The organism is Crocosphaera sp. XPORK-15E (assembly GCF_034931425.1).
In the GTDB taxonomy this organism is placed as follows: domain Bacteria; phylum Cyanobacteriota; class Cyanobacteriia; order Cyanobacteriales; family Microcystaceae; genus UHCC-0190.
Window position 1 is genome coordinate 1 of the sequence record NZ_JAYGHQ010000004.1, and the last position, 57,671, is coordinate 57,671.

Annotated in this window: 60 protein-coding genes and 1 tRNA gene (1 of these 61 running past the window's edge); 37 read left to right on the forward strand and 24 right to left on the reverse strand. The window is 38.8% G+C overall.

From position 1 onward, the window contains the following. A partial coding sequence (locus tag VB691_RS04025; protein ID WP_323290182.1) for a Calx-beta domain-containing protein occupies positions 1-1,103 on the reverse strand: 1,103 nt, incomplete at its 3' end. Positions 1,104-1,396: 293 nt separating this feature from the next. Here VB691_RS04025 and VB691_RS04030 point away from each other — a divergent pair. From VB691_RS04030 to VB691_RS04040, 3 genes are all read left to right on the forward strand, one after another. Continuing rightward, positions 1,397-1,765 carry a 2Fe-2S iron-sulfur cluster-binding protein gene (locus VB691_RS04030; protein WP_323290183.1) on the forward strand — a complete coding sequence of 123 codons (369 nt, stop codon included), beginning with the start codon at positions 1,397-1,399 and terminating at the stop codon, positions 1,763-1,765. Between the two features lie 82 nt (positions 1,766-1,847). Next, positions 1,848-2,702, forward strand: coding sequence for an inositol monophosphatase family protein (locus VB691_RS04035; protein ID WP_323290184.1), 855 nt, complete (start codon positions 1,848-1,850; stop codon positions 2,700-2,702). A gap of 299 nt (positions 2,703-3,001) precedes the next feature. Next, positions 3,002-3,898: a J domain-containing protein gene (locus tag VB691_RS04040; RefSeq protein WP_323290185.1), complete on the forward strand. Its 897-nt coding sequence runs from the start codon at positions 3,002-3,004 to the stop codon at positions 3,896-3,898. A 105-nt stretch (positions 3,899-4,003) separates the two neighbouring features. Here the strand turns inward: VB691_RS04040 and ctpC are convergent, their stop codons facing one another. Next, positions 4,004-5,296, reverse strand: coding sequence for a carboxyl-terminal processing protease CtpC (gene ctpC / locus VB691_RS04045; protein WP_323290186.1), 1,293 nt, complete (start codon positions 5,294-5,296; stop codon positions 4,004-4,006). A 190-nt stretch (positions 5,297-5,486) separates the two neighbouring features. Here ctpC and VB691_RS04050 point away from each other — a divergent pair, with 190 nt between their 5' ends. The 6 genes from VB691_RS04050 to VB691_RS04075 all read left to right on the forward strand — a co-directional run bounded on the left by VB691_RS04050 (position 5,487) and on the right by VB691_RS04075 (position 11,594). Continuing rightward, entirely contained in the window at positions 5,487-6,290 is an 804-nt protein-coding gene (locus VB691_RS04050) for a cell division protein FtsQ/DivIB (RefSeq protein WP_323290187.1), read from the forward strand. Positions 6,291-6,554: 264 nt separating this feature from the next. Next, entirely contained in the window at positions 6,555-7,814 is a 1,260-nt protein-coding gene (ftsZ, locus tag VB691_RS04055) for a cell division protein FtsZ (RefSeq protein WP_323290188.1), read from the forward strand. A 100-nt stretch (positions 7,815-7,914) separates the two neighbouring features. Continuing rightward, the gene (locus tag VB691_RS04060) at positions 7,915-8,574 is read left to right on the forward strand and encodes a TIGR00266 family protein (RefSeq protein WP_323290189.1); all 660 of its coding nucleotides are present in this window, start codon (positions 7,915-7,917) and stop codon (positions 8,572-8,574) included. Between the two features lie 14 nt (positions 8,575-8,588). Then, complete coding sequence (locus tag VB691_RS04065) at positions 8,589-9,263, forward strand: TIGR00266 family protein (protein WP_323290190.1); 675 nt, start codon at positions 8,589-8,591, stop codon at positions 9,261-9,263. A 67-nt stretch (positions 9,264-9,330) separates the two neighbouring features. Continuing rightward, positions 9,331-10,023 carry a TIGR00266 family protein gene (locus tag VB691_RS04070; protein WP_323290191.1) on the forward strand — a complete coding sequence of 231 codons (693 nt, stop codon included), beginning with the start codon at positions 9,331-9,333 and terminating at the stop codon, positions 10,021-10,023. A 299-nt stretch (positions 10,024-10,322) separates the two neighbouring features. Next, entirely contained in the window at positions 10,323-11,594 is a 1,272-nt protein-coding gene (locus VB691_RS04075) for a DUF4912 domain-containing protein (protein ID WP_323290192.1), read from the forward strand. A gap of 79 nt (positions 11,595-11,673) precedes the next feature. On the opposite strand, the gene VB691_RS04080 is transcribed toward VB691_RS04075, so the two are convergent. Then, positions 11,674-12,387, reverse strand: a complete 714-nt coding sequence (locus VB691_RS04080; protein ID WP_323290193.1) for a rubrerythrin family protein — start codon at positions 12,385-12,387, stop codon at positions 11,674-11,676. A 215-nt stretch (positions 12,388-12,602) separates the two neighbouring features. Here VB691_RS04080 and VB691_RS04085 point away from each other — a divergent pair, with 215 nt between their 5' ends. From VB691_RS04085 to VB691_RS04100, 4 genes are all read left to right on the forward strand, one after another. Then, positions 12,603-13,070: a hypothetical protein gene (locus VB691_RS04085; protein ID WP_323290194.1), complete on the forward strand. Its 468-nt coding sequence runs from the start codon at positions 12,603-12,605 to the stop codon at positions 13,068-13,070. Between the two features lie 12 nt (positions 13,071-13,082). Continuing rightward, positions 13,083-14,507, forward strand: coding sequence for a mercuric reductase (locus VB691_RS04090; RefSeq protein ID WP_323290195.1), 1,425 nt, complete (start codon positions 13,083-13,085; stop codon positions 14,505-14,507). An 89-nt stretch (positions 14,508-14,596) separates the two neighbouring features. Beyond that, positions 14,597-15,325 carry an SIMPL domain-containing protein gene (locus tag VB691_RS04095; protein WP_323290196.1) on the forward strand — a complete coding sequence of 243 codons (729 nt, stop codon included), beginning with the start codon at positions 14,597-14,599 and terminating at the stop codon, positions 15,323-15,325. Between the two features lie 453 nt (positions 15,326-15,778). Then, positions 15,779-15,976, forward strand: a complete 198-nt coding sequence (locus VB691_RS04100; RefSeq protein WP_323290197.1) for a hypothetical protein — start codon at positions 15,779-15,781, stop codon at positions 15,974-15,976. Between the two features lie 90 nt (positions 15,977-16,066). Here the strand turns inward: VB691_RS04100 and VB691_RS04105 are convergent. After that, positions 16,067-16,148, reverse strand: a tRNA-Leu gene (locus VB691_RS04105). 225 nt (positions 16,149-16,373) lie between these two features. On the opposite strand from VB691_RS04105, the gene VB691_RS04110 reads away from it, so the two are divergent. After that, positions 16,374-17,570, forward strand: coding sequence for an HhoA/HhoB/HtrA family serine endopeptidase (locus VB691_RS04110; protein WP_323290198.1), 1,197 nt, complete (start codon positions 16,374-16,376; stop codon positions 17,568-17,570). Positions 17,571-17,668: 98 nt separating this feature from the next. Continuing rightward, positions 17,669-18,016, forward strand: coding sequence for a VOC family protein (locus VB691_RS04115; protein WP_323290199.1), 348 nt, complete (start codon positions 17,669-17,671; stop codon positions 18,014-18,016). Between the two features lie 8 nt (positions 18,017-18,024). Here the strand turns inward: VB691_RS04115 and VB691_RS04120 are convergent, their stop codons facing one another. Beyond that, complete coding sequence (locus VB691_RS04120; protein ID WP_323290200.1) at positions 18,025-18,711, reverse strand: M15 family metallopeptidase; 687 nt, start codon at positions 18,709-18,711, stop codon at positions 18,025-18,027. Positions 18,712-18,937: 226 nt separating this feature from the next. Between VB691_RS04120 and VB691_RS04125 the strand changes: the two genes are divergently transcribed. Next, positions 18,938-19,927: a hypothetical protein gene (locus VB691_RS04125; RefSeq protein WP_323290201.1), complete on the forward strand. Its 990-nt coding sequence runs from the start codon at positions 18,938-18,940 to the stop codon at positions 19,925-19,927. A 59-nt stretch (positions 19,928-19,986) separates the two neighbouring features. Here the strand turns inward: VB691_RS04125 and VB691_RS04130 are convergent, their stop codons facing one another. Together VB691_RS04130 and VB691_RS04135 are read right to left on the reverse strand one after the other, a co-directional pair. Next, positions 19,987-20,373: an alr0857 family protein gene (locus tag VB691_RS04130; RefSeq protein ID WP_323290202.1), complete on the reverse strand. Its 387-nt coding sequence runs from the start codon at positions 20,371-20,373 to the stop codon at positions 19,987-19,989. Between the two features lie 18 nt (positions 20,374-20,391). Continuing rightward, positions 20,392-20,832 (reverse strand): HNH endonuclease, encoded by a 441-nt coding sequence (locus tag VB691_RS04135; RefSeq protein WP_323290203.1) that lies wholly within the window; start codon positions 20,830-20,832, stop codon positions 20,392-20,394. A gap of 592 nt (positions 20,833-21,424) precedes the next feature. Between VB691_RS04135 and VB691_RS04140 the strand changes: the two genes are divergently transcribed. Then, complete coding sequence (locus VB691_RS04140) at positions 21,425-21,766, forward strand: hypothetical protein (protein ID WP_323290204.1); 342 nt, start codon at positions 21,425-21,427, stop codon at positions 21,764-21,766. Between the two features lie 195 nt (positions 21,767-21,961). Beyond that, entirely contained in the window at positions 21,962-22,528 is a 567-nt protein-coding gene (locus VB691_RS04145) for a cyclic nucleotide-binding domain-containing protein (RefSeq protein WP_323290205.1), read from the forward strand. A gap of 60 nt (positions 22,529-22,588) precedes the next feature. Here VB691_RS04145 and VB691_RS04150 read toward each other — a convergent pair whose 3' ends face one another. Further along, positions 22,589-23,380, reverse strand: a complete 792-nt coding sequence (locus VB691_RS04150) for an MvaI/BcnI family restriction endonuclease (RefSeq protein WP_323290206.1) — start codon at positions 23,378-23,380, stop codon at positions 22,589-22,591. A gap of 12 nt (positions 23,381-23,392) precedes the next feature. Then, positions 23,393-24,214 carry a site-specific DNA-methyltransferase gene (locus tag VB691_RS04155; protein WP_323290207.1) on the reverse strand — a complete coding sequence of 274 codons (822 nt, stop codon included), beginning with the start codon at positions 24,212-24,214 and terminating at the stop codon, positions 23,393-23,395. 296 nt (positions 24,215-24,510) lie between these two features. Here VB691_RS04155 and bchB point away from each other — a divergent pair, with 296 nt between their 5' ends. The 6 genes from bchB to VB691_RS04185 all read left to right on the forward strand — a co-directional run bounded on the left by bchB (position 24,511) and on the right by VB691_RS04185 (position 31,361). Further along, positions 24,511-26,037, forward strand: coding sequence for a ferredoxin:protochlorophyllide reductase (ATP-dependent) subunit B (bchB, locus tag VB691_RS04160; protein ID WP_323290208.1), 1,527 nt, complete (start codon positions 24,511-24,513; stop codon positions 26,035-26,037). Between the two features lie 259 nt (positions 26,038-26,296). Further along, on the forward strand, positions 26,297-26,989 hold the full coding sequence (psb32, locus tag VB691_RS04165) for a photosystem II repair protein Psb32 (protein WP_323290427.1): 693 nt from the start codon (positions 26,297-26,299) through the stop codon (positions 26,987-26,989). A gap of 127 nt (positions 26,990-27,116) precedes the next feature. Further along, positions 27,117-28,433 (forward strand): ABC exporter membrane fusion protein, encoded by a 1,317-nt coding sequence (locus VB691_RS04170; RefSeq protein WP_323290209.1) that lies wholly within the window; start codon positions 27,117-27,119, stop codon positions 28,431-28,433. A gap of 5 nt (positions 28,434-28,438) precedes the next feature. After that, positions 28,439-29,590 (forward strand): ABC transporter permease DevC, encoded by a 1,152-nt coding sequence (gene devC, locus VB691_RS04175; protein WP_323290210.1) that lies wholly within the window; start codon positions 28,439-28,441, stop codon positions 29,588-29,590. Positions 29,591-29,600: 10 nt separating this feature from the next. Beyond that, positions 29,601-30,299, forward strand: coding sequence for a DevA family ABC transporter ATP-binding protein (locus VB691_RS04180; protein WP_323290211.1), 699 nt, complete (start codon positions 29,601-29,603; stop codon positions 30,297-30,299). A 63-nt stretch (positions 30,300-30,362) separates the two neighbouring features. Further along, positions 30,363-31,361 carry a TIGR00341 family protein gene (locus VB691_RS04185; protein WP_323290212.1) on the forward strand — a complete coding sequence of 333 codons (999 nt, stop codon included), beginning with the start codon at positions 30,363-30,365 and terminating at the stop codon, positions 31,359-31,361. Between the two features lie 70 nt (positions 31,362-31,431). On the opposite strand, the gene VB691_RS04190 is transcribed toward VB691_RS04185, so the two are convergent. Continuing rightward, positions 31,432-32,202, reverse strand: a complete 771-nt coding sequence (locus VB691_RS04190; RefSeq protein ID WP_323290213.1) for a nuclear transport factor 2 family protein — start codon at positions 32,200-32,202, stop codon at positions 31,432-31,434. A gap of 196 nt (positions 32,203-32,398) precedes the next feature. Here VB691_RS04190 and VB691_RS04195 point away from each other — a divergent pair, with 196 nt between their 5' ends. Both VB691_RS04195 and VB691_RS04200 read left to right on the forward strand, forming a co-directional pair. After that, positions 32,399-32,692, forward strand: a complete 294-nt coding sequence (locus VB691_RS04195) for a hypothetical protein (protein ID WP_323290214.1) — start codon at positions 32,399-32,401, stop codon at positions 32,690-32,692. Further along, positions 32,685-32,954 (forward strand): type II toxin-antitoxin system RelE/ParE family toxin, encoded by a 270-nt coding sequence (locus VB691_RS04200; RefSeq protein ID WP_323290215.1) that lies wholly within the window; start codon positions 32,685-32,687, stop codon positions 32,952-32,954. The genes VB691_RS04195 and VB691_RS04200 overlap by 8 nt, the downstream gene beginning before the upstream one ends. A 132-nt stretch (positions 32,955-33,086) precedes the next feature. Here VB691_RS04200 and tkt read toward each other — a convergent pair whose 3' ends face one another. Further along, positions 33,087-35,093, reverse strand: a complete 2,007-nt coding sequence (gene tkt, locus VB691_RS04205) for a transketolase (RefSeq protein WP_323290216.1) — start codon at positions 35,091-35,093, stop codon at positions 33,087-33,089. A 243-nt stretch (positions 35,094-35,336) separates the two neighbouring features. On the opposite strand from tkt, the gene VB691_RS04210 reads away from it, so the two are divergent. Then, positions 35,337-36,404 (forward strand): anthranilate phosphoribosyltransferase family protein, encoded by a 1,068-nt coding sequence (locus tag VB691_RS04210; RefSeq protein ID WP_323290217.1) that lies wholly within the window; start codon positions 35,337-35,339, stop codon positions 36,402-36,404. On the opposite strand, the gene smpB is transcribed toward VB691_RS04210, so the two are convergent. The 5 genes from smpB to VB691_RS04235 all read right to left on the reverse strand — a co-directional run bounded on the left by smpB (position 36,381) and on the right by VB691_RS04235 (position 41,090). Then, positions 36,381-36,848 (reverse strand): SsrA-binding protein SmpB, encoded by a 468-nt coding sequence (gene smpB / locus VB691_RS04215; RefSeq protein ID WP_323290218.1) that lies wholly within the window; start codon positions 36,846-36,848, stop codon positions 36,381-36,383. The genes VB691_RS04210 and smpB overlap by 24 nt on opposite strands. Positions 36,849-36,980: 132 nt before the next feature. Further along, complete coding sequence (locus tag VB691_RS04220; protein WP_323290219.1) at positions 36,981-37,334, reverse strand: DUF1257 domain-containing protein; 354 nt, start codon at positions 37,332-37,334, stop codon at positions 36,981-36,983. 137 nt (positions 37,335-37,471) lie between these two features. Then, a complete protein-coding gene (locus VB691_RS04225; protein WP_323290220.1) occupies positions 37,472-38,980 on the reverse strand; it encodes an AAA family ATPase in 1,509 nt (502 codons plus the stop codon). Between the two features lie 36 nt (positions 38,981-39,016). Further along, on the reverse strand, positions 39,017-39,367 hold the full coding sequence (locus VB691_RS04230; protein WP_323290221.1) for a hypothetical protein: 351 nt from the start codon (positions 39,365-39,367) through the stop codon (positions 39,017-39,019). Between the two features lie 223 nt (positions 39,368-39,590). Further along, positions 39,591-41,090 (reverse strand): glycoside hydrolase family 10 protein, encoded by a 1,500-nt coding sequence (locus VB691_RS04235; RefSeq protein ID WP_323290222.1) that lies wholly within the window; start codon positions 41,088-41,090, stop codon positions 39,591-39,593. Between the two features lie 127 nt (positions 41,091-41,217). Here VB691_RS04235 and VB691_RS04240 point away from each other — a divergent pair, with 127 nt between their 5' ends. Further along, on the forward strand, positions 41,218-42,495 hold the full coding sequence (locus tag VB691_RS04240) for an MgtC/SapB family protein (RefSeq protein WP_323290223.1): 1,278 nt from the start codon (positions 41,218-41,220) through the stop codon (positions 42,493-42,495). A 156-nt stretch (positions 42,496-42,651) separates the two neighbouring features. On the opposite strand, the gene cobT is transcribed toward VB691_RS04240, so the two are convergent. After that, complete coding sequence (gene cobT / locus VB691_RS04245) at positions 42,652-43,743, reverse strand: nicotinate mononucleotide-dependent phosphoribosyltransferase CobT (RefSeq protein ID WP_323290224.1); 1,092 nt, start codon at positions 43,741-43,743, stop codon at positions 42,652-42,654. Positions 43,744-43,808: 65 nt separating this feature from the next. Then, the gene (glcD, locus tag VB691_RS04250) at positions 43,809-45,287 is read right to left on the reverse strand and encodes a glycolate oxidase subunit GlcD (RefSeq protein ID WP_323290428.1); all 1,479 of its coding nucleotides are present in this window, start codon (positions 45,285-45,287) and stop codon (positions 43,809-43,811) included. Between the two features lie 215 nt (positions 45,288-45,502). Here glcD and VB691_RS04255 point away from each other — a divergent pair, with 215 nt between their 5' ends. The 5 genes from VB691_RS04255 (at position 45,503) to VB691_RS04275 (ending at position 48,459) form a co-directional block, all read left to right on the forward strand. After that, on the forward strand, positions 45,503-47,011 hold the full coding sequence (locus tag VB691_RS04255; RefSeq protein WP_323290225.1) for a UbiD family decarboxylase: 1,509 nt from the start codon (positions 45,503-45,505) through the stop codon (positions 47,009-47,011). A gap of 166 nt (positions 47,012-47,177) precedes the next feature. Then, a complete protein-coding gene (locus tag VB691_RS04260; protein ID WP_323290226.1) occupies positions 47,178-47,579 on the forward strand; it encodes a fasciclin domain-containing protein in 402 nt (133 codons plus the stop codon). 134 nt (positions 47,580-47,713) lie between these two features. Continuing rightward, entirely contained in the window at positions 47,714-47,980 is a 267-nt protein-coding gene (locus VB691_RS04265) for a DUF4258 domain-containing protein (protein ID WP_323290227.1), read from the forward strand. Continuing rightward, complete coding sequence (locus tag VB691_RS04270; RefSeq protein ID WP_323290228.1) at positions 47,970-48,179, forward strand: DUF2283 domain-containing protein; 210 nt, start codon at positions 47,970-47,972, stop codon at positions 48,177-48,179. The genes VB691_RS04265 and VB691_RS04270 overlap by 11 nt, the downstream gene beginning before the upstream one ends. Before the next feature lie 109 nt (positions 48,180-48,288). Next, on the forward strand, positions 48,289-48,459 hold the full coding sequence (locus VB691_RS04275; protein ID WP_323290229.1) for a type II toxin-antitoxin system HicB family antitoxin: 171 nt from the start codon (positions 48,289-48,291) through the stop codon (positions 48,457-48,459). Between the two features lie 13 nt (positions 48,460-48,472). Here the strand turns inward: VB691_RS04275 and VB691_RS04280 are convergent, their stop codons facing one another. From VB691_RS04280 to VB691_RS04305, 6 genes are all read right to left on the reverse strand, one after another. Beyond that, entirely contained in the window at positions 48,473-48,721 is a 249-nt protein-coding gene (locus VB691_RS04280) for an HNH endonuclease signature motif containing protein (RefSeq protein WP_323290429.1), read from the reverse strand. 102 nt (positions 48,722-48,823) lie between these two features. Continuing rightward, entirely contained in the window at positions 48,824-49,171 is a 348-nt protein-coding gene (locus tag VB691_RS04285) for a hypothetical protein (RefSeq protein ID WP_323290230.1), read from the reverse strand. 161 nt (positions 49,172-49,332) lie between these two features. Next, positions 49,333-50,628: a CO2 hydration protein gene (locus VB691_RS04290; RefSeq protein ID WP_323290231.1), complete on the reverse strand. Its 1,296-nt coding sequence runs from the start codon at positions 50,626-50,628 to the stop codon at positions 49,333-49,335. Positions 50,629-50,721: 93 nt separating this feature from the next. Then, positions 50,722-52,215 carry an NADH-quinone oxidoreductase subunit M gene (locus VB691_RS04295; protein WP_323290232.1) on the reverse strand — a complete coding sequence of 498 codons (1,494 nt, stop codon included), beginning with the start codon at positions 52,213-52,215 and terminating at the stop codon, positions 50,722-50,724. Positions 52,216-52,257: 42 nt separating this feature from the next. Continuing rightward, a complete protein-coding gene (locus VB691_RS04300) occupies positions 52,258-52,977 on the reverse strand; it encodes a carbonic anhydrase (RefSeq protein WP_323290233.1) in 720 nt (239 codons plus the stop codon). Between the two features lie 58 nt (positions 52,978-53,035). After that, on the reverse strand, positions 53,036-54,874 hold the full coding sequence (locus VB691_RS04305; RefSeq protein ID WP_323290234.1) for an NAD(P)H-quinone oxidoreductase subunit F: 1,839 nt from the start codon (positions 54,872-54,874) through the stop codon (positions 53,036-53,038). Between VB691_RS04305 and VB691_RS04310 the strand changes: the two genes are divergently transcribed. From VB691_RS04310 to hisA, 4 genes are all read left to right on the forward strand, one after another. Then, entirely contained in the window at positions 54,873-55,031 is a 159-nt protein-coding gene (locus VB691_RS04310; protein WP_323290235.1) for a hypothetical protein, read from the forward strand. The genes VB691_RS04305 and VB691_RS04310 overlap by 2 nt on opposite strands. Before the next feature lie 144 nt (positions 55,032-55,175). Then, positions 55,176-56,492 carry an aminopeptidase P N-terminal domain-containing protein gene (locus VB691_RS04315; protein WP_323290236.1) on the forward strand — a complete coding sequence of 439 codons (1,317 nt, stop codon included), beginning with the start codon at positions 55,176-55,178 and terminating at the stop codon, positions 56,490-56,492. 35 nt (positions 56,493-56,527) lie between these two features. Then, on the forward strand, positions 56,528-57,142 hold the full coding sequence (locus tag VB691_RS04320; protein WP_323290237.1) for a Uma2 family endonuclease: 615 nt from the start codon (positions 56,528-56,530) through the stop codon (positions 57,140-57,142). A gap of 31 nt (positions 57,143-57,173) precedes the next feature. Next, a protein-coding gene (hisA, locus tag VB691_RS04325; protein WP_323290238.1) for a 1-(5-phosphoribosyl)-5-[(5-phosphoribosylamino)methylideneamino]imidazole-4-carboxamide isomerase crosses the window boundary here: on the forward strand, positions 57,174-57,671 show its 5' portion. Its footprint extends 276 nt past the window's final position; only the first 498 of its 774 coding nucleotides appear in the window; it begins with the start codon at positions 57,174-57,176; its stop codon lies beyond the right edge, outside the window.

A 57,671-nucleotide genomic window follows, 5' to 3' on the forward strand; every position in this document is an offset into this window, starting at 1 on the left:
GCAGATTCAAATTCTAAATAAGAGGTTTGCTTATCTAAAATAGATACGGTAGTAGTCCCATTTTCTCCGATTTCAATCTCATTGTTATAAGGGTCATCAATTAACTTTAATTGAAAGTTTTCTGTTCCTTCTAAATTCCAGTCATCTGGTACTTCGATAAAGATAGTTTTACTGGTTTCTCCATAGGCAAAATCTACCATTAAATTGGGAATATAGAAGTCATTATATTGCTCTGCTGTTCCATTTACTACTTCTAAATAAGCAGTAGTATAGGTATCAATATTCCCTGAACGAGTAACAGTAACTTCTAAACGGTTTAACCAAGTATCATCTTGTTCTAAGGTTACATATTTGGCAGATTCAAATTCTAAATAAGAGGTTTGCTTATCTAAAATAGATACGGTAGTAGTCCCATTTTCTCCGATTTCAATCTCATTGTTATAAGGGTCATCAATTAACTTTAATTGAAAGTTTTCTGTTCCTTCTAAATTCCAGTCATCTGGTACTTCGATAAAGATAGTTTTACTGGTTTCTCCATAGGCAAAATCTACCATTAAATTGGGAATATAGAAGTCATTATATTGCTCTGCTGTTCCATTTACTACTTCTAAATAAGCAGTGGTATAGGTATCAATATTCCCTGAACGAGTAACAGTAACTTCTAAACGGTTTAACCAAGTATCATCTTGTTCTAAGGTTACATATTTGGCAGATTCAAATTCGATGTAAGAAATTTCATTATCTAAAATAGAAACAATGGTGGTATCTTGTTCTCCTAAAATTAAGTTAGGGTTGCCAGAATTATTGATTAATTTTAATTCAATGTCTTCTGTTCCTTCTAATTCAAAGTCATCAAATACATCAAGATAAATAGTTTTGCTAGTTTCTCCAGGTTGAAAGTCTATCCATTGAGGAAACATTCCCCCAAAATCTGACCATTCCTGTGCAGTACGATTTCCCAAGTGAACTTCTACATTGCTATAATCATCAATATTGCCAGAACGAGTGACCGTAATTTCTATTTGGTTAGGATAAGGTTGATCTTCTTCAAAACCAGAATAGGTTGCTGAAGAAAATTGAATGTAAGTATTATTGTTCATCATGGGTAAAAGTTGATCAATTCTAAATTTATACTCATATATTCAAAGATTAACTTTGTTCTTATTCAAAAACATTAGCAAAAATGCTGATATTAATTTTCTTTTTAGAAAAAATATCAATAAAAATAAGGATTTACAAAAACAAAAAAACGATTATTCGTATATACGTACTAGACCTGGCGAGTCACAACTTATGTACTCACTGAGAGTTAAAATTATAAAATCTTGATAATGTGATTCTTTCTTCCCTAGTAAAGAGGGTTTATAATAGAAATTGATTAACCAAGCCTTAACTCATGACTCGTTATCACCAAATTCGCATTCATCACCGTCAAATCGATAAAGAATACATCCTAGAAGTTCCTGATGATCGCTACATTCTTCATAGTTCAGAAGATCAAGGTTACGAACTTCCCTTTTCCTGTCGTAATGGTGCTTGTACGGCCTGTGCTGTGCGTATTTTATCAGGAGAAGTCGATCAACCTGAAGCAGTAGGACTCTCTCCCGAATTACAAAAAAAAGGCTATGCTCTATTATGTGTTAGCTATGCAAAATCAGATTTGGAAGTGGAAACCCAAGACGAAGATGAAGTCTATGAACTGCAATTTGGGCGATATTTTGGTAAAGGAAAGGTTAGATTAGGATTACCCTTAGATGATGATTGAAAATTTAGGATTTTAGAAATGTTTGTTAGGTTTTCTTGACAAAACTAAGCAATAATAGAAGCAGAACCTCGATTAAATCATCATGGAATTACCAAGTCAAAAGGAACGAGAACTATTTCTCGATATTGCCACAGAAGCGGTCATGACTGCGGGGATAATTTTAGAAGATCTCGTTGGACAATTAAAAAAAATTGAAGAAAAAGGTCGTCCAGGAGATTTGGTGACAGAAGCTGATAAAAAAGCAGAATCAGCCGTTTTAAAGATATTAAACCTTCGGGTTCCCCATCATCAAATTTTAGCGGAAGAATCAGGCAAACTAGGAAGCGAACAAAGTGATTATCTTTGGGCAATTGATCCCCTTGATGGTACTACTAATTATGCTCATGGTTATCCTGCTTCTTCCGTTTCTGTTGGGTTATTATTTAAAGGAATTCCCCTAGTTGGTGCTGTTTATAATCCCTTTCGGAAAGAGCTATTCCGTGGTGCAAAAGGATTAGGAGCTACCCTTAATTATCGCCCTATTCAAGTGTCAAAAACCAAGGAATTAAACAAAAGTTTATTAGTGACAGGATTTGCTTACGATCGCCGCGAAACCTCAGACACCAATTATCCCGAATTTTGCTATCTTACCCATCTTACCCAAGGTGTGCGGCGCAGTGGTTCCGCATCCGTTGATTTAACTGATGTCGCTTGTGGACGCTTAGACGGTTATTGGGAACGGGGGTTAAGTCCCTGGGACATTGCCGCTGGTATTGTCATTTTAGAAGAAGCAGGGGGCAAAGTCACCGCCTATGATGAGAGTCCTTTAATCATTGAGTCAGGGAGACTTTTAGCCACCAATGGAGAGATTCACCATTCCCTGAGTCAAGCTTTGACTGAGGCATTACCCTGGCTAAAAAAATTCTATCTCATGGTGTTGCCAGAGGACTCCCGTTAAATTTCTCGGTAAAAAGCGAAACCCCTAATCTAATGCAAGTCAGATAAACTAGCGAAAATCTAAGGAAAATGATATGATCTTAAAAGAGTACGATTAAAAGTAAAATTGACGAGCAAATCTTAAATACTCTCCATAGAGAGTAAAAAAAAGTTTGGGCAGTCAATTAGGGAATATTTACTAATGAACCAAGGGAAAATATTCTGAAAAAAAAGGAATAACTAAAACGTTTATTTGTGCTAGTTTCAGAAAAAAGCCACTAAAAATAGGGCATTGGCGATTAGGGGTAGGCTGTAAATTCTATGTCTTTTCCAGTAGAACAAGGACTCTTTAAATATGATGTAACTGATCATTATGCAATTTTGGGAGTTCCCTTAGATGCTGATAGTCGGCAAATTCGTCAGCGATATTTAAAAATTGCTTATATTCTCCATCCTGATACCTGTAGAGGCAAAACAGAAAAAGAAAAAAACCGAGCCAATAAAATCTTATCAAAATTAGTTAATCCCGCTTATGAACAACTCTCAAAAGACCGTTCTCGTAGCGAATATTTACTGATTTTATCGCAAATGGGACAGAACTTAGCCAAAGAACTAAGTAGTATTACCATTGCCACAGATGAAGCTCAAAAACTGATTCAAACCAGTCAGAATGCCGAACTAACTTATCATAAGTTATTGTTACCGCTTATCGCTTCAGAATACAATGATTTAGAACAAGTATTTAATAAAATTGCCCAAATTAGTGAATTGAATTTAATCTATTTAATGATTAAACAAGGGGAACAAATTAAAGCTAAAGCTAGACAAAAACCCAAAGCGAAACCAACCCCTCCCCCAACAAAGACTGAAACCAAAGATCAAGTTTCAGCAATCGCTTCTTCCGTAAAACGGGCCCAAGATTACATCAAGCGCAACAACACATCTCAAGCCATCATAGAATTGCGAGAAATCCTGAAAAAAGAACCAAATAATAGTAGCTGTCATGGGTTATTAGGATTAGCCTATATCAAAGAAAATCAACTAACCATGGCCAAGGTTCATATTAATAAAGCCCGTAAAGTCAACCCTCAAGATCCTATTGTTATTGAAGCAAAAGAAGCCTTAGATAAGGCATCCCCTGAAGAAAATAAACCCAAGTCTTCAGATAAACCCAAAAAGACTGGGATCTTTGGTTCTTTCTTCGGTAAAAATCGGTAATTGGTATGACTTAATTCACAAAAAAAAGAGAGAAAACCCGCTCAATTAGGTTAGTTTCCTCTCTTAACATTTAATGTCTTATGGTTCTTTAATGAGGGTCAATGATTAGGGATTAGTCACACGAGCATTTGAGTCTTTAGACGTAGCAATTTCTTGTTTTAGTACCTCAAACGCCTTATCAAACTGAGGATCACCAAAAGCCCCAATTTTTTCCCGTTCTTGTTGAAGGGCTTTCCGTTCTTCATCACTTAACTCTAAAACCACATCAGGATCAATCCCATGTTTGTTGATATCTCGACCACTAGGGGTTAAATATTTAGCAATGGTCACAGCAAGTCCTGAACCATCACCCAACCCTCGGACGGACTGTACTAACCCCTTACCAAAAGTCTTACTACCAACTAAAACGGCCCGCTTATTATCCTGTAAAGCACCGGAAAGAATTTCACTGGCACTGGCAGAACCGCCATCGACTAAAATAACTAACGGTTTATCCGTTAAGGCGCGTTTATTAGCCCGTTGTACCTCTGTCTCTCCAGTGCGACTGACGGTAGAGACAATTTTGCCTTCATCAAACCACATCCGAGCAATTTCCACACTCGCGTAGAGCAAACCGCCTGGATTAGAGCGTAAATCTAGGATATAACCGTTAACCTTAGCTGCTTCTGCTTCTTGAATAGCATCGCGCATTTCTTCCCCCGCTTGGGCGCTAAACTGAGTCAAACGGATATAACCAATTTTACCGGAGGGAGTTTCTTCGACCCTGGCCCGAACGGGGTGAAGTTCAATCCGCGCTCTGACAAGGGAATAATCAACCTCTTTGCCCGTGCGGCGGATAGTTAAATTAACGCTAGTTCCAGGTTGACCCCGAATCAATTTAACGGCATCTTCTACTTCCATGCCTTGAGTTGTTTTGCCATTAATTTTGGTAATGACATCTTTAGAGAGAATGCCCGCCTCAAAAGCAGGGGTGTCCTCAATGGGGGAAACTACCACCAGTTCCTTAGTTTCTTCATCCTTGGTAAGTTGAATACCGACCCCTGTTAATTCCCCAGAGGTATCAATTTGCATATTTTTGAATTCTTCGGGGTCCATAAAGCGGGTGTAGGGATCACCGAGGGATTTCAACATCTCTCGAATCGCTTTGTAAGCTTCTTCCTTATTCGCGTAGGATTTTCCTAGATATTTAGTGCGAACGGCACGCCAATCAAGTTGATTGAAGGTTCCATCAACGTAAGTCCGGTCGATAATTTGCCAAACTTCATCGACTAATTCTTTGGGATTATCTTGAAAAAATGCTTGGCTGCGGGAAAGGCGAAGGCCCGCCCCAGTAACAGCCACCGCAGTGAGAACGGCGGCGGTAGCGGCAAGAACAAGCCCTCTTTTGTGATTTACCATAAGCTCTAGTGTGTGTTAGTGAAACTTTTATAACATCCGAATGCTGACTCTAGCACAGGAACTTGTGGGGAATATTTACATCAGTGTATCTTAGACTCAAGTTACCTGGCCGATTAACCTCATAATATATGAATTAATTTTAAGTAGAGTAGCTCCCTTTAGTTATAACATTTTCTGAGTAGTAGTTATTATGACGGATAGTATAGTTATTGTGGCCGATGCCTTAAAAACTCAGCGTCAAAGCCTAAGTCATCAGCGACGCTTGAAAGCTTGGCAAGGAGTTTGGCGTTTTGCTGCCCTTTGTGGTATGACAGGGGGATTAGTTTGGAGCTTAGGTTTACCCCATTGGGTGATTCGAGGGTCATCTCAAGTTAAGATTACGGGGAATCAGTTACTAAATCAGGGGCAAATTCAACAAATGCTCCAGATGAATTATCCCCAATCGATTTGGCAACTACCCATTCATCAAATAACAGACCAACTAGAAAACCAGCCTCCGATTGATGATGTTTATATTACCCGTCAGTTATTTCCGGCTCAAATTACTTTAACTGTTAAGGAAAGACAGCCCGTAGCTAAGGCATCTGTTGGTACAGAGGCGGGCTTTCTCGATGGTGAAGGGGTGTGGATTCCTCAAAAATTATACCCACAAGGGGCTAAAATAGCCGCTTCAACTCAGTTAACCATCTTGGGACTTAATCAGCAATCTCGGACTTACTGGAAACAAATGTATCCCATGATGATCAGTTCTCCTGTAAAAATTATGGTGGTGGATTGGCGTGATCCCAGCAATCTCATTTTGAAAACTGACCTAGGAACAGTTCATTGCGGCACTTATGGTGATAAATTCTCCCAACAACTTTCCGTATTAGCGAAACTGCGTGAACTTCCCTCGCGGGTTCCCAAAGAGCGCATTATCTATATTGATTTATCTAATCCTGATTCCCCTTCCGTTCACCTCAAGGATCTGCCCAAAAAACCCCCCAGTTCCTAATCTTGGCTTAATCATGTTAATAAATGTTAACTTAGCAACATTTTTGTGATTTTGAACGAGATTGAGTCAACGCCCTGACTTAAAGAACAATTTGGCTATATGGGGTGAAATTATTCAAAATTGATAGTAAGCTTTAAAATGGTAATGCCCTATAGATAAATAAATAAATAGCTAATCTAGGTATTAATTGATGATACTGTGGATTAGGTAGATTCAGATTATCCTAAACTCTTGAAACGCAATAATTAACCCCCGCCAATTACAATGATCCTTAATGATAAGTTAGCCCTTAATCATTCCAGTCTAAATCATACAGAATCTGCTGAGTCTTCGAGTGACGTGGACAGTTATCACCGACCGAGTAGTACCTCACCCTTTGTGCCAACCAATGAGTCCCTAGAACTGCCTAAGGAAGAAAGCAGGAGAAACCAAATCGTGCCGAATAACGTTGCTAAAATCAAAGTCATTGGTGTTGGTGGCGGCGGATGTAATGCAGTCGATCGCATGATTGAAAGTGCCTTGACAGGTATTGAATTTTGGACGATGAATACAGATGCCCAAGCTCTGACTCAATCAGCTGCGCCTCACCGTTTACAAATTGGCAAGAAGCTCACCCGTGGACTAGGTGCAGGGGGCAACCCGAATATCGGCAAAGAAGCGGCCCTGGAATCCCGTGACGAAATTGCCGAAGCCCTGGAAGACACTGATTTGGTGTTTATTACCGCAGGAATGGGAGGGGGAACCGGAACTGGTGCCGCCCCCATTGTGGCAGAAGTCGCCAAGGAAAAAGGTTGTTTGACAGTAGGGGTGGTGACTCGGCCCTTTACCTTTGAAGGACGACGACGTACCACTCAAGCAGGAGAAGGGATCTCTCAACTACAAAGCAATGTTGACACCCTAATTGTCATTCCCAATAACCAATTACTACAGGTAATTTCCCCTGAAACGCCCCTACAAGAAGCATTTCTTGCGGCGGACAACGTTTTGCGTCAAGGGGTACAAGGGATTTCCGATATTATTACTATTCCTGGCCTGGTCAATGTGGACTTTGCTGATGTACGAGCAGTCATGGCTGATGCAGGTTCGGCTCTGATGGGTATTGGGGTAGGGTCTGGAAAATCTCGGGCCAATGATGCCGCTTCTTTAGCCATTTCTTCCCCTCTCTTAGAGCATTCCATTAAGGGAGCGAAGGGAGTTGTCTTTAATATCACAGGGGGTAGAGATCTCACCTTACATGAGGTCAATACCGCTGCAGAAACCATCTTTGAAGTCGTTGATCCCGATGCCAATATTATTTTTGGGGCGGTGATTGATGAACGAGTTCAAGGGGAAGTTATTGTGACAGTAATTGCTACAGGGTTTAATGCAGAATCGGAGAATATATCCACTCCTCAAATGACTGCCACTCCCTCCCGGCCTGTTGCTCCTCCCCCCATGTCTCCCAAAGAGGAACCAGCAGCCCCAAAACCACCGGGTCTGGATATTCCTGACTTTTTACAAAGACGACGTTTTCCCCGTAATTAAGCCAAATATCAGGAATTCACCTGAGTTAGTTGATCCTTTATTTTCAGGCTGTTAACTGCGGTATAGCCTCAGAATTGATTTCTGTTGTTTCCTATAACTCGTGTTATACAAAGTTCGTTGTCGTCCCGCTTTTGCTGCCTTATTTGTCACCTTAAACCCAGGAGAAAGTATCACAGTTAAAGCAGGGTCAATAGTTAGCCTGGACACAGGCATTAGCCTGAAAACTCAAGTTTTTGGCAGTTGGCCACTTACCCTTCTCAGGAAATGTTTTGGGGGCGAATTGTTATCTGTCGATCAATTGAGTAACAGCACAGACGAACCTTTAACAGTGGTTTTAGGTCATTCAATTATGGGGGATATCACTCCCCTTGACTTGTCTCAAGGGTCTATTTGTTTACAACCAGGGGTTTATCTCGCTCACACATCAGGAGTGAGAGTACAAAACCACTGGGCCGGTTTGAGTAGTTGGTTAGCCGGGGATGGGTTGTGGAAAGTTAAATTAAAAGGCAAAGGACGGGTCTTTATTGGGGGCTATGGCGGTATTATCAAGAAAATGGTTTATGGGAATTTTGTCGTCACTCAAGGAAATTTATTGGCCCATAGTCCCAAACTACGGCTAAAATATCGCAGGGAAGAAGAGAGCGTTAATATTGTGGTTAGGGCGGCTAAAACTAAGAATCAGCGTAGTCAAGGGAACCTCATTTATTGTCAATCTCGCAATCTTCAAGGATTAATTGACTATCTCCGTTCCTTGGCCTAAAAGGCCGCAATCTGATGAAAGTTGAAATTTTACACGAACGGGAAAATTCTCTGGCCCGTGTTATGCTCGACAATGATGAGGTATTGATGGCTCAAGGGGGAACCCTCGTCGCCCTGAAGGGCAATATTTCCTTAAATACGACCTTACGCCGGAGTTCTCGCAAAAGTGACCGACGGAATCAAGATGCGATCGCCACAGAGTCTCTATTTATTACGGAATTTCGGGCCATGGGGGAGCAAAATGAAGTTTGGTTAGCACCTTCGATGATGGGGAATATTCTGCTGCATGAAGTCACCAGTTACAAATTAATTGCCCTGGTTTCTAATTATCTGGCCTCTAGTGGAACAATGGATCTTTTTTTTGGTTTACCAGAGGTAACGCTTCCCAGGAAAAATGAGACTTTAACTTTGTTAAGTATTACAGGACAAGGAGAAGTTTTAATCAATGGGTTAGGCGGAATTTATCTGATTACTGTTGATGGGGAATATCTGGTCAATTTAGCTCATTTAGTGGCTTTTGAAAATAGTCTTAAATATGAAATTACTCAGTTATCAAAAAAAGGCATAGGATCATGGTTTAAACAACAACCTTTATTCATGAAATTTACAGGACAAGGAAAATTATACTGTCAAACTCATCACGCTAAAACCTGGGGGCATTTGATCGCTTCTAGGTTAAAGTCAAAGTGATAAATCAGATAATAGGGGTCAGTAAGCTTGAAAAATTATCTAGTAATATCTTGATTAAATCATTAATATGGTAAAGTCTCAAGGGATTAATTATCAAATTGAAAATACCCCAGAAGCAGCCGTTTTAATTCTACAATTAAAGCCAGAACAAAATATTTTTATTAGAACAGCGACCCTAGCTGCTAGGGATGCTTCAATTGAAATTGGCAAGGGTATTCCCACTGATGATTTGAGTATCACTCCAGGATTTTCTAGCCATTCTTATTTGAGCATTAATGAGGTTCAAGCTCTTAAAATTCCAGGAAGTATTTATCTTTCTCCTGATATTTTAGGCGACATTAAACATTATCAAGTTACCCCAGAAAAGGGGATAATTATTCAGATTTTTGCTTTTCTTGCTTGTAGTCATAATGTCCAGTTAAGACTCTTGGCTTCCTCGATGATTAAACAGTTTAGTGAACGGGATTCTTTCTTCTTTCATCTGGTGGGAATTGGAGAATTATGGGCCAGTTTTTATGGCAATATTCAAGAGATTTTAGTTGAGGATAATTATTTAATTCAAGTTAGTTATTTGGTGGCTTTTGAAGACACTTTAAACTATGAAATAAAAAGCATAGAAGGATTAGATGCTCCAGGAATACATTCAGGAAACTTGGGCAATTATAATATATTTTTTCATTTTCAAGGACAGGGAAAGTTATGGATACAATCTCGTTATCGCTATGCTTTTCTTGATTTTTTTGCTCCTTTTATTCATTAAAATAATTATTAATTATCAATTATTAATTATTCATTGATGACATTTGCTTTTTCTGGGGATCGGGTGTCGGTCACAATGTCAAGATTTGATGACATAATGATCCCCAAAAGGTCGTAAATTCGTACATCCCCGAAAATTCCCTTAATTTACCCCTTGACCATTCCTAGTTATGTTTTGTTACATAAAGTTAAGCAAAGGATTTTTGATCCCAAACACATTGAGTCAACCATGAACCTCATGAGACTCATGACCATTTGCCAGGAGCTATTGGCCGTACAAACTATTCGGAGAGTGATCTCATGGCACAAGAAAGTCTACCTTTAGAGGAGATGACCCTACGACAGCTACGAAAAGTAGCGAGTGAATACAACATCTCCCGTTATAGTCGGATGCGTAAAGCCCAACTACTCAGTTCAATAAAACAAGCCATAAACGAACAAACCCCTTTTAATCAACCCATTGTTCAAACTGAGCTAATTTCCCATAGTCAACCTAGTATTCAAGAGGAGCAACAAGTGGAAGCATCCAAATTTGAAGTCGGACAAGAAGACAACATCATGGAGAGTTTAGCGGATGTTGATGATGGCCTCGGCGAGCTTCCCGATGGTTACGGAGAAAGCCGCATCGTCCTTTTACCCCGTGACCCCCAATGGGCCTATGCTTACTGGGATGTTTCTAACGAAGCTAAGGAATCATTACGTCGTCAAGGAGGACAGCAACTCGCCTTACGGGTTTATGATGTCAGCGATATTGATCTTAACTATCAAAGTCCCCACAGTGTTCAAGAATATCTCTGTGATGAAATGGCCCGGGAATGGTACTTACCCGTCCCTGTAAGCGATCGTGATTATGTTATTGATATTGGCTATCGTACCTTTGATGGTCGTTGGTTAATTCTAGGCCGTTCCGCCCCTATCCATGTTCCTCCCGTTTATCCTTCTGACTGGGTAGAAGACATCTTCGTAACCGTCAACTGGGAAGAAGACTTACAAGGCAAGGAAGTTTATAAACTGGTTCCCCCCACTCATCGTCAAGGGGCTACTACTACTGCTGGCGAAAGTCCTATCTATGATGAGATTTATGGCATGGCCCAAGGCGCAGAAGGGCAACGGATTTCCGGTTCTCTCTTTGGCTCCATGCAGCACGTGGCCGGTTCCGTAGTGAGTTCCTACGTTCATCAAGAGGTTCTCAGTTCCTACGTCTTCCCCTCTGGAGTAGGTATGTGGGCAGTTCCCACCGCCTCTGGTTTAAATATGTCCGGTGTTGGCTTTGCTTCAGAAGCCCCTGTACGTCCTCGCAAGTTCTGGTTAGTGGCCGATGCTGAATTAATTGTCTATGGTGCTACTGAACCAGATGCGACTGTGACCGTTGGTGGTCGTCCCATCAAACTCAACCCCGATGGAACTTTCCGCTTCCAGATGTCCTTCCAAGATGGTTTAATTGACTATCCTATTGTGGCGGTTGCTGCAGATGGTGAACAAAACCGTTCTATCCACATGAAGTTTGAACGGGAAACCCCTTCTCGTCGTACCAATACCAAGGAAGAAGCGGTTTTAGAATGGCTGAGCTAGTCTAACCTTTGTTCAAACCTTACTAACCTTAAAACCCCTGATAATTTCATCAGGGGTTTATTTTTTGAATATATAAATATTAAGCAGCGATCGCCTCTTGATAGGGAATAAATAACTGCTTAGACGCGCCACAAATGGGACAATACCAATCATCAGGAATGGCTTCAAAGGGTGTTCCTGCTGCAATTCCCGAATCAGGATCACCCACTTTAGGATCATAAATCATCGAACATTGACGACAAATCCATTTACGGGTTGTGGGGTCATCACTGGCCGCTTTTTCTTTGGGAGCAGCCCCATCTAAACTATATAATGCTTCCGTATATTGATCCGCATGATGATGTTCAATACTGGTTAAAAAGCCAAAATTACTGGCCGCTTTACGAAAAATTGCCGCGTGTTCTTTTGACTCTTTTTCTTGTTCTTTAAACTCCATAGCTGCTTGTTGATCTCGATCAATTTTTGCTTGTTCGGCAAATTCAGGATACATAGTTGTATATTCGTAAGTTTCCCCTTCAATGGCTAATTCTAAACAACGAGAAGCAATGGCTTTTTTATCTTCTTCTGTTAGGCTAGAAAGGTCATCAATTACTAATTCAGGGTGTAATAAACGAAAATGAGCAAAAGCGTGTTCTGTTTCTTGATTAGCCGTTTCTTTAAACAGTTTTGATAATTCTTTCATTCCTAACTGTTTAGTGACTTCTGCAAAAAAAAGATATTTACGGTTTGCCATTGACTCCCCACCAAAAGCGGCAGAGATATTTTTGGCTGTATTAGCATTGGACATATCCATAAGTGTTTTATCCTCCCTGGGATCATTGACACTCTACAGGATAATTTAAGTAGAAATTTATTGCAATTAAAATGAGTTAAATCTTGAAGGTGTTTGACATTGGTAAAAGCTGAAATCTTGTTGTAGGAGTCAACGGCCGTTGACCCCTACTTTAGCCTGACTTTGTGTTAAAGTTTTGTTGGTATGATTAATTTAAGGTTTCTGGATCAAGAATAATGTTATTAAAACTTTTAGAAAAATTAGGGCGCAAACGCATTATTTATGACCGAGATGGTATTAATCCTTATTTAGAGCGTTATTATCTGCTTTTCCCAGATAAACTCACAGAAGAAGTAACAGCCAGAAATCTCCCCTTTAATGTCATGTTACATTATATCTGTTTAAGCGATCCTGATGACTTACATGACCATCCTTGGTGGTATGGAACGTTAATTTTAAAAGGGGGTTATTGGGAAATTACCCCAGAAGGAAAATTTTGGCGTGGCCCTGGACATTTTCGTATTCGTTCCCCTCAGTCTTTACATCGTATCGAAATTTCTGAAACTTCTCAAGGGTCTTGGAGTCTATTTTTTAGAGGCCCAAAAGTAAAAGATTGGGGTTTTATACAACAGGGAAAATGGCTTTATCATAAACAATATTTAGACAAAAGAAAAAGTACAAAATCTCATCAATTAAATGGTTAAGGAGACAGAATTATGGCGGTTGATTATGATATTATTATCATCGGTGGCGGGTCTGGGGGCTTAGTTGTTGCCAGTGCAGCAGCCCAACTTAAAGCTAAAGTTGCTCTGGTAGAAAAAGAGCGTTTAGGGGGCGATTGTTTATGGTATGGATGTGTACCAAGTAAGTCTTTAATTCATGCCGCTAGAGTGGCTTATGAAGTAAAAAATAGTGAACGATTTGGCGTTTATTCTCATTCTACTACCATCAATTTTTCCCAATCAATAGAATACGTTCAAAAGGTAATTAGTGCTATTGAACCTCATGATTCTCCTGAAAGGTTTGAAGGGTTAGGAGTTGAAGTTATTTTTGGATCTGGACAATTTACAAACTCAAATACATTTGAAGTCAATGGACGAAAATTAACGGGCCGTGCGTTTGTAATTTCTACGGGTTCTCGTCCTGCTATTCCACCAATTCCTGGGTTAAAAGAAGCAGGATTTTTAACCAATGAACAGGTATTTTCTTTAACAGAAAGTCCTGAGTCTTTAGGCATTATTGGGGCTGGCCCCATTGGCTGTGAATTGGGTCAATCTTTTCATCGTTTAGGGGTAAAAGTAACTTTAATTAATAGCAGACCTCATCTCTTACCAAAAGAAGATCCTGAAGCGGCTGATGTGATAGAAAAACAGTTTATTAAAGAGGGAATTACTATTATTAAAAATTCCAGGGCTGAAAAAGTTGAAGTGATTGATGGTAAAAAACATTTATGGGCAGGAAATGAGAAAATTATCGTTGATCAAATTTTAGTTTCTGCGGGTCGTTCTCCTAATGTAGAATCTCTTAATTTAGAAGCAGCAGGGGTTGAATACGACAAAAAAGGCATTAACGTCAATGAAAAACTACAAACTACGAATAAAAAGATTTATGCTTGTGGTGATGTTATTGGGGGTTATCAATTTACTCATGTCGCCGCCCATGAAGCTGTAACTGTGATTACAAATGCCCTATTCTTTCCCATCAATAAAGTTAATTATCAAGTAATTCCTTGGGCAACTTTTACCGATCCTGAATTGGCTAGAGTCGGCTTAACAGAAGCACAAGCTAAGCAAAAATATGGAGATGACATTTATAGTTTAAAACAAGACTTTGCTGATGTTGATCGCGCTCAGGCAGAAGGAGCAACCCTCGGATTTGGTAAGATTATTGTGCGGGGTAATGGGACAATTTTAGGGGCCCATTTAGTGGGAAAATCCGCAGGAGAATTAATTCATGAAATTGTTCTTGCTATGACCAATAATCTCAATGTCTCTGCTTTATCAGGTATTCATATTTATCCCACATTATCAGAAGTGAATAGTAAAGCGGCTTTATTACTCAAAAAACAAAAATTTGCCAAAAATGAAGGACTAAAATCCCTTTTATCTAAGTTTTTTGGTATTAGGCGATCGCTGGGTTAATCTCAGCATCAATAATTTTCTTTTCATTCTTAACTATTTAGAAGGTTTTTGCTATAATAATAACTATATTTTTGAATTTTGAAGTCAATATGAATCATATCAGTTTGCTAGGTCAGAGTTATGCAATTGTTTTAGGAATTTACAGTGTTTTTAGTATGCCCTTTATTGCTCCAGTTATGGCACAAGAACAAATATTACGAACCTTAACTGTTACGGGAGAAGGTATTGAAAGAATTCCAACCACCCTAACTGAAATTAACTTAGGGGTAGAAATTCAAGGAAAAACAGCCACGGAGGTACAAGAAAATGTGGCTCAACGGACATCGGCAGTCGTTAACTTCTTAAAATCTCGTCAAGTAGAACGTTTAGAAACCACAGGAATTCAACTTCAACCTAATTATCAATATGATAATAATCAAAGACGTTTAGTGGGTTATATTGGCACAAATACTGTTAGTTTTCGCATCAAAACTGAAACTGTCGGTGGTTTGTTAGATGAAGCTGTTAAAGCTGGAGCTACCCGCATTGATAATGTTAGTTTTACTGCGACAGAAACAGCTATTTCAGAAGCACAAAAAAAAGCTTTGAAGTCAGCTACCCTAAATGCACAACAACAGGCAAAAGCTGTATTAGATACATTGAATTTTCAGTCTCAAGAAATTATTAATATTGCAATTAATGGCGCAAATGTTCCTCAACCTCAGTTAATTCAAGCAGCACCAACTATGAAAACTACAGCTAATGTTCAGGACATCACCCCTGTTATTGGGGGAGAACAAACGGTTAGAGCCTCTGTTACCCTGCAAATTCGCTATTAGAGGAAAAACATAACAATCATCGATTATTCCTGCTGTATTGATTGATACAAAAAATCGATAAATCGTAAATTTTTTTCTGGCAGATCTATCAAATCTCACCTAATTTTAACAAAAGGTTAAAAGTTCTGATTTTGCAGATAAAAGGCATAAATACGGGGTGGGATCATGTATAAAACGAAACCATCCCTTTTTCTGCTCCTAATTTTACAAATTATGAACAAAGGTAGAAAATAAGTTTATTTGTCTATAATGTAAATGATAGCCAAGATATTTTAATCGGACTTGGTTAGCTTTTCTCCCACAATTAGGCTTCAAAGAGAATCAAAAACTTTTTTGAGACATAAAATAGTTTTATAGATTTTAAGTCTAAATTTAGAGAAAAGTTTGTCTGTTGTTTAAAGCAATGAGTTGGCTGATAGGGACGATAGTCTAAAGTATAGCTGAGGTGTTTAAATGTACGAAGACTTTAATTACATTGCGGATAATAACTTTTTAACAAATTATTGGTGGCACGAAAAAGTCATTTGTCAAAAGTGTAAAGGAAATGGTAAGTTAACGGTTGCAGACAGTCAAGATGTGATGGCTTGTACTGTTTGTCACGAAACAGGGAAAGTTAAACGTCATCAACAAACAGACTCGTCCGTCGCTTAGTGTCTAAAATAAATAAGCAACAGGTGACTAAGTTGTTAGTCCCCCGTTGCTTATTTCAACCCTAACTATAGAGTATGGTGATCAAATCAATGCGGATGGCGAGACTTGAACTCGCATGGCGTGAGCCACACGCCCCTCAAGCGTGCGTGTCTACCGATTCCACCACATCCGCGTTTAAGCATTCACAACTATAGCACAATTCGCAAACAAAACACAAGTAATATAGAGAGGGAATAGTGAAAAATACAGCAACTTCAAAGATCCAAGCTAAAATTAAGATAAAGTAAGCCCAAAAATCTCAAAATCTTAAGAGAAGACCGATAGGTTAGCTCCTTCTCAAGAAACTTTGTCATAATCGGGATAGGGAACCCTGTCATCATCAAACCACAAAAATATTATGCGTATTAAACAATTAGGTGTTTATGTAGGATTATTATTATTAGGCGGTAGTGTGGGCATCTGGGGCAGTCGTTACTTAGTCCAATCTCCCCAAACCCAACAAACCCAGAATCCCACCGTCATTCCCGCATCTTTAAAACCCTTTTCTTTTGGTTCTGGATCTTCTCAACAAAATAACTTAAATTTTATTGCTCAAGCCGCGCAAAAAGTAGGCCCGGCCGTTGTCCGAATTGATGCCACACGACAAGTACCTGATGAGGCGGGAGAAGCCATGGAAAATCCCTTTTTCCGCCGTTTTTTTGGCAATGAAATGCCGATCCCCAAAGAACACCTAGAACGGGGAACGGGGTCAGGTTTTATTGTTAGTTCTGATGGACAATTATTAACCAATGCCCATGTGGTAGATGGCACGAAAGAAGTTAAAGTAACCCTTAAAGATGGCCAAGTCTATCGGGGGCAGGTTTTAGGAACTGACCCCATGACGGATGTGGCCGTGGTGAAAATTGATGCCACCAATTTACCTACCGTTGAGATTGGCAATGGACAACAATTGCAACCTGGAGAATGGGCGATCGCCATTGGCAACCCATTAGGACTAGATAATACGGTGACAGTGGGCATTATTAGTGCCTTGGGCCGTTCCAGTTCAGAGGTAGGAGTGCCTGACAAACGGGTGAGATTTATTCAAACCGATGCGGCCATTAATCCTGGCAATTCTGGGGGCCCCTTACTCAATGCCCAAGGAGAGGTAATCGGTATTAATACAGCCATTCGCGCTGATGCCCAAGGATTAGGGTTTGCCATTCCCATTGAAACGGCCCAACGGGTGGCAGATCAATTATTACTCAAAGGCAAAGCAGATCATCCCTATCTGGGTATCCACATGGTTACGTTAAACCCAGAACTACAAAAAGAACTTAATCAGGATCAACAACTTGGCTTTAAGGTAACGCAAACCAAAGGAGTCTTAGTGGTGCGTGTGATCAATGACTCTCCTGCTCAAAAAGCGGGACTTAAACCAGGGGATATTATTCTCAAAGTCGGCGGTAAACCTGTGGGAAAAGCCGTTGAAGTTCAAGAACAGGTAGAAGCGAGTACCATTGGAGACAGGTTAGTGGTCGAAATTATTCGCAATAATCAACCAAAAACTTTGACGGTTCTACCTGGGACATTTCCGGCTAATCAAGCAGAATGACGATAGAAAAAATAGGATGGGCAATGTCCACCCTACAGTTACTAAACATTAATTGTTATGCTAGATTAACAACGACATTTATTTTTTAAACATCGGTTATGACAGCAAAATTTAAACATATTATGCTCATGGTGCAAGATGTCGCCGCCTCAGTCAAGTTTTATAGTGAAGGACTGGGTTTAACGGTAAAAATGTCAAGTCCTGGTTGGGCAGAATTAGACGCAGATGGAACCACTTTAGCCCTTCATGCAGCCTCTGAAAACGGGCAATCAGGACAATCTCCTATTCTGAGCTTCCATGTAGATGATATTATGGCAACTTTAGCCCATATTGAATCTATGGGGGCATCTTTGCAAGGAAATGTTAGAGAACCGTCTTTTGGTAAAGTGGCAGCAGTAAAAGCCCCCGATGGTACTTTAATTAGTTTATTGCAACCGAATTCTTAGTCTAATAATCAAACTTTACCATAACGGGCGATCGCGGTTTGAGTTTGCCAGGCCCACATCTGATCTCCCAAAGAAAAATGCCACCATTCCCCAGGATGACGGTAAAATCCGGCTTGACTCATGATTTGATTTAATAATTCCCGTCGTTGATGGTAGGTTATTTCAATGGGGTTGGTACTATGGGCATAATAATTAGGTTGCGATCGCCTTGATAATTCATCAATATCCCCTCCCATAGCTAAAGGATGTCCTGTTTCATCTGCTAAGGTAATATCAACGGCGGCCCCTGTACTATGGGGGGGAGGGGTGTCGGGATTTTCGCTAGGAATAGCCCAAATTTGATACACTTGTTCCCAGATGCTTTGTTGCTGTTGTGGTGATAGGTTTTCCTGTTTTAATCCTTGGGTTTGCAGCAGAGACGCAAAAGTATAATCCACCATAAACTGTTGTACCATAACCGGACGATAGGCATCAAAAATCTGTATTTTCCAGTCTGGATGTTGTTGTTGTAAGTAATTTTGCCCTTGTAATAGAGCATCTAAAACAGTTTTCCGTAAATAATAGGGAGATTTACCCCCATAACCCGCCCCCAATTTTTGATAGGGATGGGGTGTTTCTACGGCAAATTGTTCTAAGGGAATGGGAACCAGGGTTTCACCACATTCTTGGATGGGAATTATTTGATAAGGTTTCATTAATAGATCAAAGTAGAGAAAGGGCTTAGGTTAGGAGATAAGGATAACTATAGGGATTTAAGGAAATAATAATACATCCGAGTCCGACAATCTACTGATCCTAAAATAAAGAGTTAACAAAAATTTGCTCAATATTTCTCAAAAATCCGTAACTTTACCATTCCTTTATATAGATTAACTGCTTATACTTAAACTAATTAGAGACGTAAAAAATGGAATAAATTCGATGGCTGTTGATATAATATCCGCTGGAAGAATCCCAGAAAGCACTGGGGGAAAAAATTCTTTATTTTCCCCTTCTTTTCTCAAAAATAAGCTTGAAAGTTTCTTGACAAAAGAAATTATTAATCCTGAGATTATCTTGAAACATAATCAAGCTTTTCAAAAAACCAGAAACCTAAAAATTCTGGCTCAAGCTTTGGATCACCAAAGATTTAGAGAGCAAGATTTTATCTGGTTAATACAAATCAGAAATCAATTCACTCAAGGATTAGGAGACCATAAAGATCTTAATACTTATCTCAGGTTATTTCGGGTTGCTATTGAAGCGAAAAATAGCTTTCTTTCCATTGAACAAACTGAGCTACTTTACCGTAGTTCTCAACAACAAAATTTCTATCAGTTAGTCTTTCAATTACTTGAGCGAAATGTTAGTAAGGAAAAGTTTTACCAATTAATTCATCAAGAATTGACTGAATCTTTACCAAAAATCAAAACAGAAAAAGGCAAAAAAGCTCTAGAATGCTACGTTCAAGCACTTGATAGTTTGACCCATAAAGATGATCTGGGCTTAAAATTGCTCTATCTCTTTAAAAAATATCAACTGACTAACTACTCAATTTTGCAAAAAGTCTCTAATATCGTTGATTACTTGAAAAATCGGGATCTTAAAAACACAGCAACTTTAGTTAAATTAGTCAAGAAGCAAGGAGAAGTGTTTGAGCAACTAGGGAAAATTTTGGAAATTCCTTTAGAAAAAAATAGCCCATTAACTTATGCCATTATGTTGCAATATATTGTTTTACAGGCTAAGTATGGCAAGGTTTATAATCAGTTTGAAAAATTAATGGAGGTATTAGGGGAGTGGAATAAATCCCATAAAACCGTTGAATCAATTCGTCGTCAATATCCTTGGACTGACTATCAACAACCGAAGGATTTTAAACAGAAATTAGAAACCTTGGACTTATACAAAAAGTATCATCATTACTGTTAGGAGCTAGGTTTTGGGGGGTAAAATCCCCTATCACCTATCCCCTAACCCCTAACCCCTTATTATTCAAGAACTGAGGTCGATAATTGAGTTTCTTGCCAGAGTTTGTGGAGCAAGAATTCAGCGCGATCGCTTAAACGACAGACAAAGACTCCTTCCTCACTGGCCACATCAGATCCCAACCAGGTTCCTTGTAACACAACCTCTACCGACTCATCATCACAAGTAGTCACTTCTAGAACTTCCCCCATTTCTGCTGCAGCTGCGGCTAATAATTGATCAAGATAGGGCAGATCAACCGGAATTAAAAAGGCGGCCTGACTTGGTTCTACACAAAGACTACTGCCTGAACGTAAGGCTAACATGACACGGGTTGTCACCCACGCTTCCAAAGACTGGTTAAGGTAGTCGAGAGAAAATCCGTTTTCGGTATAAATCAGTTTTAACATTTTCGTTGATATCTCCTTTCAAGGCGCGGTAGTCGGATGAGAGTGCCAAAATTGTTCAGCAAAGGCAATAGCAGGATGAATAGGGGCTTTAGGAACGGTTTTTAAGCTCATCCCTGCCCCTTGAGGAGTGCGATCGCCTTTTCTTCCATTACAAGTTTCACAAGCTGTTACCACATTGTCCCAGGTGTGTTTGCCTCCTTTAGAACGGGGAATCACGTGATCTAGGGTAAGATTTCGATGACTTCCACAATATTGACATTGATGTTTGTCTCGCCGTAAGATCTCCCGTCGGTTGACTGGAGGAACTTTCCAGATGCGATCGCCACCATTCACCATCAGACGAATTTGCGGGGTTACTTGTACCACAAGGGAGGGGGAACGAATTTCCCAAGAGGTTTGTTCAAATAAATCTAAGGGTTGGGCTTTTCCTGTGACAAGTAAGGTGATGGCCCGTTGCATTGTCACCCTTGTGATGGGCAGGTAATTTTGGGAAAAGACGACGATGGATCGATTAAAAAGGTCTGAAGTTGGCATCACGGCGGACATCCTTCAACGTTAGAACTAAAACTCAGGTTTATCTACAACAAACCCCCACTTTCAACAGATGAAAGCGGGGGTAGGAGAAACCTTGAGGGGTTGGGTTTTACCTGGGGACAGGGGCTACTTGCCTCCACCGCCCGCTAATTAGGGTTAGGGATAGATTAATCTCTATGGGGTTAATATTACCCTTGGGGTAATCTCGTAAAGCTAAAAACAAGCAGCTAAAGGTGTTTTTCCAGAGAGTTTTTGCTAGTTTTTTCATCAACAAGGCGGTTGGGTTTCCCTGCCCTAGACTAAATATTGTGTCCTGATGAGGACTGGGGTTACTTACTCTGCCTAAGCCTTCCTCAACCATAGCCAAAATTTGCCATAAATGGCAGCAACTTGGGGCTAATTTGCAGAGAAATCGGATAGGGAGAAGTAACATAAAAGTTTTCAACCGTGCTAAAACAATCTTTTTCATACTACACTTATATTACTTAAATGTCTACCTTTTTCGAGGAAAAAAATTATGAGAACCATTCCACAGACATCTACCACTGAAATGGAAGTCACTAGCATCCGCTTAGAGAGAACCCTGAAAGATAGTCTCAAAGGGCTTTCCGGTAGTCAAGGTTATCAGGCGTTAATCAGAGATATCCTTTGGAATTATGTTCAACAGAAGTCAGGAGACTATCGGCCTAAGTTTTCGCCGAGTGATATTCGGGCAACCTTTGAGGCCACAGCGAGGAAAGACGAAAGTTGTGTTTTGACGGGTAAGATAATTCAAGCAGATGAACTAATGTTATTAGCACTAACCGTATATGGGGATTTAGTTCCCTTGAGTATAGAAACTTTGGATAAGGAGCAATAAAATATCAAACTGTGGGGGTAATTTCCCCACAGTTAAGTAAGAAGTAATAAGTGTGTTTGATCTCACTAAATCTATTATGACGAAAAAAGAAACTATGAAAACTTGATTTTTACTTTTTACCTTTTATTTATTACTTTTTACTTTTTACTCCAAGTTATGGTAATCTGATTAAGAACACATTTAAGATGAACAACCATGAAAAAAATTCTATTTCTTTTTGGGGCATTAAATGATGACGATCTGGATTGGATTATTAGTACAGGACATATTGAAAGGGTTTCTCCAGGAGTTAATTTAATTGAAGAAGGAGAATTAATTAATGATCTCTACATTTTGTTAGAAGGAAAAGTTGTAGTTTCCGTTGCAGTTTTTGATAGTTATCAAGAGATTGCTATCTTAGAAAGTGGTGAAGTTTTTGGGGAAATGTCTTTTGTTGATAGTCGTCTTCCCTCTGCAACCGTAGAAACCCTTGAAGACTCTTTAGTATTATCTATTCCCCGCGATCACTTAGCAACTCGTTTACATCAGGATATTGGGTTTGCTTCGCGTTTTTATCGGGCGATCGCTTTATTTTTATCGAGTCGTTTAAGAATGATGTTAAAAGAACGAGATTATGAAAGAGAATATTTAACCTTAGAAACCGTAGAAAAGCAAGATTTTCCGCCAGCATTTCTCGAAAATTTACCCTTTGCTGAAGTTCGTTATGATTGGTTATTAAGACGGATCAAAAATTCCCAAGAAGACTATCAAGAAATCTTGTAGACTATTGAGGTATTCTTGTCAAGTCATAATCCTATTTATCAATAAGTAATATTTGATACATCAGATTATTTCTTCAACACTTTCATATAAGTCTATAATACGCTTATTTCTAATTCTAAATTTAGTCCCATGATTATGACCAGTACGAGCATCAAAATCAATAAGAATCAAACCTTGTTCTATCGCAGTGATAAATTTGGTGAGAGAGAACATAGAAAGTTTAAATATTTTTGAGTAATAAAAAAATTCTTTACTTTCTTCTTTTTTAGTATCTGCTAAGACAAAAAAACAATTATGTAGTTTAGTTCCAGCTTTATGATAAAGGTCTTGAAAACCCCAATATGGTTGAGGTAATAGCTCATTTAAACCAATATTTATTTTGACTTCTGTTAACCAATTTTTATGGCGAGAATCAACAGATTTAGAATCAAAAGAAATCATAACTTTCTGCTGATTTTTATCTACTACGACAGTAAAACCTCGATCACTTTTAGATAAAGATGAAATAGTTTGTCTAAAGCTTTTTTCTGTCTTTGGATATTTTAAACCTGCTTCTTTATGCTTCCATCCATAATTAGGTAGTAACATATTAGGAACAAATTTAAGTGCTGTCGGGGATGGTTCCATGTGAAATAAAGTAATTAAAGAGTTTGTCTTAGATCTCTGGCACTTGAGTTCCCATTCTGCGGCATTAGGTATAGGTAAATTATTTTCTTTTAATCCCAAGAGATCTTCAAGTGTATTACCAACACCCCCACTATTTCCAGGTCTAGTGTTAGAAATCCAACCCATAGATCTGATTTCATTTAATTTAGATATTAGAGATTCTTTTGTGTAAATATTATCAATCATATTAGGTACCGATTAATCAAAATCAGGAAAAAGGCTAGGATTGTTATTATTCTTAATTCTTTTTTTGTTGGATAAAGCACTAAAAAGCTCGGGATTTTTAAGTCTTTTGTTTGCCAATTCTACATATTCTTTAGCGATTTCAACACCGATATAATTGCGTCCTAAAAATTTAGCAGAAACGGCGGTAGTTCCCGAACCCATAAAAGGATCTAAAATCACCTTAGCATAAGTAGATGATATAATTCTATCAATTAAGGCAACTGGAAAAGGGGCAGGATGAGGATTGTTCATTTCTTGCATAAATTCCCAAATATCACCACAAGCATTTGCTTTAGGTTTTAGTTTAAATTTTGGTTTAGCGATTAAATAAATTACTTCATAAGTTGGCAAAAAATACCCAGGGTTAAAATTAATGCCTCCCTTGCGTTTCCAGATAATAATTTGCCGCACAGGGAATCCTGAAACGATATCATGTCTGTCTTGCAGTAATCCATTTTGAACTCGCCATTTATGATTATAAAAAATTGCTCCATGTTCTGGAATGATGCGTAACATTTCTTTTAAACATTCTCTTTGCCATAGTACATATTCATCATGAGGAATACAATCATCATAGGTTTGATAACCATTAACAAGTTCAGCATTAGCCCATTTTCCTCCTCTCCCATCTTTCATTCCATTACCAGTAGAGTTTTTTAGATTATATGGGGGTGAAGTGACGATCAAATCAATACTTTCATCAGGAATTTTTCCCATTATCTCAACACAATCACCACAAATAATTTGATCAAGAAAGTCATGAGGAAACTTAATGTTTAATGTATTTTTACTCATTTTTGGGTAATTCGCCTCTGTCATTTCTTCTTAATCCTAATTAGAATATAGCAAAGTAGGGTAGACAATACCCCATTCTAGCAAAAATCTAACAACATTAAGATTCATTAAAATTAAACAACCAAAAAGTTGCTAAAATATCGCTCAAACTCAGTCAGAATAGCCAATACAGCCTATTTTGGGTTATGTAACATTATTTAAGCAAACACTCAATAAACGCAACAACTTTGAGACAATCAAAAACAGCTTAAAATCGTGTCATCATCACGTCTTATTCAACACATTGGGAGAACTCTATGAAACTCGCTTACTGGATGTATGCTGGCCCTGCACACATTGGAACCCTACGCATTGCTAGTTCCTTCAAAAACGTCCATGCGATTATGCACGCACCCCTTGGCGACGATTATTTTAACGTAATGCGGTCAATGTTGGAACGGGAAAGAAATTTTACCCCTGTTACTGCCAGTATTGTAGATCGTAATGTTTTAGCGCGGGGTTCTCAAGAGAAAGTTATAGATAATATTGTTCGTAAAGATGGGGAAGAAAACCCAGATTTAATTGTCTTAACACCTACTTGTACTTCTAGTATTTTACAAGAAGATTTAGCCAATTTTGTAGACCGCGCTCAAATGGATGCTAAAGGGGATGTAATGTTAGCTGATGTTAATCATTATCGCTATAATGAGTTACAAGCAGCCGACAGAACTTTGCATCAAATTGTTAAGTTTTACCTCGAAAAAGCTCGTAAAAAGGGAGAATTATCCTCAGAAAAAACAGCGAATCCTTCTGTTAATATTATCGGCATTTCTACCCTTGGTTTCCATAACCAACATGACTGTACTGAGTTAAAACGGTTAATGAAAGATTTGGGAATTGAAGTTAATGAAGTAATTCCTGAAGGTGCATCGGTTCATAACTTAAAAAATTTACCGAAAGCATGGTTTAACTTGACTCCTTATCGAGAATTAGGATTAATGTCAGTCCAATATTTACAGGAAGAATTTGGGATGCCTTATGTCGATATTACCCCAATGGGAGTGGTAGAAACAGCGCGGTGTATTCGTAAAATTCAACAGATAATTAATGCTCAAGGTGCTAATGTTGATTATGAAAATTATATCAACGAACAGACCTTATATGTGTCTCAAGCTGCTTGGTTTTCTCGGTCTATTGACTGTCAGAATTTAACGGGTAAAAAAGCGGTTGTCTTTGGAGATAATACCCATGCTGCTGCTATTACTAAAATTCTCGCACGGGAGATGGGAATTCATGTGGTTTTAGCAGGAACTTATTGTAAATATGATGCAGAATGGTTCAAGGAACAAGTTAGCGAATATTGCGATGAAGTGTTAATTAGTGATGATAATGGGGCCATTGGTGATGCGATCGCACGCATTGAACCTTCTGCTATTTTTGGGACACAAATGGAACGTCATGTAGGTAAAAGATTAGACATTCCTTGTGGGGTTATTGCTGCACCAATTCATATTCAAAACTTCCCTATTGGTTATAAACCTTTCTGTGGATATGAAGGCACAAATCAGATTGCAGATTTAGTGTACAATTCCTTTACTTTGGGAATGGAAGATCACCTATTAGAAATCTTTGGAGGCCATGATACTAAAGAGGTAATTACTAAGGGAATTTCGGCTGATTCTGATTTGAATTGGAACAAAGAAGCACAAGCAGAATTGAATAAAATTCCTGGTTTTGTGCGGGGTAAAGTCAAGCGAAATACTGAAAAATTTGCCCGTGAACGAGGATTTTCTGAGATTACTCTTGAGGTAATGTATGCAGCAAAAGAAGCTGTAGGTGCTTAATTAATGTAGGGTGGGCAATGCCCACCTTCTGTTATATCTAATAACTGAGGAACTATTAAAAATTGAAGGATTTAAAGACGCTTTTATTAAAGCAAAAACAATGTTAAAGAAGGTAAGGTGATTTCCGTTGAGCAACTCAAAAGAAAATATTAAATATACAGTTTCTATTAATTGGAACAATTTAGTTATCTAAATGAGTGCAATCATCTTTTATAATGGTTTGAAATTCAGCTATTATACCCATTCAAAACAAACTGCCATGAAACAACTAAAATACCTCATCGGACTGCTCTTGTCCTTGGCGATCGCCATTACCCTAGTTGTCCCCTCTGCAACCGCAACAGGAGTCTATGATCTCCCTGTGTTAAGTGCAGGATCATCAACTTGGGTGGTAGATCAAGCGAATACGATTAGTTTATCTAATGAAAACGAATTAAGTAATCAGTTAAGCAAATTAGCAGAAAACACCGGAAAGGAAGTTAGACTAATTGCTGTGCGTCGGTTAGACTATGACACCACGATCAAAAGCTTAGCGGATGATATTTTTAGCAAATGGTATCCCACCCCAGAAGCACAAGCAAACCAGATCATCTTAGTAGTTGATACCTTCACTAATAATACTGCTCTACGTCAAGGAGATGCGACTAAAAGCCTCCTAACTGATGATATTGCTACCAGTATTGTTAAAGAAACTGTTGCTTTTCCTCTGCGGGATGGGGCAAAATATAATCAGGCATTTTTAGACGCAAGCGATCGCTTAGTTGCTGTCTTATCGGGTGATCCAGATCCCGGCCCCCCAGCGACTCAGGAAATTAACATCGAAAGCACTTTTACCAGTGCAGAAGACACCGACGACGCAAATGCGACTACTTGGGTGATTGTTTTATTAGTCTTGGCCACTGCCATTCCTATGGCCACCTATTTTTGGTATGTTGGTCTTCCTGGAAGATAACTTAATTTTAACTCTGTAGGGGCTAACAGCCGTTAACCCCTACAACCATAATGACAGATTCAAAAAAAACGCTATAATCAAACCGTACAGTCTAGTATAAAACCAACCCTAATTTTGGTAAACACAGATGGGACAAGCAGCAGAGTTGAAAAAATCCCTTTTCCCGAAACATGGCAAACCTTGGATAATTGCCCTTTCTGTCCTAGGATTATGCTTAATTGGAACAACAGCCATTTATACCCTAAAAATCAGCCGTAATGAGTCCCCAGAGTCATCTGTTACCGCAACTGTTACCCCCCCCAAAAAACAAGCAATTTCAGCATTAGGAAGACTCGAACCCTACGGAGAGGTGATCAAACTCGCACCACCACCCACCCAAGGAGGGGCCAAAATTAAACAATTATTAGTCAAAGAAGGGGATAAGGTAAAAGTAGGAGAAACCATTGCCATTTTAAACACAATTGACCAAAAAGAAGCCGCCTTCAATGCAGCAAAACAGCAGGTAAAAGTTGCCCAAGCAAACTTAAATATTATTCAAGCAGGGGCCAAAACTGGAGAAATTGAAGCCCAAGCAGCCACTATTAAACAATTAGAGGCAGAATTAACCGGAGAAATCGCCACCAACCAAGCAACAATTGCTCAGTTAGAGATGGAATTAGAGGGGGAAAAACAACAGCAAAAAGCGACAATTGAACGCTTAGAAGCAGAATTAAAAGATGCTCAACGGGACTATCAAAGATATCAAAATTTAGCCCAAGATGGGGTAATTTCTCAATCAGACTTAGATCAGCGTCAACTCAAATTAGAACAGGCCGAAAAAAGTTTAATAGAGGGGCAAGAAAAACTCAAAAAAACCGTCAATACTTTGATAGAACAGATAGAAGTAGAAAAGGCCAGATCCCGCAAAGAAATTAATAGTTTAACCCAAGAAATTTATTCAGCTAAAGCTACTTTAAATCGCATTGCTGAAGTGCGTCCAGTTGATGTGCAAAAAGCTCAAGCAGAAGTAGATCAAGCTATGGCACAATTACAAGAATCAAAAGCTGATTTAGACTTAGTTTATATTAAGTCTCCCATCGCTGGACAAATTCTCAAAATCAATACTTATCCAGGGGAAAAAGTTGACGATACAAATGGCATTGTCGAACTAGGAAAAACCGAGCAAATGATGGTCATTGCCGAGGTATATGAAAGCGAAATTAATCAGGTTAAAATTGGACAAAAAGCTCTGATAAAAAGTGATAATAATAGCTTTGTAGGGCAATTAGAAGGAACTGTTAATGAGATAGGTTTACAAATTGGTAAGAAAGATGTTTTAAATACTGATCCTGCTGCTGATGTTGATGTCAGAGTAGTTGAAGTAAAAATCCTATTAACCCCAGAAGCAAGTCAAAAAGTTTCGGGATTAACTTATGCCAAAGTTGTTACAGAAATTAAATTATAATTATCATGAAAACGCCTCTATCTTGGTTACAATTAACCCATGAAAAAACCCGCTTATTAGTTGCTTTAGCGGGCATTGGATTTGCTGATGTTTTAATGTTTATGCAGTTAGGTTTTAGGGATGCTTTATTTAATAGTTCTGTGCGACTACATGAAAGTTTACAAGGTGATATTTTTATCCTCAATTCTAAAACCGATAGTCTAACGGGAATTAGAAGTTTTTCTCAACGAAGATTATATGATGTTTTGGGTGTTGATAAAGTCCAAAATGTTACTCCAATTTATATTGGTATTTCACCTTGGAAAAATCCCATAGAAAGGAAAACTCGCACTGTTTTTGTTGTCGGCTTAAATCCTAATAAAAATGTTATTCAATTGCCAGGAATTACCGAAAATATATCCTTAACAAAACAGCAGGATACTGTTTTGTTTGATCGGCTTTCTCGGAAAGAATTTGGCCCTATTCCTGAGTTATTTAATTCAGGAAAAACCGTAAAAGTTGAAGTGGGAAACAGACAGATAAAAGTCGGACAACTCTTTGCTGTAGGTACTTCTTTTGGTGCCGACGGTACAATTGTAACCAGTGATATTAATTTTTTACGCTTATTTCCTGAGCGAGAAAAAGGCTTAATTGATATCGGGGTAATTGAATTAAAACCTGATGCTAATGTAGCAGATACTTTGCAATTTTTAAGAAAAGATTTTTCTAGTGAAGATATTACCTTTTATACCAAAAAAGAATTTATTCAACATGAGAAAAATTACTGGAAAAATCGGACAGCAATTGGCTTTATTTTCACCCTAGGAACTATTATGGGGTTTGTGGTAGGCACAGTAATTGTTTATCAAATTTTGTATACAGATGTAGCCGATCATTTACCAGAATATGCTACCCTAAAAGCAATGGGATACACCGATTTTTATCTCTTAACGGTTGTATTTCAAGAAGCCATTATCTTAGGATTAGTTGGCTTTCTTCCTGGAGTATCTTTTTCGATGTTACTATATTATAATGCTGCTAAAGCCACCGGATTACCAATTATGATGATAACATCTAGGGCAATTACAGTTTTAATTTTAACGATTATTATGTGTTGTATTTCAGGAATGATTGCTGTGGGTAAATTACGGGCGGCTGATCCTGCTGATATCTTTTAAACTATAAATTATGAATAACAAACCTGTCATTGAGATTCAAAATTTAGATCATTATTTTGGAAAAGGAGAACTCAGAAAACAAATCCTTTTTCAGATTAATTTAACACTTAAATCAGGAGATGTTGTCATTTTAAAAGGGCCATCAGGTTCAGGAAAAACCACCTTATTAACCTTAATGGGAGGGTTACGATCTGCCCAAACGGGAAGTCTTAAAGTTTTAGGACAAGAAATAGTAGGGGCTAAGAAAAATCAATTAGTAAAAATTCGCCGTAATATTGGTTACATTTTTCAATCTCATAATCTTTTAGAATGTTTAACAGCGAGACAAAATGTACAAATGTCCTTAGAATTACATCCCCAATATTCCAGGGCAGAAATTAAACAAAAATCCATCGAAATGTTACAAGCTGTAGGATTAAGCGATCGCCTTAATTATTATCCTCAAAACCTCTCAGGGGGACAAAAACAAAGAGTAGCGATCGCCCGCGCTTTAGTGAGTCATCCTCAGTTAGTATTAGCGGATGAACCCACCGCATCTCTTGACAGTAAATCGGGTCATGATGTGGTCAATATTATGCAAAAATTAGCCAAAGAACAAGGCTGCACCATTTTAATTGTCACCCATGATAACCGCATTTTAGATGTGGCTGATCGCATCGTTGAATTAGAAGATGGCCACCTTAAGGAAACTTTATTAACCATGAATTAGACTGATGATTTCAATGTCATTTAAAATAAGTAATTGCTTATCTACTCCAATCTCACAAATTATATGAAAAGAAGCTGGGAAATTATTAAAAAGATGGGGTTAGGAGCAATTCCTATCCTGCAACTTAGAGAATCATTATTTCAAGAATCTAAATTAACCCAAAATTATTTAATTCTCAGTCTTGGTTCCTGTTTAATTGCTACACTAGGCTTAATTATTAATAGTGCAGCTGTGATTATTGGGGCGATGATTATTGCTCCATTGATGTTGCCATTAAGAGGATTTTCTTTTGCTACCTTAGAAGGAGATATTGAGCTATTACGTCGTAGTTTTAATGCTATTTTTATAGGGACTTTTTTATCTATTTTTTGTTCTTGGGTAGTTGGGTTAATTGTCTCCATTCCTGAGTTTGGCGAAGAAATTTTATCGAGAACACAACCTACATTAATTGATTTATTAATTGCAATTTTTGCGGGAGGAATTAGTGGTTATGCAAAGATTCGTCCTTCCGTTGGAGATGCCATTCCTGGTACAGCGATCGCCGTTGCTTTAATGCCACCTATTTGTGTTGTTGGCCTCGCTTTAGCTCAAGGAGAATGGGAAATTGCATCAGGGGCCGGCTTACTTTATTTAACTAATTTAATCGGCATTAATTTAGCTTGTGTTATTATCTATTTTTTAGGAGGATATGCTAAGAGTAATGAGTTAGCCAGATCCTTATCTTGGGGGGTTTCGCTAATTTTAATTATGTTATTAGCTATTCCTTTAGGGATTAGTTTTTGGCAATTAATTAGTAAAGCAAAAATTCATGATTCCATTGAACAAATTTTAGTCACACGATCTTTAGTCAATCGGCGAGATGTTAAAGTTTTTAATGTGAGTATTAACTGGGGTAAACATCCTCCTGTTGTGTTAGTTAAGGTGCGATCAGTTTATCCCATTGAACCCGATGAAGTTAAAATAGTAGAAACACGATTAAAAAATGAATTAGAACATTCTTTTAAAGTAATCTTTGAAGTCACCCCAACTCAAATCATAAAAACATCAGATCAAGATAAATAAGGGAGGCAAAATGACATAAATTAACAGGGTTTTGCCTTTTTTCTACTGCTTGATCTGATCGATTATAATGTTAAGGAATAACACGAACCCGACGAGTAATTAAGACAATGCCATCACTGCGGACTAAAATAGCAGAAAGCCAACGATTTTGGGCTTTATCTTCCCCCGGAACCCTTTTAAATAGTCCCCCTGATTGTAATAATTCTAATTCCATTTTTGATGGCTCTAAATAGCGTTCCGCATCAATTTTTTCAGCCATAGCCATTCCTGCTAACAATTCATCACTTAAAGGTTCATCCACAATTACATCAAAATCAAAAGCTTCTCCAACCTTGACTGTTTCTGGTAAATTTACTTTAATTTGTGGTGGATGTTCGCCAGAGCTTAGTTTAGTTTCTTCTGAGAGAATTTCTTGACGAACTAATTTATCATCCTGAAAGGTTTGACGGGATTTAATTTTTGCATCTAATTGAACCTTTCTCGCATTTTTTTCACTGGTTCCTGTCACCGTCGTGACAGTTTCAACAACCCAACCTTTGCCATCTTTTTCCCAGGACAAAAGTTCAGTTTTATATTGTAAATTAGGATAATCTTTCCAGAACTTTTGTAACCCTTGGGAAAATTCAGCGAACATCAACCCGTCAGCCGTGACATACTGATCACTATACAAAGATTTTATCCTTTCCATGTCCTGTCGATTGGCCGCGGCATCAATTTGGGTAATGAGAGCTTTTAATTCAACTGGGGCCTTGTCAGGACTTTCCGCACGGAGTGCAGAATGGCCCCCTAAGCTTAAGCCAAAACCGAGTACAATCGAGAGAAACCAACGCTGATAGGTCATTTGTATAGTCCGTTTTTAGTGAATTTTTTAACCCCCTAAATTATAGGTGGTTAATTATTTATTTGCCCAGACAAAAACAAAATTTAAGCTTTTAGGGTGGGTAATGGCCGCCTTACCTATTAATATTGATATTTTTGATTGAATACAGAGAAATATGTTATAATTAGGTTAATGAATCATTTGGAATAAGTAAAATATGATGATTAAAATCAATGAAATAGTTAATCCGAATCAACTCTTAGAATTAGTTAAAAAAGCTGAAATTGAAGGGGAAAGAATCATTATAGAAAAGGAAGGTAAAGGTAAAGTTGCCATTATTAATTATGCAGAATTAGAATATTTAGAAGCATTAGAAGATGCTAGAGATTCTGAATTATTGCGTCAAGCGGTAGAAGAAAGTAAAGGTCAACCTAGTATAACTTTTGATGAGTTATTAGAAGAATTTGGCTTGACAATTAAAGATTTAACATCGGGAGATGAGGATGAGTAAAGAATATTCATTTATTATTGAATACTCTGCTAGAAAAAGCTTAAAAAATCTTCAACCAAAATTTATCAAGCAGATTGTTTTCAAAATATTTACTTTGCAAGATAATCCCTTTCCTCAAGATTGTAAAAAGTTAAAAGGATATGAAAAAGGTTATCGAGTAGATCAAGGTGAATACCGAATTTTATACACAGTTGAGGATGATAAAATTAGAGTATTTAAAATTGGTAAACGTAATGATGGTGAAGTGTATCGTAATTTGTAAGACTCATTTCTATTGATTCTAAATCTAATAAAATACTTTTTCAACAAACCCTAAATATTGAAAAAACCCCCTAATATCAAGAAAATTAGAGGGCTTAATTAATTAAATTTAGTTAATCAGAGCTATTAGGAATTATCCTAAAACTGCCTTAGCTTTAGCTAATACATTCTCAACACTAAAGCCAAATTTCTCCATACAGGTTCCCCCAGGAGCAGAAGCACCAAAAGTATCAATACTGACGGTATCACCTTCAGAGCCAACATATTTGTGCCAACCAAAGCTGGCAGCAGCTTCTACTGATAACCGTTTGGTCACAGCTTTAGGTAGAACAGACTCTTTATAAGCTGCATCTTGAGCTTCAAATAACTCCCAAGAAGGCATAGAAACCACCCGGACTTTCTTACCTTCACTGGTCAATTTTTCAGCCGCAGTCACACAGAGACTTAATTCTGAACCAGTTCCCATCAAAATTAGGTCAGGAGTACCACTACAATCAACAATGGTATAACCACCTTTTGCCACGCCTTCCATCGAAGTTCCTGGTAAGTTAGGCACATTTTGACGAGTGAAGGCTAAAAGACTAGGTTCATGTTTTTTAGACTTCTCAATGGCGATTTTATAAGCCCCAGAACACTCATTTCCATCCGCCGGACGAAATACCGTTAGATTAGGAATAGCCCGTAAAGAAGCTAAGGTTTCAATAGGTTGGTGAGTGGGGCCATCTTCCCCTTGTCCAATGGAGTCATGAGTCATCACCCAAATAGAACCCGCTTGAGACAAAGCTGACAAACGGATAGCCGCCCGCATATAATCGGTAAAGATTAAGAAAGTCGCACCATAGGGAATTAAACCAGAACCATGTAAGGCCATGCCGTTACAGATAGCACCCATGGCGTGTTCTCTGACCCCAAAATGGATGTTACGGTTTTCATAATGTCCTTTTTGGAAATCACCAGAAATTTTCAGTTCTGTTAAGTTGGAGTGGGTTAAATCAGCCGAACCTCCAATTAATTCCGGTAAAACGGGAGCTAATTTATTCAAACAAGCTTCCGAATGTTTGCGGGTGGGTAATGCTTTATCTTCAGGGGTAAAAGTAGGTAATACTTTGTCCCAACCGTCAGGCAGTTTATTACTTAAATAACGTTCAAATTCAGCCGCTTCTGAGGGATATTTAGATTTGTAAGTTGCAAAAGCTTTATTCCATTCAGCTTCATAGTTTGCACCCCGTTCAATGGCTTTATTCATGTGAGCAAGCACATCTTGAGGCACGACAAAAGGCTCGTATTCCCACTCTAAACCTTTGCGGGTTAGGGCAGTTTCTTCCGCTCCTAATGCTGCCCCGTGAATACCTGCGGTGTTTTGTTTATTGGGGGAACCGTAACCAATAGTTGTGGTTACTTTAATCATGGAAGGCTTATCTGTTACCGCTTTCGCTTCTTCAATGGCTTTGGCGATCGCAGCTAAATCGGTGTTACCATCTTTAACATGGATAACGTGCCAACCATAAGCTTCAAAGCGTTTGGACACATCTTCGGTAAAGGCGACATCGGTAGAACCATCAATCGAGATGTGGTTATCATCATAGAGGGCGATCAGTTTACCTAAACCCCAATGTCCGGCAATGGAACAAGCTTCACTGGCAACCCCTTCCATGTTACAACCATCACCCAAAATTACATAGGTATAGTGGTCAACAATGGTAGCATCAGGTTTGTTGAAGGTAGCAGCTAAATGAGCTTCAGCTAAAGCTAAACCGACTCCATTGGCGATCCCTTGTCCTAAAGGTCCGGTGGTAACTTCTACCCCTTCAGTTTCAAAGTTTTCGGGGTGTCCAGGAGTTTTAGATCCCCATTGACGAAATTGTTTAATATCTTCGATACTGACACTATCATAACCAGTCAGGTATAGTAGAGCGTACTGTAACATACAGCCGTGACCAGCAGACAGGACAAAGCGATCGCGGTTAAACCATTTGGGGTTTTTGGGGTTGAACCGCATGAACTTATCCCAGAGGACAAAACCCATCGGAGCCGCTCCCATAGGGAGTCCTGGATGTCCTGACTTGGATTTTTCTATCGCGTCAACGGCTAAAAAGCGAATAGAATTAATACAGAGTTTTTCGAGGGTGGCAACAACCATAACTTCTCTTGAAATAAACTACGATAAGACAACAATGGGTATGGAGTTAAGAACCTGCTAGCGGTAGGCTGCCCCAAGGTTTGTAATTATCATCCCACTCTTGCGTAACGATGGGAAGATATAGTATCAGAATTTTATCGAGTAAAGGGTGTCACTCTTAGTAACAGTTCTTAATTAAGAACATACCCTAGCCAAATTTCAACGAAATAGGGATAATTTGTTGTAACCAGAATTTTTAACGCGATGAGCAATATATTTAGAGAATATCTCAAAAAAATTGGTAGCGGTGTTCATACAAGCAAAGATTTAACCCGTGCTGAAGCTGCTGATGCCATGAAAATGATGTTATTGGCTGAAGCAACTCCCGCCCAAATTGGAGCTTTTTTGATGGTTCATCGTATTAAACGCCCCATCCCTCAAGAATTAGCAGGAATGCTCGATACTTATGCTGAATTAGGGCCAAAACTCAATATTAATAACCTTACCTTTGATTATCCCGTCACCGTTTTAGGCACTCCCTATGATGGGCGATCGCGCACTGCTCCAGTTACGACACTCACCGCTCTTATTTTAGCCACCGCAGGGGTTCCGATAATCCTCCATGGGGGCGATCGAATGCCGACTAAATATGGATTGCCCTTAATTACTATTTTGCAAGGGTTAGGGGTTGATTTTTCCCAGTTATCTCTCACTGATAGTCAACAACTCCTAGAAAAAACCGGCCTGACTTTTATTTATTTACCCCGTCATTTTCCCCTAGCAAATCAATTAGTGGCCTATCGGGAGCAAATCGGCAAACGGCCTCCCCTAGCTACCTTAGAATTAATGTGGGCCCCCTGTTCGAGTAATCAGGTTCATATTGTTTCGGGGTTTGTTCATCCCCCGACAGAAACCTTCTTTCGGGAAACCTTTCAACTAAGAGATTTTGCCAATTTCACTACTGTTAAAGGATTAGAAGGCAGTTGTGATCTGCCTCAAAGTCGTACTGCCATTATTGGTATCAATCAACCCCATAGGGAACCCCAATGGGAGCGGCTCCATCTTCATCCCCAGGATTATCATTTAGGGGGCAAAGATATTCCCTTGATCTCTGCAGCCCAACTTATTGACCAAATGCAGCAAATCTTACAAGGTACACCTAATGATCTGATGGATTTAGCTATTTATAATGGTGGCTTTTATCTCTGGCGTTGTGGTGTTTGTCAGGATTTATCTACTGCATTTACTCAAGCAAAAACCCTCTTAACCGAAGGACAAGTGGCTCAAAAATTGCAAGAAATCTCCGCATCAGTAACGCTTCATCGCTCGTGAGATATCTCGATCATCCTGGCGACGTTTCAGGGTTTCCCGTTTATCATGGAGTTTCTTACCCCTGGCCAGTCCAAGGCTAACTTTTACCAGACTTCCCTTGAGATACATTTTCAGGGGAACCAACGTTAAGCCTTTTTGCTCGATTTGCCCAATAAGTTGATTAATTTGCTTGCGATGTAGCAATAACTTCCGACTGCGGCGCGGCTCATGATTAAAATATTGACTACTGGCTTGATAGGGGGAAATATGAACATTAAGTAACCAGGCTTCCCCATTGCGGATTAAAGCATAGCCATCGGCCAAGTTAACTTTGCCCGCACGAATGGACTTAACTTCCGTTCCCACAAGCTCGATACCCGCCTCATAAGTCTCCAAAATTTCATAGAGGAAGCGAGCTTTACGATTATCACTAACAATTTTGATAGGTTGATCTTGATTTCCCATAGCCTTTCTAGGTTAACACCTTTTTCCTGTAGGGACAACCCCCCCAGAGCTTTAAATATTTTACAAACAGAGGAAAAAAAAGGGTTAACCGACGACTGGTTAACCCCTAGGCTTGGGAACGCACGCTAAATCTTAGTTGTGAAGAACTAAATTGATATTAGCTTTCTCAAGATTACGCAGCTTAACTTCAGCTAAAGTCTTGTTAACTGCGTACTTTTGATTGATGGAGTTGATTAATTCGGTTTGGTTGTGCTTCTTAGCAACACCCCAAAGGTCAGCAATGAGATCAAAGCTACCATCACTATTACGAGACCAACCGAGATCATATTCGCCATCAAGAACAGCTACGATATCAGAACGAATGCGCTGACCGTTATAACCTCTTACATCAGCTTCGGTCTTCACGAAAATACCAAGATCCCGTAAAGAAGCTTTTAAAATTTCAGCATCCGTAATTTTGGTGCGTAGAGTGCTAAAGTGAGACATTTTCGATTTCCTCCAGTAGAACAGAAGTCAACAACAACAATTTAGGGTTTGAATTTGCCGTTTTAACATAAACGGCTCTTGATATACTGCTAGCTAACTGCTAGCCTTTCCACCTGTTGGGAGCAGGCGAAAGCTTGTTAGAACTCCAATCGCTGGTATTCAGCGACGGAGGCTGAGGCAGGTCGCGCTCTTTGCCGCGCCCAGTCCCGAAGGGCTGTCACCTGTTCAGTCATGGTGCGAGATAGGGGCAGGGTTGATTTAATGGCAGCAATAATATCTAGCTGCGTAAACTCCCTATCTTGAGCAAAGGCTTCATACATCGCAGCGATGATCCCTTGCTCTATCTCGGCACCAGAAAATCCATCAGAAACCTTAGCTAACTGCTCAATATCGAAGCGAGCAATGTCTGAGCGACGCTTGCTAAGGTGAATATTAAAAATTGCTTGACGCTCTTCCAAGTCGGGCAAATCTACAAAAAAGATTTCATCAAATCGCCCTTTGCGTAAAAACTCTCCAGGTAAACGCTCCACCCGGTTGGCCGTAGCCATCACAAACACGGGAGAGGTTTTTTCCTGCATCCAGGTTAAGAATGAGCCAAAAATCCGACTAGAAGTTCCGCCATCAGAGTCCGCAGACCCCGCACTCCCGGCAAAGGCTTTGTCCAGTTCATCAATGAAGAGGATAACTGGGGAAATTGATTCGGCAGTCTTCAGGGCGTTTCTTAAGTTCGCCTCGGAACGGCCAACGGCTGAATCATAAACTCTACCTAAGTCTAACCGAAGTAAGGGCAGTCCCCATAAACGGGCGGTGGTTTTGGCAATAAGAGATTTTCCACAGCCAGGAACCCCTAAAATTAACATCCCTTTGGGTTGGGGTAAACCGTATTCTCTCGCTCTTTCGGTGAAGGCATCAGAACGCTGTTTTAACCATTTCTTGAGTTCTTCTAGACCCCCGACAGAGTTGAGGGTTTCGTCTTCTTCAATATAGTCTAAAACGCCGTTGCGCCGAATTTGCTGCTTTTTCTCCGATAAGACGATATCGACTTCTTCTTCCGTTAAGCGACCAGCTTTAACATAAGCTTTACGATAAACTTTTTCCGCTTCATCTTTGGTAAGTCCCAGGGTCGCTTTGAGGAGCTTTTCACGGGCTTCTGTTGTGATGCGACGACTCTTAGTTTGATCGAGTTGACGGGATAATACCTGATTAAGTTCGGCTAAGTCGGGAAAAGGAAAGTCTAAAACAACAATATCTTTTTCGAGTTCAATGGGAATCTGTTGCAGGGGAGAAATTAAGATAATCGTTTTCTCGGTTCCCCTTAAGCTGATTATGGCATCCCTTAAAGACCTTGTGACGTTGGCATCTGCAATAAAAGGATGCAAGTCCTTGAAAATAAAAATCCCTGGTTCTTTTTCTCGCATAACCCAGCCAATGGCGGGTTCCGCATTAACAGTGTTATGTTGGGTCGTATTGCCAGGCTGACCATACTCCACCATTCCGTGGGTCACAGTCCAAGAAAAGATACGTCGCTGTCTACTATATTGTTGCGCGATTTTGGCGATCGCTTGCTCTGCTCTTTCTTCTTCGGACGTAACTAGGTATATTAAAGGATACTGAGCCTGTATGAGTATGTTTAGCTCTTCTTTCATGGCATCGACCTAATAAAGGTTAGACGGTAAAGCTTCTTAGCAGGGAACTAAGGCTTCTTCGCCGGAAACTTCGGCGGTTGCCGGAACTGTTTCCCTGACATCCAGGGGGAATTCTTCCGTGAGAATACTGGGTTGATTTTTGAGGGAAGCCATCTGTCCGTCTCGCATCACCATGGCGGCTTCGCATTCTGGACAAATATGGACTCGGTGGGTTTTGCCATAAGCTGCTGCTTCTACTTCTTCTACCTTTTCAGGATATTTGAGATAAAAGCCGATCGCTTTCTCGACAAGGGCTGACATCGAATCTTGATCAATGGCGGCTCTAATTTTAAGCTGTCGGTGGATTCCAGGGGGAAGATATAGTGTGACTTTTTGCTTGTCTTGCATATCACTCTAGCTGAGGTTACCCGGGTATGTGTCCTTACTCTATCGAGTTTCTCTTTAGCTGTCAAGCTGTTAAACCACTATGACAGTATAATTGTAACATTACTTAACAAACTAAGTTTTCAAGCCGCCTATAGGGGAAGTCTTAAACCCTTGTGAGATAAGGGTTTAAGACTTATCCTCTGTACCTCACTCGTTGCGATAAACGCTATATCCCAGAGCAAATTTAGGGGTTATAGGGTTTAAATTCCTCAACGGGAGGCAGATCTTCCGGCGGTTGATAGGGTTCAAATTCATCAACGGGAGGCTTATCTTCTGGCGGTTGATAAGGGGTAGAATTCTCAATCAGAGTCGTATTTTCCACGGGTTGATTAGGGGTAGCTGTTTCAACGGGGATAATGATTTCGGCTGGTTGCTCAGGGAGATTATTTTCAACTGGAACTATAGTTTCAACAGGTTCATAAGGTGTAAAGTTATCAATTAGTGTGGTGTTTTCTGTTGGTTGCTCAGGAGTAGGAGTTGTGGGGGGTTTAGGAATTTCTAACTTACGATCAGCAGGATAAGGAAAAAGGGCTAAAAACTTTTCTTGTCTTTCTGCAACAGTTTCAGGGGCATAATTCCATAGACTATCATAGAAAAAGAAAGAAATTCCCAAACCATATTTTTTGGCTGCTAATACTTTTTCTTGAATAAATTCCATTTCAATCGGTCGATTTCTTAAACCTGTTAAAATTCCCACCCCTGTTGGTATTTTTTTCCTGGCTTCTTGAATTTCTGGCCGTTCTAATTGTTTAACAAAACTTGCCAAATCAGGCCGATAAACTTGCACCACTAATTCATCAATTATATCCTGTCTTACCCAGGTTAACCAATCTTGTAAATAAGCACTATAGGCTGTGTCATAAGGATTAGGTGAAACAGAAAAGATGGCGTTACTTTTTTTTGCTTTAATAGCTTGATTGAGTTGGGAAACATAAGCCGTCATTTTATCAGCCCGCCATTTTAACCAGGCTTCATCTTTAGGATTAGCGGGGGGATCTTTTTCCGTTTCTTTTTTATATAAATTGACGGTATATTTATCGTAGCCTAATTCACTGGGTAAGCATAAATGATCGTCAAATTGAATACCATCTACATCGTATAAATTCATCACTTCAATAACTAAAGATGTGATAAATTTTTGTACCTCTGGATGAAAGGGGTTTAACCAAACCACTTCCCCTGCTGCACTAATGGTGGTTTGTGTGCCATCTCTTTTTTGGGTAAGCCATTGAGGGTGTTTTGTGGCTAATTCTGAGGTGGGTGGGGCCATAAACCCAAATTCAAACCAGGGCAACACTAATAAGCCTTGATTATGGGCTTTAGCGATTAAATCTGTCAAGGGATCTTGTCCTTGAAACCCTTTATGTACAAAGGGCTGAATTCCCATTTTTTCGGCGACAGCACTAGGATAAAGGGCATAACCCGAATTCCAAACAACAGGATAAACCGTATTAAAATTAAGACGAGATAATTGGGCGATCGCTTCTTCTAATTTGGGTTGATCAAGTAGGGTATTAGTATCATTGGTAGTCAACCAAACCCCCCGAATTTCCTGATTGGGGGGAGCAAAGGCAAAAATGGGATGACTAAGCAATAAAATGCCAAAAAATGTGGCAAAAAACAGTTGTAAAAGCCGAGATTTAAAGATAGATCGCCAACTTTGGCAAAAAATAGACCATCTCATAAGCAGGAAATTAAGAGTGAGGAAGATCATTTATAGTTTAGCGATGGTTTGCATAAGATGCTAGGGGTTATGATTATTTTTATTGACTAATTGTTACCATTTATGAATTTAACAATGTGGGAGAGATATGGTTAAACAAATAATTAATTTAATTTCTCCTGAAGTATTTAAAATTTTGCTGGTGTTTTTACTTTCATTTCTCATTGGTTTAGAAAGAGAAGAATGGAAGCTAACTTCAGGTAAATACGCCTTTGGTGGCGTTCGTACTTATCCTTTAATTGGGTTAATTGGCTATAGTATGGCCTCCCTTTCTAGCGGACAAATGTTACCCCTTGCCGCAGGTTTTACTGTTATTGGTGGTTTGATGATGTTGTCTTACTGGCACAAAATGCAGTCTTCTCAAGACTCAGGTTTAACAAATGAAATGGCAGGTTTAGCAACCTACGTTGTCGGTGCATTAGTCTATCATGATCGATTTTGGATAGCTTCAACTTTAGTAATTATTAGCTTACTACTACTAGAATTAAAGTCAATGCTGGAAGGGTTAGCTCATAAATTTTCTCCTGAAGATATCTTGACTTTTACTAAATTTCTTTTTCTGACGGCGGTTATTCTTCCTATTCTTCCTAACAAAACCTTCGGTATATTTGAAATTAATCCCTTTAAAACTTGGTTAATTGTAGTAGCAGTCAGTAGCATTTCTTATGGCAGTTTTTTGTTGCAAAAGGTTTTCAAAGATCGGGGAGGCGTTGCGTTAATTGCTCTCTTAGGGGGGGCTTATTCTTCCACAGTAACTACCGTAGCATTAGCTAAACAATCGACCCGTAATCAGTCCCCTCATCGCTACGCAGGAGGCATTCTAATGGCTTCTGCAATCATGTATTTACGATTAACTATTCTTATTAATTTATTTAATCATAATTTGGGTAAAGAATTAACATTATCGTTTGTTTTGTTGGCCTTATTTGCCTTGATAGGTGGTTGGTTTTGGTCATCAAAAAAAGATCCAAATGTGACACCTTCTGAAGAAAAACAAAGTTATTCTGCGCGAAATCCCTTAGAATTAAAAGCAGCTTTTTTGTTTGCTTTTTTATTTGTGGTTATGGTCATTGTTACCCATTATACCGCCTTGTATTTAGGAAGTAGTGGATTATATGTTTTAGCGGGAATTATGGGAGTAACAGATATCGATCCTTTCATCTTAGGAATTACTCAATCAACGGGACATTCTACCTCTTTATCTGTAGCAGGTGGAGCGATTTTAATTGCTGCGGCCAGTAATAATTTAATTAAGGGAATATATGCCATAGTTTTCGGCGATCAACCGACGGGAAGACAAAGCTTTTTTTTGTTACTTTCTTTGGCTATTCTTGGCTTAATTCCCATCATTTTTCTGAATCATTAATCTGAGCTTTTTTCTCATAAATAGTCTTAACAAAAGCTGTTACTAAGGGATGTGGCATTTGAGGGGATAAAGAGCATGAATGTTTAATTGCTAAATTTGTGAATATGTGGGGTTTAAAGGTTGAATTAAATTCTCCAAGCAAAGCGATTTGTTTCTTCATAAGGTTAACAAATTTTCAATTTCAAATAATAACTTTTCTTGAGTCCAATTATAAGATAAATGAGCCGCGATCGCCGCTCCTCCGGCCCCTACTCCTTCTTTAACGTATCCTTGTTCATATACTTGTAATTGAGGGTAAGAAGACTTAGCAAAACTGAGTTGAGTTGCTAATAGGGGAACATCACCAATAGACTCAGCTAAACTAACTGTATCCCCTGTGGGATCTTCTGCTACCCAACGGGTTGTTCCTACCACAATATTATCTAATTTTGCTTGATTTTGGTTACTTTTAAGAATGGCTTTAATCAGGGCATAAACTGCTAACATTTGGGTTCCTCCTGCTAATAAAACCCCCGTTTTTTGACTTGCTGCTATGGCCATTCCTGCCACAACAATTTGCATTGGATCACCTACAGAAGCAACCAACTTAAAAGGTTCAATTTGGTTTGATATTGGATACAAATTAGCTTCTTTTAGTCCTTGTTTAACAATAATTTTTTTTTGTTTATGATTACAATTAGGATGACTACTGTTAACTTTTCCTGTTGCTTTAATGCCTAATCCTGTAAGAATTGCTAAAGCTGTTGTTGTTCCCCCAACCACACATTCACTAAGAATTAAATACTGTTTTTGTGTATTATTTCCTAGCTTTTTCCCCCAGTCTAAACCTTGTTGAAAGAGATGATAAACCATATCTAAAGGTAAGGCGTTTCCGGTGGTTAAACAGTTTGCAGGAATTCCCCCTAAATCTAAATAAGGAACAGAAGGAACATAAAGTAATCCTGCATTAAATAAATATAGGGGAATGTTTAATGATTCGACTACAGCGCGAGTAATAAAAACAGGAGAAACCCCTTCTATTAAAGGCGGTAAAGGATATTTATAATGAGATTTTACCCCATTAATTAAAAATTCAGCATCAGCGATCGCCGTATATTTTCTGGCTTCAGGGGTTGCCCCTGCTGCGGAAATTCCTGGTATTAAACAAGTCTCAGTAAAGCCTAAAATACAAGCAAAAATAGGCGAAAAATATTGATACTTATTCAACCATTTTTGAGCTATTTCTTTCTGTGTATAAATACGAATCATCTATTTATTTGATAAATAAAATTGTAGGGGCGAATGGTATTCGCCCTTATAAAAGTTGAGAAGAATTAATATAAATCAACTCCTTTAAACTTGGCCATTTTCGCATTAGCTGCCTCTCCACAAGTGCGAGGAGTAGGAAACAGTTTACCAGGGTTAGCTAAATTATCAGGGTTAAAGACATTTCTTACCCATTGCATTGTCTCTAAATCTACCTCATTAAACATATAGGACATATAACAATTTTTATCAGCCCCAATACCATGTTCACCGGATAAACTGCCTCCTAATTCAACACATAATTTAAGAATTTCTCCCCCTAATTTTTCCACTTTTTCCCATTGTCCAGGAATAGAATTATCATATAAAATTAAAGGATGTAAGTTGCCATCTCCTGCATGAAATACATTAGCAATACGATAATCATATTCTTTCCCTAATTGATTAATTCTTTCTAAAACATTGGCTAATTGTGTGCGAGGAACAACCCCATCTTGTACAAAATAATTAGGGCTAATATTTCCCGCCGCAGCAAAGGCCGCTTTTCTGCCTTTCCACAATTTTAAACGGGTTTCTAAATCATTAGCTGAGGTAATTTCCCGTGACCCATTTTGACGACAAATTTGAGCCACTTTTTCTTTATTTGCGGAAACTTCTACCTGTAACCCATCCAATTCTACTAACAAAATAGCCGCCGCATCTCTGGGATAACAGTTCGTTTTAACCGTATCTTCCACCGCATTAATACAGAAGTTATCCATAATTTCCATACCCGCAGGAATGATCCCTGAACTAATAATATCAGCCACCGCTTGTCCGGCTGCTGCTACACTGGTAAAATCCGCTAATAAGACACAAATTGCTTCAGGGGTTTTCAGAATCTTTAAAGTGATTTCTGTGGCAATGCCTAACGTGCCTTCAGACCCCACAAAAAGCCCCGTTAAATCATAACCAGGCATCTCAGGAATGCTACCCCCAACATCAATAATTGACCCATCAGGAATCACTAATTTTAAGCCTAGAACATGATTGGTTGTTACCCCATATTTTAAACAATGAACTCCCCCAGAATTTTCGGCAATATTACCTCCAATGGAACAAATAATTTGACTTGAAGGATCAGGTGCATAATAAAAACCAGCCCCGCTAACTGCTTGTGTTACCCAATTATTAATAACACCAGGTTGCACAATAACCCGTTGATTTTCTAAATCAATTTCTAGGATTTGGTTCATACGGGCTGTTACAATTAATACGCAATCTTTTACAGGTAACGCCCCTCCAGATAACCCTGTTCCTGCGCCTCTAGCAACCCAAGGAATTTGATAATCATGACATATTTTAACTGCTGCGGCTACTTCTTCAGTGGTACGAGGAAGCACAACTATTGCAGGCCGTTGACGATAGCTAGTCAACCCGTCACATTCATAGGTTAATAGTTCTTCTTTGCGACGAATTACCCCATCTTTACCAATGGCCGTTTCTAATGCTTTGATGATGGGTTTCCATTTTTTATCTGTGTCGTTGAGAATTGGATTAAATAGCATCATAATAAGTTGTAGATTCCTATGTTTATTGTAGACAAAAGGCAATGTTGAATCAATACTGCCCGATGACAAGTTTTCATCTAGTCTTTCTCAAATAATCGGCTTTTTTGTCTACTCAATAAAACTATAGCACTAGAGTTAAGTCTCCTCCCACAATCCCCACAACTCCCCAAAATACGTCACAATAAATAAAAACAAACTTTACATTTTCTATCATGGCCAGAGATTTACGGGGATTTATCAAACAACTCGAACAACGGGGACAACTAAGACGCATCAGTAGTTTAGTCGATCCTGATTTAGAAATTGCCGAAATATCTAACCGAATGTTACAAGCAGGAGGCCCGGCCCTGCTCTTTGAAAATGTGAAAGGGGCCAAGTTTCCCGTCGCTATCAACTTAATGGGAACCGTTGAACGAATATGTTGGGCCATGAAGATGGAAAAACCCCAAGAATTAGAAATTTTGGGGGAAAAATTAGCCATGTTGCAACAACCGAAACCTCCTAAAAAGATTTCTCAGGCCATTGATTTTGGTAAAGTTCTCTTTGATGTGATCAAAGCGAAACCAGGAAAAAGCTTTCTTCCTCCCTGTCAACAAGTGGTCATAGAAGGGGATGAAGTCGATCTTAATACTTTACCTCTCATTCGTCCTTATCCTGGAGATGCGGGCAAAATTATCACCTTAGGACTTGTAATTACCAGAGACTGCGAAACGGGAACCCCTAATGTCGGTGTTTATCGCTTACAGTTGCAATCTAATAACACCATGACGGTACATTGGTTATCTGTTAGAGGAGGGGCCAGACATTTACGAAAAGCAGCAGAAAAGGGCAAAAAATTGGAAATTGCGATCGCCCTTGGTGTTGATCCTTTGATTATTATGGCAGCAGCTACCCCCATTCCGGTAGATTTATCAGAATGGTTATTTGCGGGCTTATATGGGGGGTCTGGAGTACAATTAACCAAGTGTAAAACCCTTGATCTAGAAGTGCCAGCAGATGCAGAATTTATCTTAGAAGGAACTATTACCCCTGGTGAAGTGTTACCTGATGGCCCTTTTGGAGATCACATGGGATATTATGGCGGTTTAGAAGATTCTCCTCTGGTACGTTTTCACTGTATTACTCATCGTAAAGATCCTATTTATTTAACCACATTTAGTGGTCGTCCTCCCAAAGAAGAAGCGATGATGGCTATTGCTTTAAATCGCATTTATACCCCGATTTTAAGACAACAAGTTTCTGAAATTACGGACTTTTTCTTACCAATGGAGGCCCTGAGTTATAAAGCGGCAATTATTTCTATTGATAAGGCTTATCCAGGACAAGCAAGACGGGCCGCTTTAGCATTTTGGAGTGCCTTACCTCAGTTTACTTATACCAAATTTGTGATCGTGGTGGACAAGGATATTAATATTCGTGATCCCCGTCAAGTTGTTTGGGCAATTAGTTCTAAGGTTGACCCATCAAGAGATGTTTTTATCTTACCAGAAACGCCCTTTGATACCCTAGATTTTGCTAGTGAAAAAGTTGGGTTAGGGGGAAGAATGGGCATTGATGCAACTACAAAAATGTATCCTGAAACTAATCATGAATGGGGAGAACCCTTAGAGTCAGATTCTGACGTTGCTGCAATGGTTGATCGTCGTTGGATAGAATATGGTTTAGGGGATATTATCTTAACTGAAGTGAATGCCAATTTGTTTGGTTATGATATTCAGTAAGGTAAAAGGTCAGGACTTACGCAACGCCTCTAAATATTGAGTGTTTTGGTAGGGTTAATTCATTAATTGACCCTACAGAATTTTTTCTCAATCTTAGATCTGATAAATTTTCTGGCTATAATTAGGCTATAATTTAAAACGTTGTTGACATTTATCTCTTAAAAATATGCCTGATATTGTTGATATTGCCGTTAATAATGATAACTTTAAAACCTTAGTGGCTGCTGTGAGTGCCGCTAACTTAGTAGATACCCTAAAAAGTCCTGGCCCTTTTACGGTTTTTGCCCCAACAGATGCAGCTTTTGCTAAACTACCTCCAGGAACTATTACCACTTTATTACAAAATATTCCTCAATTGTCTCGTATTCTTTGTTATCATGTGGTTTCCGGTAAATTAATGAAAGCTGATTTAGCACAAGTTAATAGTGTGATTTCTGTTGAAGGTTCACCCATTTCTATTGATTGTTCTGATGGCTTTGAAGTGAAAAATGCAACCGTTATCATGGAAAATATTGAAGCAGATAACGGGGTTATTCATGTGATTGATAATGTCATTTTGATGGGGTAAAAATAGAGTTTAACCAGGTTAAAACCAATGTAAATCATGTAGGGGCATAATACCATTATGCCCTTTTCAATTCAGTAGCGATCACCGGAATATATCCAAGCCGAGTAATATAAGATATAATATAAAGAGTTAAGATGCAATTTAGTCTTAGTCAACACGCACAGGGGGAACTACAAAAGCGAAGAATTCCTATTCATATTTTAGAACTCATTTTAGAGTATCCTGAACAAATTTTAGAAGAAGATGGATTAAAAGTCTATCAAGGTACATTTAAAGCAAACAATGACAAAACCTATTTACTAAGGGCTTATATCAGTGATTTGGTCCAACCTAACATAATTGTGACTGTTTACGTTACTAGCAAAATCAAAAAATACTGGAGATTAGACAATGGAAGCTAAATATGATAGTGAGGTTGATGTATTAAGAATTAGTTGGAGTGATGCAGAAATTGAAGAAAGTGATTCTGTCAGTCCAGGCATTATTTTAGACTATGATTCTGCCAGAAATGTCATTGGAATTGAAGTTTTAAATGCTTCTAAAAAAATTCAACATTTTAATTTAAAATCAACAGATAAGATAGTTTCTAAATTGAGGTAAAGTCCAATGTATAAAAGTCAAAAAAATAGATTTAATGGCATATTTTAGGCAAAAAATATTATACTTATATATACTGAAGTTATAAACTAATTGCCAGATAATTCAAAAAATGAAACTACAAATTATTGTCCATGAAGCAGAAGAAGGGGGATATTGGGCAGAAGTTCCTGCTTTACCTGGTTGTGCGACACAAGGGGATAATTTTGAGGAATTACTGCAAAATCTTTATGAAGCAGTCGCAGGATATCTAGCAGAATTGTTAGATCAGTTAGAAGATTAAGAAAATAACCTAATTAATCAATTTTTCTGCCTTTTGACTTGTTACACTCTGCATGAGTAACTTGCATATTATCAGTATCTAAAGCTAAATAAGGATAATCAACAAGTGGTTTAATATGGTCAATATGAGAACCTTTTAAATTAGTAATAGTCTCTTTGCAAATTGGACATAATTTATTTTGTTGACGATATTTTTGCTTTTTCCATTCTTGCCCTTCTTGAGAATTACGCCAACGGTTAAACTCAGTTCGGCTCTCCCGTATGTGTGGTGATAAGTAAAGCTTATGATTCGTAGGGTGGGTTAGACGCGGCTATGATTTTGATGAAAAACTAATAAGTTTTAATCCGCGTCGTAACCCACCATCTTAAGTATTGTAACTTATTATACATTTTGCACCAAGATATCGGGAGAGCCTAACAGGAATAAAAACACTTCGCATTTCCTGAATTTTTTGCTGACTTTCTTCGATTTGTTGTTGATATTCAGTTTCTATTTGTTTGATCTCACTTTTCTTTCTAGTAACTTGGGCTTTTTGTGCAGCTTGAAGTCGCTGCCGATTTAATAATTCTTGTCCTGAAAATTGAGCTAATGCTATTAAAATATCTTGTTCATTAGCTTCCGTTAAATTCAAGCCATTAAATGCTCTTTCAGCATCAGCACCTGTCCAGTTAAATTGTTTAGCAAATTCAATTGCTTGTTTTTTGGTCATCATTTTGACTGATTAAGAGTCGGTTATTGTAGAATCAATTATACCTAATTAGGCTACTAATATTATAATTATTTAATTTTTTATCAGGCTGTGATTTTAATCACTTTTTTAGACGATATCATTTTTATAATATCTTAAAAAGGTGGGCATTGCCCACCCTACAGTTAACGATATTCTTGCTTTTGAACATCCCTTAAACGGGCTTCGGGACGTTTAAAACGATCAATTTGTGCTTCAAAAAATTGACGGTTTTTCTGCAAATGTTTGGGGTTAGGATCATCTAAAGGATATAACAAAGCGGTTCTCAATGCTTGAATAACAGCAGAAGTTACATTATACATTGATCGCTGAAAAGTAATCCCTAATTGAATCAAGACATCATCTTGCCCACGACAATGTTTTTGATAGTATTCTATCAAGTAATCTGGCAAAAAATGATACATATCATCCATTAACAATGTGGGAGGTATTCCGGCAGTTCCGACGGGGAAAACATCAGCGTATAAAATGCCATAATGAAAGTCTTTTTGCTGTTCAGGAACTTGTTTTGCTTGAGCATTATAAGACTTAGTTCCTCGGAAGGGAGCAGTGCGATAAAATACAGCTTCAACGTAGGGTAAAGCTGCCTCATATAACCAAGTAAACCCCTTAGATTTGGGAATAATTTCGTAACATTCCCCCTCAATATAAACATGATGATAAATAGGACGGCCCGCAATGGCAAAAATACCATTAACTAGGAAATTCATGGCATCAGGAACCCCTTTAAAACCTCCTTCATCATAAATATCTGACATCTCAAAAAACACAGGGGCCATCACTTCCCAAAATAGTCCTAAATTAGAATAATAGGAAAGTTGACGAACCTGTTCTAAGAACATATCAGGGAATAATTTATACAGTCCCAACATAGCAGGATTCTTTTTAAAATAGGCTTTAATTGCTCTATCTGCGTTTGCTTTGTATTCCTCACTGTCAAGATAAGCATCAAATTTACCCCATCCCATATCTCGACCATGCCATAACATTGCCCGCATACAAGCTTCGGCAAATTCCATATTAATGCGGTCATGATTAAGATGATGAAATAGTCTTGGTAATTGGCCAGTTTTGCCCTTTTCCATAAACTCTAATAATTCAGGATGGGCTGTTGCTACTCCTCGCCAAATTCTCAAATCTGCGTCATCTCCAGCATAATGATTATGGAGATCTAAATACTCTTGAGGTAAGAAATATTTAAAGAAGGGAAGGGGGTCTAAAAATACCCGTTCAGCAATATATAAAAGATCCCGCCAATAGAAGTCCATTGGAACTGCATAGGCTTTATATATGCCGATAATTTGCATTAAGTTCTCTGGGGTATCAGGTAACATTGAACCACCAGCCTCTAAGCGGTGAATTACCTCAGCAAATTCATGGGTAGATGGGGGAAGTTTGGTAAAGTTTAAAGTGCTTGTCATTGTCAATTATCCTGTAGGGTGGACATTGCCCACCAAATATATAACAAAAGTTGTAGGGGCTTAATAATATTAAGCCCCTTAAGCTCGTAATAATTAAGGTTTAACTGCAATTTGCGACTGTTCAATCGTCGATAAATGAGCAACCATTGTATTAGTTGTCGGTTCGATCCAACGGACTAAATAATTAGGTTGAACTCCTAAAAAGATAATAGTTGCAGTTAGAATTAAAGCGGGAATATTCTCTGAGGCCAAAACTTTGGGATAATAGGCACGTTGGTTGTCTAGTTTGCCAAAACAGGTACGATTTAAAAGAATGACGAAGTAAACCGCTGTTAAACCTGATGCAATGATGCAAAGTAAAGTAGGAATAGGAAAAGCCGTAAAACTGCCTTGAAATACCATGAATTCTGCAATAAATCCCACTAAACCAGGAATACCTGCGCTGCCCATCCCTGCTAAAATTAACAAGGCACTGGTGAGAGGTAAGCCGCGAATAGGGTTCATTAACCCATTGAGAATATCCAGGTCACGGGTTCCTGCTTTGCGTTCTACAATGCCCACTAAATAGAACAGGAGGGCTAAAATTAAGCCATGACTAATCATTTGGGTTACGGCCCCTAAAATGCTTAATTCTGTCCCGGCTGCGGCTGCTACGAGAATATAACCCATGTGTCCGATCGAACTATAGGCAACCATGCGTTTGATGTCTTTTTGGGCGATCGCACTTAAGGCCCCATAGAGGACGCTAATAGTGCCAATAATGGCTAAACCAGGGGCTATTAATGACCAAGCTTCAGGAAATAGCTGTAAACCGAAGCGAATTAAACCATAAGTCCCTAATTTGGCTAAAATTCCTCCTAATAATATAGTTACGGCGGGAGATGCTTCTGTGTAGGCATCAGGCAACCAAGTATGTAAAGGAACTAAGGGAATTTTGATACCAAACCCGACTAAAAGTAAGGTTAACAAAATTAAGCGAGTATTGAGAGAAAGCTGTTCTAAGTGGATAGAAATATAATCAAAATTTGCTGAACCACTGAGAAAACTCATGCCGAGAAATGCAGCTAAAACTAATAATCCTGATAGGGCAGTATAAATCAGAAATTTAGTAGAAGCATAACCTCTTTTTTCGCCTCCCCAAATAGCAATCATGAGGTAAAAGGGAATTAATTCTACTTCATAAAATAGCACAAATAAAAGTAAATTTTGTGCCATTAATGCCCCAGCAATTCCCCCATTACATAACAAAATTAAGGAATAATAAAGGCGGGGTCGCTCTACTTTTTCGCCAATGCTAAAAATAGCAAATCCCGTGAGAAAGCTATTGAGAATGAGTAAGGGTAAAGATAAACCATCAACCCCTACACTGTAACTTAAACCGATAGCATTTGCCCAAGGTAGGTATTCTTCAAACTGAAAACCAGGGTTATTCAGATTAAATTGTTGTAGGAGATAAAGACTCCAACCAAAGGACAAAGCCGTAAAAAATAGGGTAATTTGGCGCGATTTTGAGCCATCTAATGAAAGGGGCAAAAATCCAACTATTGCCGCCCCAACAATTGGTAAAATTAGTAAAGCACTCAGCATTTTATTATTCCTATAAAACCCTTTTAAACTGAAAGTACAACCCTAACCAACTAAACTAATTTCTCCTGTATCTAAGTCATAATAAGCCCCAACAACTTTGAGTTTATTTTGAGCTACTAAGTCAGAGATAATGGGAGAGCTTTTCAATAGTTTAACTTGATGTAAAACATTAGCTTCTGTTGCTTTTCTGACAGCTACTTCGTCATCTTGTTTACCCAGAAATTCAGTAATTGCGGGTTCAATTTGAGCTAAAATCGTACCAATTGAACCAGGGACTTCACCCCCTTTCATTGTAGCAATTACTGCGCCACAAGCTTCATGACCAATCACTAATAATACCTTTGCACCTAACACTAATGTGCCGAATTCTAAGCTACCAACTTCTTCTTTGATGGCAATATTTCCCGCATCTCGGCAAACAAAAATATCCCCTAAACCTTGATCAAAAATGATTTCTACGGGTACTCTTGAATCAGCACAACTCAACACAGCAGCAAAGGGATTTTGACCTTTAGCAACTTCTTGAAGACGCACTAAACTTTGATTCGGATTTTTGCTTCTCATGGTGGCAAAACGTTTATTACCATCCATTAATTTTGCCAAAGCTTGGTCAGGGGTCATATCATTTTGAGCAACCACAGGAGAAGGGGTTAAAACTTCTACTCCCATAGCTGCTGCTAATAATCCTGTTCCGATGAAACCCCCACCATATTTGAGGATATTACGACGAGAAATATCGAATTTGGAAGAATCAGACTTCATAATAAACTCCTAACAATGGGTTAAATGAAAAGGCAAATAATGGTTAGTGAGCAAGCCTTTAGGATAATAAGGGAAAGCAAAGAATTGATACCAAGATCGCCAAGCCAAGGAGCATGGTAAAAATATAAAATTGTCCTTGTCCTGTGACATTATATTTTAAGCCTTGTCCCCCAAACAGCGTCGCAATTCCTACTATATTAACAACCCCATCAACAATAAATTTATCAAACCAATTAACCGCATTGGAAACAATAGCAACTAAGGCGACAATTGTTACTCGATAAAGTTGAGGGGTGTATAAATCATAGGCAAAGAGATCTTGTAACCATTTAGGGTTAATTTGGACAGGTTTCGGAATGCGATCGCTTAAATATATAAAGGCGGCTGCACTACTACCAATTAACGTTGATAATACCAGACTTCCTGCCGTTGATAGGTTAACACTTGCTAAAGTTGGTAATAATTGCCATTTAAACAGTAAAATAGGCAAATGTAGAGCAAATCCCATCACCACTGTCATCGGCAAAACTAAAGCCCATAAACCTTCAGGAGAACGTACCGTCATGGGTTTCGGTTGACCCCCAAAAATGAGACTAAACTCACGGGCCACACTAAAGGCCGTTAACCCATTTACTAGCAATAACACCCCAAATAATAGGGGAGAAACAGACGCTAACCCTTCCGCGAGTTGTTGCAACGCCCAAAACCCCCCCAAAGGAGGAAAAGCGACTAAAGCGGCCCCACCCACTAAGTGACAAATAGCAGAAATGGGACGACGGGACCATAAACCGCCATATTGAGTTAAATCTTGGGTAATATTATTAAGAACAATTCCCCCAATACTCATCACTAATAACCCCATGGCGATCGCATAGGTTAACAACAAGAGTAAAGCCGTTTCCGTTTGTCCCGTTCCCACCGCGATAAACTCTAAGCCCATATAGGCACTCACAGTGTAGGAGAGGGAGCGTTTAACATCAATTTGAGCGATCGCAATCAAAGCCGCCCCAACTGCCGTTACAGCCCCAATAGACACCATTACCGTCAATGCTAGGGGAGATAAGGCCAAAACAGGTTGCAATTTAACCAATACCCAGGCCCCCGTAGAGACAACTAAGCCATTCCGTAGAATAGTAGCGGGCATGGGGCCTTCCATGGCCTCATCTAACCATAAATGTAAGGGAAATTGAGCGCATTTGCCCAAAGGCCCAGCAATTAAAGCTAAACAGAGTAAGGTTGCAACAGTAGGGTTAAGATCAGCAGTTTCCGCCCAAATTGCTAATTGATCATAATTCCAGGTTCCTGCTAAGGGTAATAGGGCCACCACAGCCATCAATAAAATTAAATCCCCAATCCGTTTTGTTAAAAAAGCATCTCGGGCCCCTGTTACTACCAAAGACTGGTTAAACCAAAACCCAATTAATAAATAGGTTCCCAAGGTGAGAACTTCCAGCACCACATAACTGAAAAAGAGGGAGTTACAAAGGACTAGGGAACACATTCCCCCCTCAAATAAAGCCATCAACGCATAAAAACGCGCCCATCCCCAGTCCATTTCTAAGTAACCAATGGCGTAAATTTGGGCCATTAAATTTAACCCAGTAATGACCACCAAGGCCCCAACGGTTACGGTCGAAATTTCGAGATCCAAGGTAAGATCTAACGTGGTGGTATGTAACCAAGTTGCAGAGAGATATTGAGGCGGTTTTTGCCAGATATTCCCCAAAGTAAACAAACTATGGAATAAAGCCACCAGAGTCATGATAATGCTGATATAACCAGATGGCCTGGGGCCCGTTTGACGAATAATACCAGGGGACCAGGGCAGAATTAATAATGCCCCCATCAAGGCATACAAAGGAACTAACCAGACAGTCTGGCTTAAGGAAGCTAACATGAAATTTCCTCAAAAAATGCGCTTAGAAACTAATAAGCAGGAATCAGCTAATTTTACCTTGACCTTGCCTATTGAAGACGACCTAGATTCTTTTTTTGTTAGATTTTATTATGCACAAATCATAGTATTTAGTCAATCCCTACAAACTTATTATTGAGTTATATCGATGATAAGTTTCGCTGCTATTTCACCAATGAATAATGAATAATGAATAATTATCAAGAAATTTTTATATTTTCCCTACCTTTCTGAGAAGTTTTGAGTTAGATTAATAAATTAGTAAACATTGTGATGGAATCTTATGGGCATTGACTGGAGCGAATACCGCCAAAGACGAGAAAAATTGATGGAAAAAATGGGCAAAGGAACAGCCATTTTTCGCAGCGCACCCACTTCAGTCATGCACAATGATGTTGAATATGTTTTTCGTCAGGATAGTGATTTTTTCTATTTAACAGGATTTAATGAACCAGAAGCGGTTGCTGTTTTGGCCCCCCATCATGAAGAACACCGTTTTATCTTATTTATACAACCCAAAGATCCTGACAAAGAGACTTGGACAGGGTATCGTTGTGGGGTAGAAGGGGCCAAAGAAAAGTATGGCGCAGATGAAGCCTATCCCATCGCAGAATTAGATGAAAAATTACCTCAATATCTCAAGAAAGCAGAGCGAATTTATTATCATTTAGGCAGAGATAAGCATTTTAATGATGTCATTTTATCCCATTGGCAAAGCTTAATGGCAACCTATCCTAAGCGGGGAACTGGGCCGGTTGCTATTGAAGATACTAACCATATTCTTCACCCTATGCGACAGGTAAAAAGTGCCTCTGAATTAGCGATGTTACGTCAAGCGATGGATATTTCTGCTGCGGCTCATAACCGGGCCAGAGAATTTGTAAAAGCGGGTCATTATGAGTATCAAATTCAAGCAGAAATTGAACATACTTTTCGACTTCATGGGGGAATAGGGCCGGCTTATCCTTCTATTGTGGCATCGGGTTCTAATGCTTGTATTCTTCATTATATTGAGAATAACCGTCAGATTCAAGAAAATGATTTATTGTTAATTGATGCGGGTTGTTCTTATGGTTATTATAATGGGGATATTACCCGAACATTTCCCGTCAATGGTAAGTTTACCGGGGAACAAAAAGCGATTTATGAGTTAGTATTAGAAGCTCAATTAAAAGCCATTGAATCGGTTAAACCTGGAAACCCTTATAATGAGTTTCATGATATAGCGGTCTGTGTTTTGGTACAGGGATTAATCGATTTAGGGTTATTGAAAGGAGACTTAGAGGAGATAATTAAAGAGGAAAAATATAAGCCTTTTTATATGCACAAAACTGGCCATTGGTTGGGTTTAGATGTGCATGATGTGGGGGTTTATAAACAAGGTGAAGAAACTTGGCTTCCCTTAGAAGCAGGTCATGTTTTAACTGTTGAACCTGGTATTTATATAGGCCTCGATATTAAACCCGCAGAAGGACAACCAGAAATTCCTGAAAGATGGCGCGGTATTGGTATTAGAATTGAGGATGATATTTTAGTAACAAAAACAGGTCATGAGGTTTTAACTGCTGCTGTTCCTAAAGCAATTGATGAGATTGTTTAAACACATTTTAGTTAAAAACTTATAGGTTAAAAAAGATGACAAAAGCTACAACTTTACCTAAATTAATGACTTTTGCTGAGTTTCTGGATTGGAAACCAGAAAATAGTTGTTATGAATTGTATAAAGGGATAGTTGTTGAAATGCAACCAAAGGGAAAACATGAGGAAATTTCAGTATTTTTAGCGGTGGAATTTGCTTGTTTATTTAGACAGCGTAAATTAGATTATTTTTTGCCTAAACAAGCATTAGTAAAAGTCTTTGCTGACAATAGTGGTTATTTACCTGATGTATTAGTTGTAGATAGAAATGCCCTTGAAGATGAACCTTTGTGGGAAAAGTATTCAACTCTAACTAAAGGAAAATCAATTCCCTTAGTCGTAGAAATTGTAAGTAGTAATTGGCGAGATGACTATTTAACCAAATTAAGAGATTATGAAGAAATTGGCATTAATGAATATTGGATAGTAGATTATTTAGGCATAGGTGGTTCTCGTTATATTGGGAATCCCAAACAACCAACTATTTCGGTTTATAATCTTATTGATGGTGAATATCAAGTTCAATATTTTCGAGATAATGAGCAGATTAAATCGCCAACTTTACCTGAATTAGATTTAACTGTTAATCAAATCTTTCAAGTAAGATGTTAATATTATTCATAGAGTTATGAAAATAGATTAAATGGACGTTATCCCTGCGATCGATCTGCTTGAAGGACGTTGTGTTCGTCTTTATCAAGGTGACTATCAACAATCCCAAGTTTATAACGAAAACCCCGTAGAAGTGGCGCGACAATGGGCCGATGAAGGGGCCACCCGTTTGCATTTAGTAGACCTTGATGGGGCAAAACAGGGCAAACCTGTTAACCTAAATACTATAGAAGCGATCGCCAGGGCCATCTCTATTCCCGTACAGGTAGGGGGAGGATTACGCGATCGCAACAGTGTTGCTCAACTGATTAAGTTAGGGGTTGATCGTGCCATTCTGGGGACGGTTGCAGTCGAAAACCCTGATTTAGTGCAGCAACTCTGTCAAGAATTTCCAGGTAAAATTGCTGTAGGAATAGATGCGCGTGATGGGAAAGTTGCCACCAGAGGATGGTTAGAAACCTCAGAAGTGTTAGCGACAGACTTGGCCCAAAAAATGGCAGCATTAGGCGTTACAGCCATCATTTACACC

Coding starts and splice junctions, on each gene's coding strand:
- VB691_RS04155 (WP_323290207.1), bottom strand. CDS start 24,214: ATGAGTAAAAATACATTAAACATTAAGTTTCCTCATGACTTTCTTGAT.
- ftsZ (WP_323290188.1), top strand. CDS start 6,555: ATGATCCTTAATGATAAGTTAGCCCTTAATCATTCCAGTCTAAATCAT.
- VB691_RS04285 (WP_323290230.1), bottom strand. CDS start 49,171: ATGATGACCAAAAAACAAGCAATTGAATTTGCTAAACAATTTAACTGG.
- VB691_RS04050 (WP_323290187.1), top strand. CDS start 5,487: ATGACGGATAGTATAGTTATTGTGGCCGATGCCTTAAAAACTCAGCGT.
- VB691_RS04295 (WP_323290232.1), bottom strand. CDS start 52,215: ATGCTGAGTGCTTTACTAATTTTACCAATTGTTGGGGCGGCAATAGTT.
- ctpC (WP_323290186.1), bottom strand. CDS start 5,296: ATGGTAAATCACAAAAGAGGGCTTGTTCTTGCCGCTACCGCCGCCGTT.
- VB691_RS04145 (WP_323290205.1), top strand. CDS start 21,962: ATGAAAAAAATTCTATTTCTTTTTGGGGCATTAAATGATGACGATCTG.
- VB691_RS04095 (WP_323290196.1), top strand. CDS start 14,597: ATGAATCATATCAGTTTGCTAGGTCAGAGTTATGCAATTGTTTTAGGA.
- VB691_RS04290 (WP_323290231.1), bottom strand. CDS start 50,628: ATGACAAGCACTTTAAACTTTACCAAACTTCCCCCATCTACCCATGAA.
- VB691_RS04180 (WP_323290211.1), top strand. CDS start 29,601: ATGAATAACAAACCTGTCATTGAGATTCAAAATTTAGATCATTATTTT.
- VB691_RS04230 (WP_323290221.1), bottom strand. CDS start 39,367: ATGCAAGACAAGCAAAAAGTCACACTATATCTTCCCCCTGGAATCCAC.
- VB691_RS04260 (WP_323290226.1), top strand. CDS start 47,178: ATGCCTGATATTGTTGATATTGCCGTTAATAATGATAACTTTAAAACC.
- VB691_RS04110 (WP_323290198.1), top strand. CDS start 16,374: ATGCGTATTAAACAATTAGGTGTTTATGTAGGATTATTATTATTAGGC.
- devC (WP_323290210.1), top strand. CDS start 28,439: ATGAAAACGCCTCTATCTTGGTTACAATTAACCCATGAAAAAACCCGC.
- VB691_RS04265 (WP_323290227.1), top strand. CDS start 47,714: ATGCAATTTAGTCTTAGTCAACACGCACAGGGGGAACTACAAAAGCGA.
- VB691_RS04070 (WP_323290191.1), top strand. CDS start 9,331: ATGGTAAAGTCTCAAGGGATTAATTATCAAATTGAAAATACCCCAGAA.
- VB691_RS04080 (WP_323290193.1), bottom strand. CDS start 12,387: ATGGATATGTCCAATGCTAATACAGCCAAAAATATCTCTGCCGCTTTT.
- psb32 (WP_323290427.1), top strand. CDS start 26,297: ATGAAACAACTAAAATACCTCATCGGACTGCTCTTGTCCTTGGCGATC.
- VB691_RS04075 (WP_323290192.1), top strand. CDS start 10,323: ATGGCACAAGAAAGTCTACCTTTAGAGGAGATGACCCTACGACAGCTA.
- VB691_RS04090 (WP_323290195.1), top strand. CDS start 13,083: ATGGCGGTTGATTATGATATTATTATCATCGGTGGCGGGTCTGGGGGC.
- VB691_RS04320 (WP_323290237.1), top strand. CDS start 56,528: ATGACAAAAGCTACAACTTTACCTAAATTAATGACTTTTGCTGAGTTT.
- VB691_RS04125 (WP_323290201.1), top strand. CDS start 18,938: ATGGCTGTTGATATAATATCCGCTGGAAGAATCCCAGAAAGCACTGGG.
- VB691_RS04305 (WP_323290234.1), bottom strand. CDS start 54,874: ATGTTAGCTTCCTTAAGCCAGACTGTCTGGTTAGTTCCTTTGTATGCC.
- VB691_RS04035 (WP_323290184.1), top strand. CDS start 1,848: ATGGAATTACCAAGTCAAAAGGAACGAGAACTATTTCTCGATATTGCC.
- VB691_RS04120 (WP_323290200.1), bottom strand. CDS start 18,711: ATGAAACCTTATCAAATAATTCCCATCCAAGAATGTGGTGAAACCCTG.
- VB691_RS04085 (WP_323290194.1), top strand. CDS start 12,603: ATGTTATTAAAACTTTTAGAAAAATTAGGGCGCAAACGCATTATTTAT.
- VB691_RS04255 (WP_323290225.1), top strand. CDS start 45,503: ATGGCCAGAGATTTACGGGGATTTATCAAACAACTCGAACAACGGGGA.
- VB691_RS04200 (WP_323290215.1), top strand. CDS start 32,685: ATGAGTAAAGAATATTCATTTATTATTGAATACTCTGCTAGAAAAAGC.
- VB691_RS04100 (WP_323290197.1), top strand. CDS start 15,779: ATGTACGAAGACTTTAATTACATTGCGGATAATAACTTTTTAACAAAT.
- VB691_RS04150 (WP_323290206.1), bottom strand. CDS start 23,380: ATGATTGATAATATTTACACAAAAGAATCTCTAATATCTAAATTAAAT.
- VB691_RS04115 (WP_323290199.1), top strand. CDS start 17,669: ATGACAGCAAAATTTAAACATATTATGCTCATGGTGCAAGATGTCGCC.
- VB691_RS04185 (WP_323290212.1), top strand. CDS start 30,363: ATGAAAAGAAGCTGGGAAATTATTAAAAAGATGGGGTTAGGAGCAATT.
- VB691_RS04220 (WP_323290219.1), bottom strand. CDS start 37,334: ATGTCTCACTTTAGCACTCTACGCACCAAAATTACGGATGCTGAAATT.
- tkt (WP_323290216.1), bottom strand. CDS start 35,093: ATGGTTGTTGCCACCCTCGAAAAACTCTGTATTAATTCTATTCGCTTT.
- VB691_RS04275 (WP_323290229.1), top strand. CDS start 48,289: ATGAAACTACAAATTATTGTCCATGAAGCAGAAGAAGGGGGATATTGG.
- VB691_RS04210 (WP_323290217.1), top strand. CDS start 35,337: ATGAGCAATATATTTAGAGAATATCTCAAAAAAATTGGTAGCGGTGTT.
- VB691_RS04190 (WP_323290213.1), bottom strand. CDS start 32,202: ATGACCTATCAGCGTTGGTTTCTCTCGATTGTACTCGGTTTTGGCTTA.
- VB691_RS04300 (WP_323290233.1), bottom strand. CDS start 52,977: ATGAAGTCTGATTCTTCCAAATTCGATATTTCTCGTCGTAATATCCTC.
- VB691_RS04030 (WP_323290183.1), top strand. CDS start 1,397: ATGACTCGTTATCACCAAATTCGCATTCATCACCGTCAAATCGATAAA.
- VB691_RS04315 (WP_323290236.1), top strand. CDS start 55,176: ATGGGCATTGACTGGAGCGAATACCGCCAAAGACGAGAAAAATTGATG.
- glcD (WP_323290428.1), bottom strand. CDS start 45,287: ATGCTATTTAATCCAATTCTCAACGACACAGATAAAAAATGGAAACCC.
- VB691_RS04130 (WP_323290202.1), bottom strand. CDS start 20,373: ATGTTAAAACTGATTTATACCGAAAACGGATTTTCTCTCGACTACCTT.
- cobT (WP_323290224.1), bottom strand. CDS start 43,743: ATGATTCGTATTTATACACAGAAAGAAATAGCTCAAAAATGGTTGAAT.
- VB691_RS04310 (WP_323290235.1), top strand. CDS start 54,873: ATGAAATTTCCTCAAAAAATGCGCTTAGAAACTAATAAGCAGGAATCA.
- VB691_RS04135 (WP_323290203.1), bottom strand. CDS start 20,832: ATGCAACGGGCCATCACCTTACTTGTCACAGGAAAAGCCCAACCCTTA.
- VB691_RS04065 (WP_323290190.1), top strand. CDS start 8,589: ATGAAAGTTGAAATTTTACACGAACGGGAAAATTCTCTGGCCCGTGTT.
- bchB (WP_323290208.1), top strand. CDS start 24,511: ATGAAACTCGCTTACTGGATGTATGCTGGCCCTGCACACATTGGAACC.
- VB691_RS04170 (WP_323290209.1), top strand. CDS start 27,117: ATGGGACAAGCAGCAGAGTTGAAAAAATCCCTTTTCCCGAAACATGGC.
- smpB (WP_323290218.1), bottom strand. CDS start 36,848: ATGGGAAATCAAGATCAACCTATCAAAATTGTTAGTGATAATCGTAAA.
- VB691_RS04225 (WP_323290220.1), bottom strand. CDS start 38,980: ATGAAAGAAGAGCTAAACATACTCATACAGGCTCAGTATCCTTTAATA.
- VB691_RS04270 (WP_323290228.1), top strand. CDS start 47,970: ATGGAAGCTAAATATGATAGTGAGGTTGATGTATTAAGAATTAGTTGG.
- VB691_RS04195 (WP_323290214.1), top strand. CDS start 32,399: ATGATGATTAAAATCAATGAAATAGTTAATCCGAATCAACTCTTAGAA.
- VB691_RS04040 (WP_323290185.1), top strand. CDS start 3,002: ATGTCTTTTCCAGTAGAACAAGGACTCTTTAAATATGATGTAACTGAT.
- VB691_RS04240 (WP_323290223.1), top strand. CDS start 41,218: ATGGTTAAACAAATAATTAATTTAATTTCTCCTGAAGTATTTAAAATT.
- VB691_RS04235 (WP_323290222.1), bottom strand. CDS start 41,090: ATGAGATGGTCTATTTTTTGCCAAAGTTGGCGATCTATCTTTAAATCT.
- VB691_RS04140 (WP_323290204.1), top strand. CDS start 21,425: ATGAGAACCATTCCACAGACATCTACCACTGAAATGGAAGTCACTAGC.